General features: G+C 63.4%; 52 protein-coding genes and 1 pseudogene (1 of these 53 running past the window's edge). 20 read left to right on the top strand and 33 right to left on the bottom strand.

What is annotated here, in order from left to right; genetic code table 11:
- A protein-coding gene (locus GPA21_RS00700; RefSeq protein WP_168986287.1) for an efflux RND transporter periplasmic adaptor subunit crosses the window boundary here: on the bottom strand, positions 1–1,069 show its 5' portion. 83 nt of this gene lie to the left of the window's left edge; 1,069 of the gene's 1,152 nt are visible here — the first part of the coding sequence; it begins with the start codon at positions 1,067–1,069; its stop codon lies beyond the left edge, outside the window.
- Between the two features lie 366 nt (positions 1,070–1,435).
- Between GPA21_RS00700 and GPA21_RS21335 the strand changes: the two are divergent.
- A pseudogene (locus GPA21_RS21335) lies at positions 1,436–1,834 on the top strand (ABC transporter substrate-binding protein); the annotation flags it as partial.
- Between the two features lie 46 nt (positions 1,835–1,880).
- Here the strand turns inward: GPA21_RS21335 and GPA21_RS20775 are convergent.
- Positions 1,881–2,246 (bottom strand): hypothetical protein, encoded by a 366-nt coding sequence (locus tag GPA21_RS20775; RefSeq protein WP_246261652.1) that lies wholly within the window; start codon positions 2,244–2,246, stop codon positions 1,881–1,883.
- A gap of 77 nt (positions 2,247–2,323) precedes the next feature.
- On the opposite strand from GPA21_RS20775, the gene GPA21_RS00690 reads away from it, so the two are divergent.
- Complete coding sequence (locus GPA21_RS00690) at positions 2,324–5,425, top strand: PhnD/SsuA/transferrin family substrate-binding protein (RefSeq protein WP_168986285.1); 3,102 nt, start codon at positions 2,324–2,326, stop codon at positions 5,423–5,425.
- A gap of 48 nt (positions 5,426–5,473) precedes the next feature.
- Positions 5,474–5,878 carry an FKBP-type peptidyl-prolyl cis-trans isomerase gene (locus tag GPA21_RS00685; RefSeq protein ID WP_168986284.1) on the top strand — a complete coding sequence of 135 codons (405 nt, stop codon included), beginning with the start codon at positions 5,474–5,476 and terminating at the stop codon, positions 5,876–5,878.
- A gap of 198 nt (positions 5,879–6,076) precedes the next feature.
- Here the strand turns inward: GPA21_RS00685 and GPA21_RS00680 are convergent, their stop codons facing one another.
- Positions 6,077–7,393 carry a ferredoxin reductase family protein gene (locus GPA21_RS00680; RefSeq protein ID WP_168986283.1) on the bottom strand — a complete coding sequence of 439 codons (1,317 nt, stop codon included), beginning with the start codon at positions 7,391–7,393 and terminating at the stop codon, positions 6,077–6,079.
- A gap of 85 nt (positions 7,394–7,478) precedes the next feature.
- Entirely contained in the window at positions 7,479–7,805 is a 327-nt protein-coding gene (locus tag GPA21_RS00675; RefSeq protein ID WP_168986282.1) for a PepSY domain-containing protein, read from the bottom strand.
- 165 nt (positions 7,806–7,970) lie between these two features.
- Between GPA21_RS00675 and GPA21_RS00670 the strand changes: the two genes are divergently transcribed.
- From GPA21_RS00670 to GPA21_RS00650, 5 genes are all read left to right on the top strand, one after another.
- On the top strand, positions 7,971–8,318 hold the full coding sequence (locus GPA21_RS00670; protein WP_168986281.1) for a PepSY domain-containing protein: 348 nt from the start codon (positions 7,971–7,973) through the stop codon (positions 8,316–8,318).
- The gene (locus GPA21_RS00665; RefSeq protein ID WP_168986280.1) at positions 8,318–8,983 is read left to right on the top strand and encodes a response regulator transcription factor; all 666 of its coding nucleotides are present in this window, start codon (positions 8,318–8,320) and stop codon (positions 8,981–8,983) included. The genes GPA21_RS00670 and GPA21_RS00665 overlap by 1 nt, the downstream gene beginning before the upstream one ends.
- A gap of 17 nt (positions 8,984–9,000) precedes the next feature.
- On the top strand, positions 9,001–10,371 hold the full coding sequence (locus GPA21_RS00660; protein WP_246261650.1) for a sensor histidine kinase: 1,371 nt from the start codon (positions 9,001–9,003) through the stop codon (positions 10,369–10,371).
- 101 nt (positions 10,372–10,472) lie between these two features.
- Positions 10,473–11,204, top strand: a complete 732-nt coding sequence (locus GPA21_RS00655) for a response regulator (RefSeq protein ID WP_168986279.1) — start codon at positions 10,473–10,475, stop codon at positions 11,202–11,204.
- Positions 11,201–12,574, top strand: coding sequence for an ATP-binding protein (locus GPA21_RS00650; RefSeq protein ID WP_168986278.1), 1,374 nt, complete (start codon positions 11,201–11,203; stop codon positions 12,572–12,574). Before GPA21_RS00655 ends, GPA21_RS00650 begins: the two co-directional genes overlap by 4 nt.
- 115 nt (positions 12,575–12,689) lie before the next feature.
- Here GPA21_RS00650 and GPA21_RS00645 read toward each other — a convergent pair whose 3' ends face one another.
- Both GPA21_RS00645 and GPA21_RS00640 read right to left on the bottom strand, forming a co-directional pair.
- Positions 12,690–13,244, bottom strand: a complete 555-nt coding sequence (locus tag GPA21_RS00645; RefSeq protein ID WP_168986277.1) for a DUF2231 domain-containing protein — start codon at positions 13,242–13,244, stop codon at positions 12,690–12,692.
- Between the two features lie 13 nt (positions 13,245–13,257).
- Complete coding sequence (locus GPA21_RS00640; protein ID WP_168986276.1) at positions 13,258–14,673, bottom strand: ethylbenzene dehydrogenase-related protein; 1,416 nt, start codon at positions 14,671–14,673, stop codon at positions 13,258–13,260.
- Positions 14,674–15,040: 367 nt separating this feature from the next.
- On the opposite strand from GPA21_RS00640, the gene GPA21_RS00635 reads away from it, so the two are divergent.
- Both GPA21_RS00635 and GPA21_RS00630 read left to right on the top strand, forming a co-directional pair.
- The gene (locus GPA21_RS00635) at positions 15,041–16,174 is read left to right on the top strand and encodes a helix-turn-helix domain-containing protein (protein WP_168986275.1); all 1,134 of its coding nucleotides are present in this window, start codon (positions 15,041–15,043) and stop codon (positions 16,172–16,174) included.
- A gap of 260 nt (positions 16,175–16,434) precedes the next feature.
- Positions 16,435–17,028: a DUF6448 family protein gene (locus GPA21_RS00630; protein WP_211163354.1), complete on the top strand. Its 594-nt coding sequence runs from the start codon at positions 16,435–16,437 to the stop codon at positions 17,026–17,028.
- A 202-nt stretch (positions 17,029–17,230) separates the two neighbouring features.
- Here the strand turns inward: GPA21_RS00630 and GPA21_RS00625 are convergent, their stop codons facing one another.
- The 10 genes from GPA21_RS00625 to GPA21_RS00580 all read right to left on the bottom strand — a co-directional run bounded on the left by GPA21_RS00625 (position 17,231) and on the right by GPA21_RS00580 (position 27,925).
- On the bottom strand, positions 17,231–17,998 hold the full coding sequence (locus tag GPA21_RS00625; RefSeq protein ID WP_168986274.1) for a 3-hydroxyacyl-CoA dehydrogenase: 768 nt from the start codon (positions 17,996–17,998) through the stop codon (positions 17,231–17,233).
- A gap of 16 nt (positions 17,999–18,014) precedes the next feature.
- Positions 18,015–19,208, bottom strand: a complete 1,194-nt coding sequence (locus tag GPA21_RS00620; protein ID WP_168986273.1) for a thiolase family protein — start codon at positions 19,206–19,208, stop codon at positions 18,015–18,017.
- Between the two features lie 15 nt (positions 19,209–19,223).
- The gene (locus GPA21_RS00615) at positions 19,224–20,360 is read right to left on the bottom strand and encodes an acyl-CoA dehydrogenase family protein (protein WP_168986272.1); all 1,137 of its coding nucleotides are present in this window, start codon (positions 20,358–20,360) and stop codon (positions 19,224–19,226) included.
- Between the two features lie 104 nt (positions 20,361–20,464).
- Entirely contained in the window at positions 20,465–21,280 is an 816-nt protein-coding gene (locus tag GPA21_RS00610; protein WP_168986271.1) for an enoyl-CoA hydratase/isomerase family protein, read from the bottom strand.
- Complete coding sequence (locus GPA21_RS00605; RefSeq protein WP_168986270.1) at positions 21,273–23,105, bottom strand: AMP-dependent synthetase/ligase; 1,833 nt, start codon at positions 23,103–23,105, stop codon at positions 21,273–21,275. Before GPA21_RS00605 ends, GPA21_RS00610 begins: the two co-directional genes overlap by 8 nt.
- A gap of 17 nt (positions 23,106–23,122) precedes the next feature.
- Positions 23,123–23,935, bottom strand: a complete 813-nt coding sequence (locus GPA21_RS00600; protein ID WP_168986269.1) for an ABC transporter ATP-binding protein — start codon at positions 23,933–23,935, stop codon at positions 23,123–23,125.
- Positions 23,936–23,938: 3 nt separating this feature from the next.
- Complete coding sequence (locus GPA21_RS00595) at positions 23,939–25,117, bottom strand: ABC transporter substrate-binding protein (RefSeq protein WP_168986268.1); 1,179 nt, start codon at positions 25,115–25,117, stop codon at positions 23,939–23,941.
- Between the two features lie 48 nt (positions 25,118–25,165).
- Positions 25,166–26,206 carry a branched-chain amino acid ABC transporter permease gene (locus GPA21_RS00590; RefSeq protein WP_168986267.1) on the bottom strand — a complete coding sequence of 347 codons (1,041 nt, stop codon included), beginning with the start codon at positions 26,204–26,206 and terminating at the stop codon, positions 25,166–25,168.
- Positions 26,206–27,090 carry a branched-chain amino acid ABC transporter permease gene (locus GPA21_RS00585; RefSeq protein WP_168986266.1) on the bottom strand — a complete coding sequence of 295 codons (885 nt, stop codon included), beginning with the start codon at positions 27,088–27,090 and terminating at the stop codon, positions 26,206–26,208. Before GPA21_RS00585 ends, GPA21_RS00590 begins: the two co-directional genes overlap by 1 nt.
- Position 27,091: 1 nt before the next feature.
- Positions 27,092–27,925: an ATP-binding cassette domain-containing protein gene (locus tag GPA21_RS00580; RefSeq protein ID WP_168986301.1), complete on the bottom strand. Its 834-nt coding sequence runs from the start codon at positions 27,923–27,925 to the stop codon at positions 27,092–27,094.
- Positions 27,926–28,148: 223 nt separating this feature from the next.
- Between GPA21_RS00580 and GPA21_RS00575 the strand changes: the two genes are divergently transcribed.
- The gene (locus GPA21_RS00575) at positions 28,149–29,216 is read left to right on the top strand and encodes an AraC family transcriptional regulator (protein WP_168986265.1); all 1,068 of its coding nucleotides are present in this window, start codon (positions 28,149–28,151) and stop codon (positions 29,214–29,216) included.
- On the opposite strand, the gene GPA21_RS00570 is transcribed toward GPA21_RS00575, so the two are convergent.
- Both GPA21_RS00570 and GPA21_RS00565 read right to left on the bottom strand, forming a co-directional pair.
- Positions 29,191–30,588 carry a heavy metal sensor histidine kinase gene (locus GPA21_RS00570; protein WP_168986264.1) on the bottom strand — a complete coding sequence of 466 codons (1,398 nt, stop codon included), beginning with the start codon at positions 30,586–30,588 and terminating at the stop codon, positions 29,191–29,193. The two genes, GPA21_RS00575 and GPA21_RS00570, sit on opposite strands and share 26 nt — an antisense overlap.
- Positions 30,585–31,265, bottom strand: a complete 681-nt coding sequence (locus GPA21_RS00565) for a heavy metal response regulator transcription factor (RefSeq protein ID WP_168986263.1) — start codon at positions 31,263–31,265, stop codon at positions 30,585–30,587. Before GPA21_RS00565 ends, GPA21_RS00570 begins: the two co-directional genes overlap by 4 nt.
- Positions 31,266–31,429: 164 nt before the next feature.
- Between GPA21_RS00565 and GPA21_RS00560 the strand changes: the two genes are divergently transcribed.
- From GPA21_RS00560 to GPA21_RS00535, 6 genes are all read left to right on the top strand, one after another.
- On the top strand, positions 31,430–31,906 hold the full coding sequence (locus GPA21_RS00560; protein ID WP_168986262.1) for a hypothetical protein: 477 nt from the start codon (positions 31,430–31,432) through the stop codon (positions 31,904–31,906).
- Positions 31,907–32,125: 219 nt separating this feature from the next.
- Entirely contained in the window at positions 32,126–33,094 is a 969-nt protein-coding gene (locus GPA21_RS00555) for a heavy metal translocating P-type ATPase (RefSeq protein WP_246261648.1), read from the top strand.
- A 183-nt stretch (positions 33,095–33,277) separates the two neighbouring features.
- Positions 33,278–34,048, top strand: coding sequence for a cupredoxin domain-containing protein (locus tag GPA21_RS00550; RefSeq protein ID WP_168986261.1), 771 nt, complete (start codon positions 33,278–33,280; stop codon positions 34,046–34,048).
- 2 nt (positions 34,049–34,050) lie between these two features.
- The gene (locus GPA21_RS00545; RefSeq protein WP_168986260.1) at positions 34,051–35,706 is read left to right on the top strand and encodes a cbb3-type cytochrome c oxidase subunit I; all 1,656 of its coding nucleotides are present in this window, start codon (positions 34,051–34,053) and stop codon (positions 35,704–35,706) included.
- Positions 35,707–35,734: 28 nt separating this feature from the next.
- Positions 35,735–35,941: a hypothetical protein gene (locus GPA21_RS00540; protein WP_168986259.1), complete on the top strand. Its 207-nt coding sequence runs from the start codon at positions 35,735–35,737 to the stop codon at positions 35,939–35,941.
- An 18-nt stretch (positions 35,942–35,959) separates the two neighbouring features.
- Entirely contained in the window at positions 35,960–36,364 is a 405-nt protein-coding gene (locus GPA21_RS00535; RefSeq protein ID WP_168986258.1) for a c-type cytochrome, read from the top strand.
- Between the two features lie 62 nt (positions 36,365–36,426).
- Here the strand turns inward: GPA21_RS00535 and GPA21_RS00530 are convergent, their stop codons facing one another.
- From GPA21_RS00530 to glmU, 13 genes are all read right to left on the bottom strand, one after another.
- Positions 36,427–37,236 (bottom strand): SDR family oxidoreductase, encoded by an 810-nt coding sequence (locus GPA21_RS00530; RefSeq protein WP_168986257.1) that lies wholly within the window; start codon positions 37,234–37,236, stop codon positions 36,427–36,429.
- Positions 37,237–37,382: 146 nt separating this feature from the next.
- Positions 37,383–38,213: a DUF6544 family protein gene (locus GPA21_RS00525; protein WP_168986256.1), complete on the bottom strand. Its 831-nt coding sequence runs from the start codon at positions 38,211–38,213 to the stop codon at positions 37,383–37,385.
- A 250-nt stretch (positions 38,214–38,463) separates the two neighbouring features.
- The gene (locus tag GPA21_RS00520) at positions 38,464–38,907 is read right to left on the bottom strand and encodes a YybH family protein (RefSeq protein WP_168986255.1); all 444 of its coding nucleotides are present in this window, start codon (positions 38,905–38,907) and stop codon (positions 38,464–38,466) included.
- Positions 38,908–38,969: 62 nt separating this feature from the next.
- Positions 38,970–39,386 (bottom strand): cupin domain-containing protein, encoded by a 417-nt coding sequence (locus tag GPA21_RS00515; protein ID WP_168986254.1) that lies wholly within the window; start codon positions 39,384–39,386, stop codon positions 38,970–38,972.
- A gap of 310 nt (positions 39,387–39,696) precedes the next feature.
- The gene (locus GPA21_RS00510) at positions 39,697–41,307 is read right to left on the bottom strand and encodes a diguanylate cyclase domain-containing protein (protein ID WP_168986253.1); all 1,611 of its coding nucleotides are present in this window, start codon (positions 41,305–41,307) and stop codon (positions 39,697–39,699) included.
- A 465-nt stretch (positions 41,308–41,772) separates the two neighbouring features.
- Complete coding sequence (locus tag GPA21_RS00505; RefSeq protein WP_168986252.1) at positions 41,773–42,900, bottom strand: CobW family GTP-binding protein; 1,128 nt, start codon at positions 42,898–42,900, stop codon at positions 41,773–41,775.
- An 89-nt stretch (positions 42,901–42,989) separates the two neighbouring features.
- Positions 42,990–44,318, bottom strand: coding sequence for a dihydroorotase (locus tag GPA21_RS00500; RefSeq protein ID WP_168986251.1), 1,329 nt, complete (start codon positions 44,316–44,318; stop codon positions 42,990–42,992).
- 22 nt (positions 44,319–44,340) lie between these two features.
- Positions 44,341–45,783: a cysteine--tRNA ligase gene (gene cysS / locus GPA21_RS00495; RefSeq protein WP_168986300.1), complete on the bottom strand. Its 1,443-nt coding sequence runs from the start codon at positions 45,781–45,783 to the stop codon at positions 44,341–44,343.
- Positions 45,784–45,854: 71 nt separating this feature from the next.
- On the bottom strand, positions 45,855–46,277 hold the full coding sequence (gene hisI, locus GPA21_RS00490; RefSeq protein ID WP_168986250.1) for a phosphoribosyl-AMP cyclohydrolase: 423 nt from the start codon (positions 46,275–46,277) through the stop codon (positions 45,855–45,857).
- A gap of 308 nt (positions 46,278–46,585) precedes the next feature.
- Positions 46,586–46,870, bottom strand: a complete 285-nt coding sequence (locus GPA21_RS00485; protein ID WP_168986249.1) for a type II toxin-antitoxin system mRNA interferase toxin, RelE/StbE family — start codon at positions 46,868–46,870, stop codon at positions 46,586–46,588.
- Entirely contained in the window at positions 46,867–47,121 is a 255-nt protein-coding gene (locus tag GPA21_RS00480) for an antitoxin of toxin-antitoxin stability system (RefSeq protein ID WP_246261647.1), read from the bottom strand. The genes GPA21_RS00485 and GPA21_RS00480 overlap by 4 nt, the downstream gene beginning before the upstream one ends.
- A gap of 509 nt (positions 47,122–47,630) precedes the next feature.
- Positions 47,631–49,457, bottom strand: a complete 1,827-nt coding sequence (glmS, locus tag GPA21_RS00475; RefSeq protein WP_168986247.1) for a glutamine--fructose-6-phosphate transaminase (isomerizing) — start codon at positions 49,455–49,457, stop codon at positions 47,631–47,633.
- 30 nt (positions 49,458–49,487) lie between these two features.
- Entirely contained in the window at positions 49,488–50,849 is a 1,362-nt protein-coding gene (gene glmU, locus GPA21_RS00470) for a bifunctional UDP-N-acetylglucosamine diphosphorylase/glucosamine-1-phosphate N-acetyltransferase GlmU (RefSeq protein ID WP_168986246.1), read from the bottom strand.
- A 194-nt stretch (positions 50,850–51,043) separates the two neighbouring features.
- Between glmU and GPA21_RS00465 the strand changes: the two genes are divergently transcribed.
- Together GPA21_RS00465 and GPA21_RS00460 are read left to right on the top strand one after the other, a co-directional pair.
- Positions 51,044–52,453 carry a bifunctional enoyl-CoA hydratase/phosphate acetyltransferase gene (locus GPA21_RS00465; RefSeq protein ID WP_168986245.1) on the top strand — a complete coding sequence of 470 codons (1,410 nt, stop codon included), beginning with the start codon at positions 51,044–51,046 and terminating at the stop codon, positions 52,451–52,453.
- Complete coding sequence (locus GPA21_RS00460) at positions 52,453–53,640, top strand: acetate/propionate family kinase (RefSeq protein ID WP_168986244.1); 1,188 nt, start codon at positions 52,453–52,455, stop codon at positions 53,638–53,640. The genes GPA21_RS00465 and GPA21_RS00460 overlap by 1 nt, the downstream gene beginning before the upstream one ends.
- Before the next feature lie 30 nt (positions 53,641–53,670).
- Here the strand turns inward: GPA21_RS00460 and GPA21_RS00455 are convergent, their stop codons facing one another.
- Positions 53,671–54,429 carry a sulfite exporter TauE/SafE family protein gene (locus tag GPA21_RS00455; RefSeq protein WP_168986243.1) on the bottom strand — a complete coding sequence of 253 codons (759 nt, stop codon included), beginning with the start codon at positions 54,427–54,429 and terminating at the stop codon, positions 53,671–53,673.
- Positions 54,430–54,500: 71 nt separating this feature from the next.
- Positions 54,501–55,439, bottom strand: a complete 939-nt coding sequence (locus tag GPA21_RS00450; RefSeq protein ID WP_339379848.1) for a LysR family transcriptional regulator — start codon at positions 55,437–55,439, stop codon at positions 54,501–54,503.
- Between the two features lie 185 nt (positions 55,440–55,624).
- On the opposite strand from GPA21_RS00450, the gene GPA21_RS00445 reads away from it, so the two are divergent.
- Complete coding sequence (locus GPA21_RS00445; RefSeq protein ID WP_168986241.1) at positions 55,625–57,061, top strand: class I adenylate-forming enzyme family protein; 1,437 nt, start codon at positions 55,625–55,627, stop codon at positions 57,059–57,061.
- The last annotated feature ends 58 nt before the right edge of the window (positions 57,062–57,119 follow it).

Below are 57,119 nucleotides of genomic sequence, written 5' to 3'. Positions count from 1 at the left end.
CCGAGAGTCCCTCGATGACGATTTGCTGACCATCGATCACCGGCCCTAGCCCGACCTGTCGCCGCTGGGTCACCATCGCGTCATCGACGACGAAAGCAGTCGGTCCGGCCGGCCCCTGCCCCACCGCGGAAGCCGGAATGCGGGCCGCCGCCTCGACGGTTTCGAGCAGCATTCTCACGCGCACGAACTGCCCGGGCCGAACCGCGAGCCCGGGGTTGACAAACACCGCCCGCGCTGTGACGGTGCCGGTCTGAGGGTCGACGGTGGTGCTGGTGAAATCCACCACGCCGGTCTCGGCGTACGTGGATCCGTCGGCGAGCTGCAGGCTGACCTCCAGCGGCACGCCGGTCGCCGCAGCCACCGAACTGAGCTCGATGGCCTGACGCGCGGCGCGGTCGTTCTGCGGCAATGCGAAAAGCACATGAATCGGATCGAGCTGGGTAATCGTCGCCAGCAGCGTACCTCGCTCGATCAGATTTCCCTCGGAGCGGGTCTCGAGACCGGTGGCGCCATCGAGCGGCGCCAGCACCTTGGTATAGGAAAGGTTGAGCCGCGCCTGATCCACGTTGGCCTGCACCAGCGCCACTCGTGCCTGCGTCAATTCGAGCTGCGACAAGGCCCGATCGCGTTCGCGCTCGCTGGCCACGCTTTGGGCATGCAGGCCGGACACGCGCTGCCATTCGCGATCGGCCTGATTGAGGTTGGCCCGTGCATCGGCCAGTTCGGCCTCGGCCCGGCGCAGGGCAATCTCATACGGAGCACGCTCGATCTGGAACATCGGCGTGCCCGCCGCGATGCGCTCGCCCTCGGTGAAAAGTCGCTGCTGGAGAATGCCACCGACCTGGGCGCGAACCTCGACCTCGCGCGCGCCCCGCACCCTGCCGGTGAAATCGCCAAACACTTCTACCGGCTCCAGGCTCACGGTTTGAAGCGTGACCAGTGGCGGCTGCGGTGCCGGACGTGTCTGCCCAGCACCCTCATTGGAATCCGCGCATCCGTTCAGAACGAATATGAGAGCGGCAACGGAGGTTACCAATCGAAGCTGGCGCAAGCGGGCGTATGCATTCATGTGAGATTCCGTAACCAGTCGGCAGTCGAGGATCGCATGATTATACGTACACGAGTGTATGTATAGCCGGCACGAAGGATGCGCTCTCGTGCATCAGCGCCACACATGCACTTACGTATTTATTATTTTATATAGTTACTTTGCAGGCATAATAGGAAAGCATAATATTCAGGTAAGCTTGTGGGCGACGCGCTGACCCGCTTGCACTGGCATCCACCTCATCCCCTTCAGACTTCATTCGTGTTTCTTTCACGCTCCTCGGTGGACCATTCCAACGCCAGCAAGCCACGGCGGCGTGCGCTGAAAGTGATCAGCGCGCTGCCCGCGGCGATCGTGCTGGCAGCCTGCAGTAAGCGGCGACAGCCGATGCTGGTCGCTTCTCATGTTTGGCCGGGTTACGAGCTGATGTTTCTCGCGCAACGCGAGGGCTGGCTTGATACACAGCTCGTCGGTCTGGTCGACACCCAATCCGCCACGCAGTCGATGCAGGCGCTCGAAGCGCGACAAGTCGATGCGGCCGCCCTCACCCTCGACGAGACACTGATTCTGGTCGACCGGGGCGTCGATCTCCGCGTGGTTCTCGTTTTCAACCGGTCTTCCGGTGCCGACGCAGTACTGGGCAAACCGGGCGTGGGCTCGCTCGCCGAAATCGCAGGCAAGCGTGTCGGCGTAGAAGACACTGCGGCCGGCGCGCTGATGCTGCACAAGATGCTGGATGCCGCTGGACTGAGCGCCAATGCAATCGAAGTGGTTCCGTTGACCATCGACCAGCATCTGGATGCCTGGCAAGCCGGCATGATCGATGTGCTGGTCAGCTACGAACCCGGTTACCGGTGTGCTGTTGAGACAAGGCGCAAGCCTTCTGTTCGACAGCAGCGCAATACCCGACAAGATTCTGGACGTACTCGCCATCCGCGCCGAGGTGCTCGACACACGCCACGGCAGACGTGCCACGAGCGCGCTCATCGATGCGCATTTTCGGGCGCTGCAGCATCTTCAGCTCAATCCGGCGGATGCGGGATACCGCCTCGCGCAACGCCTGGGCAACACTGGACCGGAAGCGCTTCAAAGCTACCGTGGTCTCGTCCTGCCCGACCAATACGCCAACCGTCAACTGCTTAGCGGTGGCGGCGTCATACGTGCCGTAACCGAGATCAGCCAGATCCTGCTTGAACAAGGGCGGATCAGCTCGGCAGCGTCGTCCGACATTGCAGACGCTCGCTTCCTCCCACGAGCGAACGGGGGAACACACCCATGATCCCGCCGCTGGACGCCTGCCGCACTCTGCAGCGATTTGCCGGGATCATTGCGCTCTTGATGCTGTTGTCGGGGCTTTCCGGCCCCGTCCGGGCATCGCTACCGGACGAACACAGAATACCGCTCATCGTGGGCGTGTTGGCACACCGCTCAGCCGCAGAAGTCGAAGCTCGCTGGCAGCCGCTGGCAACCCACCTGCAGAGCGTACTGGGGGGCATACCGGTTCGCGTCCTTGCAATGTCGTATGAGCAATTGAACGAACAAGTCAGTCGGCAGGGCGTGGACCTTGTCTTGACCAATCCCAGCCACTACATCGAGCTCAGGCGACGCAATCCGCTCTCTGGTGCTCTGCTCACCCTGGTGCCCGAGGGGGACGGCCTGGCACTGAGCAGCTTCGGTGGCACCATCGTGGTCCGGGCCGACCGCGACGGCGTTCGTACTCTCGCGGATCTCGTCGGGCGCCGAATCGCGGCGGTGAGCGAGACCTCGCTCGGTGGCTATCAGGCACAAGCGGCCACGCTCGCCGAGCACGGCATCCCGGCACCCACCAATGTCACTTTCCTGGGGATGCCGCACGATCACGTCGTCGAAGCGCTCATCGCCGGCGACTACGACGTGGGTTTCGTTCGGAGCGGATTGGTCGAATCGATGATCGCCGAAGGCCGGCTGGAGCCGTCAAGTCTGCGCGTAGTCAACCAGCAGGAACTGCCCGGATTTCCACACGCGGTGTCGACCCGGCTCTACCCGGAGTGGCCGCTGTTCGCCACACCGCATGTCAGCCCCGAGTTGGTGCGCCGCGTCGCCGCCGCGCTCCTGCAGCTCGAACCCGACTCGGATACCACCCGTGCGATCGGCATTCATGGTTTCAGTATTCCCGCCGATTACCAGGCAGTCGAGGATCTGCTGCGACGACTGCGTCTGCCCCCCTTCGACGCAGTCCCCGAGGTGACCTGGAGCGACCTGTGGGCGCAGCATTCCCACTGGTTGATCGCGATTGCCAGTTCAATGCTCCTGCTGCTGGCGGCAAGTGCACGCATATTCATGATGGGCCGCCGGACCCAGCGAGCCAACCATCGCTTCGACCAGCTCTTCAAGACGGTTCCGACGCCCATCCTTCTGATCGAGGACGGCGTCTTCACCGACTGCAATGCGGCCGCTGTGCACGCACTCGGTTTTTCGGAACGACGCGAACTGATCGGCAAATCGCCGTACGAACTGTCTCCCCCGCAACAAGCAGACGGCGAAGATTCGGCCGTCAAGGGAACGCGGATCCTCGACAAGGTGCTCACCGGAGAGCCGACACGCCTGGACTGGATCCACCTGCACGCCGACGGTAGTGAGCGAACGATAGAAGTGAGCCTCTCGCCGCTCGATACGAGCAGCGAGCGCCACATCCTTTGTGCCTGGCACGACATCACCGAACGTGATCGCTCACATCGACTCGTCGCCAGCGAGCTCGCGCTGTTCTCGAGCGGACCAGTCATCGTCTTCGAGTGGGCGCCGCCAACCGACGATTGGCCGATCACATCGGTCTCGAACAACGTCACCGTCGAACTCGGGTATACACCCGAGGAAATGGCCGAGCCCGGCTTCAAGTTCGCCGCCCTCATGCATCCGGACGACGTCGAACGCATCAGACTGGACTCGCAGACCGCCATCATGCACGGCAAGACGACCTGGGAGCAATCGTATCGCCTGCGCCGAAAGTCCGGCGAGTATGCCTGGTACTACGACTTCACCCAGGCGGTGCGTGATACTGACGGCAGGCTGCTGGCATTGCGCGGCTATCTGATCGATCAGACCACTACCAAGCAACTCGAGCTGCAACTCGACGAGGAACGCAAGAGCCTGCTCAACATTCTCTGGGGCACCGGCGTCGGAACCTGGGAATGGAACGTCCAGACAGGCGAAACCCGCTTCAACGACCGCTGGGCGCAGATCATCGGTTACACACTGGACGAACTCGGCCCGGTTAGCATCGACACCTGGCTTGCCCACCTGCACCCCGACGATCACGCAGTATCCGAAGCCGCGCTGCAGCGAAACTTCTCGGGCCTTGATGACCATTACGAGTGCGAAGTTCGCATGCGCCACCGCAGCGGCCACTGGGTCTGGGTGCTCGATCGAGGCAAGGTGGTCGAATGGACCGATGACGGTCGCCCGTTGTGGATGGCAGGCACCCATCTCGAGATCACCGCGCGCAAACGCGCTCAGGAGCAACAGCTCACCCTGATTCATGCGCTCAGCGACGCGGGGATCATGTTGATGGTCGTAGACCGCGAGCAGACCGTGCGTTACATGAATCGTACAATGACTGACCGCTTCGGCGACCAGGTCGGGCGCAGCAGCGCCGGCCTCATCGGCGATGCCGATCCGGCCGGCGCTCACGACGACCTGGTTCAGGTCATCGATGGCAAGTCGAAGGCGAGTTACCGAACGACGACTCATGACGCTCAAATCCTCGATGTGATCGCGGTCCCATACACCGACACCGACGGCACCCCCTGCAGGCTCGAGGTCATCCGCGACGTCACCCTGGAATACCGGCAGCAAAAGACGCTCGAGCACATCGCCTACCATGACGCACTCACCGGACTGGCCAACAGGCCTTTGCTGTCGGACCGCATGAAGCAGGCGATGCTGGATGCCAGGCGTCGCAACCTGGTGATGGCCCTCGCGTACATCGATCTCGACGGTTTCAAGGAGGTGAACGATCTTCATGGTCACCAGTGTGGCGACGCACTGCTGGCTGCCCTCGCGCAACGCATGCGGGGTTCGCTGCGCGAGAGCGACACCGTGGCTCGTCTTGGCGGTGACGAATTCGCCGTCGTGCTGCGCGACCTCCCGACACCCGAAGCCGCGCAACCAATGATTCAGCGCTTACTCGAGGACATCGCCAAGCCCGCGACAATCCTGGGACACGAGGTGCAGGTGTCGGCGAGCATCGGCATCAGTTTCTTCACTTCCGGCGCAGACGTGGACCCCGACCTGCTCCTGCGTGAGGCCGACCAGGCCATGTATGAAGCCAAGTCCTCGGGCAAGAACCGGGTCAGCGTCTTCCACAAGCACTCCCCCACCACCCCCGACAGCCCAGGCTGAACCCGTTTATCCTGCGGGCTGACATTGAAACATCTCAGTGGAGTCCCAATGCGCCTGCCAATCTGCCTTGCAATACTCTTGTCGGTTTCGGCCGCATTCGCAACCGAACCGGAAACCCGAACCTTACCTTCCGGCGTGACCATGCAGATCCACCGTGAGGGGCCGGATGGCGCCCCCCCGGCACGAACCGATGTGGTGCGTGTTCATTACCAGGGCAGCCTGAGCGACGGCACCGTGTTCGACAGCTCCTACGCCCGCGGCAACCCGGCCGAGCTACCCCTGGATCGTCTCATTTCCTGCTGGCAGGAAGTGTTGCAACAGATGACACCCGGCACCCTGGTCCACATCGTTTGCCCACCCGAAACCGCCTACGGCCGCCGAGGCGTCCGCGGCCGCATCCCGCGAGACGCCACGCTCAGTTTCGTCATCGAACTCATTGAGGTCAGGCACTGAAACCCCCGGGGACAATCAGCGGCGCGAAGCCAGGACGCCACCCGCCATCTTAATCGCGCAAGCATGCACCGAACCGTCAGCTCATAAGCAACACGGCGAAGTCGGCAGCGGGTCATGCACTTGAAGCTCGCTGTCGAGACAACGCATCATCAGCTCGCGCCTGCCCGAACGAAGTCGATTCATTGGCAGGGCTCCCGGTCAGCGCATTTCGAACGCTTCCTGATGGAAGCGCAGGCGGCCGGGCCACGTGCGCTGCAAGCCGTGTCGCAACTGCTCGGCGAATCCGCGGGGGCCGCAGAACCAGACCTCGGCTTGGCGCGCGCCTCGATGCAGCGTGGCCAACCGCCCGGCACTGAGCGCTTCGTTTCGGCTGCTGTCGTGCACATGCAGGGTAATGCCGGGAATCTCTGCGCACAGGGCCTCGAGCCGGCCGACAAACGGATCCCGTGCAGCGTCACGGGTGCAATAGTGCAGATCGGCCGCCGGTGCCGATGCAGGATCGGCGCGCAGGGCGTCCAACCAGGCGAGGAACGGCGTGATACCGATTCCGCCCGCAATCCAGATCTGCTCTGAGCGCGGGTCGCAGCGCTGGAGTTCGAAGCGGCCGTAGGGCCCTTCGACGCGTACCGACTGTCCAGGTGCGATGTGTCGCGCGAGCCCCCGGGTGTAGTCGCCCAGTGCCTTGATCTGGAAGGTGACGGTACGGTCGCCGCGGTCGGCGCTGGCGATCGTGAATGGGTGCGCCCCTTCGAGCCGATCGAAACAGACGAAGGCAAACTGTCCGGCGCGGTGACCATGCCACTGCTTGTCCAGTAGGCAGGTGACCTCGGTAATGTCCGGTGTAGGGGACGACACTGCAGTGATCGTGCCGTGCGAGAGCCGCTCGCGCCCGATACGTCCGGTGAGCGACAGCACGGCTGCGACCGACCCGCCCGCGAGCAGCACCGCGAGCAACCAACCCACCGGTTGCGACCAGTATTCGAGCGGCGTGAGTACCGCAGCATGGAAAGCCAGCAACAGGTACAGCGCCGGCATGATCCGATGCAGCAGGCGCCAGAATTTGTAGGGGAAGCGCCGCACAAGCGTCAGGACGAGCATTGCCAGCAGTACGTAGATTGCGAACTCGCCAAGCTCCTCGCCCGCGTCGCGCAGCGTGTCGAGCAGACCGTGGAACTCGACCTTGGGCGGCCGGCCGGCACGGCCGGCAAGTGACTTGATCAAATCGTCGGACATCTCGATGAGCCAGTGCGCCAGCGCAAAGATTCCCGCCAGGATTCCGCTCCACTTGTGCACGCGGTAGATCCGGTCCATGCCACCGAGCGGGCGTTCGAGCGCGACGGGCCGCGTGGCCAGCACCATCGCGAGCGACATGGTCGCGATCGAGAGCAGGCCGCTCAGGTAGAGCCCCTGTTCGCGGACGACCCACGGTAGAGTGCCGGCCCCGGTTCCAGTGGTGGTGATGTCCCAGCCCCAGGCCAGGAGAAGCAGTCCAATGATTCCAGCCAGTAGCGTCATGGTCGTTGCCCGTTTCTGATGTCGGAGTGAAGATCGTAGGTGGCGGTCGGAACCTTGCGCTTCCGACCGCCTCGCCGAAAAGTGATCAGGAACGCTTGTCGCGCTTGACCTCAGTCTTGAGGACTTCGCCGGTGATCGGGTCTACATCGATCTCGACACGACGGCCTTCCGGATCGGTAGCCTTGACCTCGTAGCCATCGGATTCGCGTTCGATCTCTTCGAAGTCGCGATAGCCGGACGCCTCCAGGCGCTGGAGTACCTGGGGAATGCTCAACCAGTCCGCGCTCGACGGTGCGCTTGCACCGACGCTCGTGGTGCTGGCATTCTGGGCGAACACCGGCGTGAGCAATGCACCGCCAGTGACGATGCCGGCGCTGATCAACAGGACGGAAAGAAGGTGTGTGGCTCGCATGATGATTCTCCTTGGTTCGGGTTGGTTTCGGTCCTTTTCCAGACCGTGATCGCATTCTCGGCGTGCGAGCCTGAACGCTCCCTGAACCGTGCGTTCACATTGCGTTCACCTTCGATGGACTACAAACACTCCAGACGGCGACGCCGGCAACCCGAGGAGGCGACAATGCAGAGGTGTTTAAAGATTCGTGCGGTGCTGCTCGCGGGGCTGTGCGCTGCGACGCTCGCATTCAGCACCGTGCAGGCCGACGATGATCACGAAAGGGCACGACGGGCGCTGGAAGCAGGTGAAGTCCTCTCGCTACGCAGCGTGCTCGAGAAGGTCGAACGCGACTTCCCCGGTGAGGTCATCGAGGTGGAACTCGAGCAAGAAGACGGTCGCTGGATCTACGAGATCAAGATGCTGCGACAAGGTGGCGGGCTGCTCAAGCTTGAGATCGACGCCCGCGATGCCACCGTGCTCGGCGTGAAGGGGCGCGACATCCGGCCCGGCGAGGGCGGAGGGCGGCGCTGATGCGCGTGCTGGTCGTCGAGGACGAACCGACGCTTGCCGAGCAGTTGCGGGAAGCCTTGGCTGCTGCAGGCTATGCGGTCGACCTGGCCGACAATGGCCGCGACGCACATTTCGCGGGCGACGTCGAATCCTACGATGCGGTGGTGCTGGATCTCGGCCTGCCAAAGATGGACGGTCTGACCGTTCTCAAACACTGGCGCACCGCCGGCCGCACGATGCCGGTGCTGATCCTTACGGCCAGGGATGGTTGGCACGAGAAGGTCGCTGGCATCGACGCCGGAGCCGACGACTACCTGACCAAACCCTTTCACATGGAAGAACTGCTCGCCCGCTTGCGCGCGCTGATCCGCCGCGCCGCAGGCCATGCCAGCGCAGAACTTGTCTGCGGACCTCTCGTGCTCGACACCCGTCGCAGCCGCGCGACCGTCGATGGGCGCGCGCTTGCGCTCACCAGCCACGAGTTTCGCCTGCTGGCCTACCTGATGCACCGGCCCGGGCAGGTCGTCTCACGCAGCGAACTGGTCGAGCACATCTACGCGCAGGATTTCGACCGCGATTCGAACACGATCGAGGTCTTCGTCGCGCGTCTGCGCAAGAAGTTGCCGCCTGAACTGATCGAGACCGTGCGCGGGCTCGGGTATCGGCTGGCATGTCCGGCCGGATGAAGGCCGTGGCTGGAAGAATGAAACGGTGGCGTAACTCCCTGCGCCTGCGTTTGCTCGCGGGCACTCTTGTGTGGATTGTAGTAGCCGTATTGGCAGCCGGCTGGGGGCTATCGTCCCTGTTCAACAAGCACGTCTCGCGCCAGTTCGATGCCGAGCTGGGCACCCATCTCGATCAGTTGGCCGCGAATCTCGTGTTCGATGAAGCGCAGACACTACGGTTGCGGGCGCCACTCAGCGATCCGCGACTGGCGCGGCCCCTGTCGGGCCTGTACTGGCAGGTCGACCGGATGGGGGCGGCCGGAGAACCCGAAACCGTCGCGCTGCTGCGCTCGCGTTCCCTTTGGGATGCCGTACTGGCGGTCCCGCCGGACGCGCTGGCTGACGGCGAGATGCACGTCCATCACGTGCGCGGACCTAACGACGAGCCGCTGCGCATGATCGAACAGGTGCTGAGACCGGCTGAGTACCCGGACCAGGCGCTTCGCCTCATCGTGGCAGCAACCGAGGATCTCATCAGCGAGCCGGTGGCGCGCTTCAACGACCTTCTCGGATTCGCACTCGGCGCCCTGTCGCTGGGGCTGATCGGGGCCGTCGTGGTGCAGGTGCGTACTGCGTGGATGCCGCTGGAGCGGCTCCGTGAGGGACTGGCCCAGGTGCACGACGGCCGCAACGCAGCCATCGAAGGGCGTTTCCCGTCGGAGATCCAGCCGTTGGTCGACGAATTCAACGGCGTGCTGGCACGCAATGCGGAAATCGTGGTGCGCGCTCGCACCCAGGCAGGCAACCTCGCCCATGCCATCAAGACGCCGCTGGCGGTGCTCGCGAACGCCGCAAACCGCGACGACAGCGCTCTGGCGCGCGTGGTGGTAGAGCAGGTCGCCCTCGCCCAGCTTCAGGTTGACCATCACCTTGCGCGCGCCCGCGCCGCGGCTGCGGTGCAGATTCCGGGGCAACGGACCGCGATCCGGCCGGTGATGGAGGCCCTGGTCCGCGTCATGGAGCGAGTCCATGTCGAACGGGGCGTGCAAATTACCGTAGGCGACTTTCCCGAAACGACGGCCTTCCGGGGTGAAACGCAGGACCTGCAGGAAATGCTCGGCAACCTGCTCGACAACGCCTACAAGTGGGCATCCAGTCGTGTCGACGTGAAGGTGGCAGCGCGGAACGGGGACCTGGTGGTAACGGTCGAGGACGACGGTCGGGGGCTCGATGCGTCGGTGCGGGAGATCGTGCTGGAGCGCGGGGTTCGCACCGACGAACAGCGGCCGGGGTCTGGCCTCGGGCTGGCCATTGTCCGTGACCTCGCGCTACTCTATGGTGGGGATATCGCCCTCGACGCCTCTCCCCGCGGAGGCTTGCGTGCAAGCCTGCGCCTACCCCGGGCATGACCAACGGCAGGCCCGGCCCTCCATGCCGCTCCGGCGTAGCCAGTCCTTGGCGCGGTCTGCGACAGCAACAAGGTTTGTTCGGGTGAATATGAATGGATCCGATGAACACGGCATACGACCAGATCCTGATCGTAGATGACGACCGCGACCTGCGGGATCTTCTCGAGCAGTACCTCACACAACAGGGGTACCGGACTGCTTCGGTCGGCGACGGGGTCGAGATGGAGAACTGGTTGCGCGGGAACGAGCCCGACCTCATCATCCTCGATCTGATGCTGCCCGGCGAGGACGGTCTGACGCTGGCCCATCGCCTTCGGGCTCGGGGGAGCTGCCCGGTGATCATGCTGTCCGCGCGTGGCGAAGAAATCGATCGCGTGGTCGGACTCGAAGTGGGCGCGGACGACTATCTGGCCAAACCGTGCAGCCCGCGCGAACTGCTCGCGCGTATCCGCGCGGTCCTGCGACGGGCGCATCGCGTCCGCCCCAACGCAGGCGAAGAACCAGCACGGATTTGCCGCTTCGGACCGTTCCGCCTGGATCTGCAGATCCATCATCTGACGCGCGACGGCCATGAGATCGGCCTGACCGCTGGCGACTATGCCTTGCTGCGAGTCTTCGTCGAACATCCAAACCGCGTGCTGAGCCGTGACCAGTTGCTGGAATTGCTCAGCGGCTACGACCGCACGCCCTTCGATCGCAGCGTCGACGTGCGCATCGCGCGGTTGCGCCGCAAGATCGAAGACGATCCGGCCACACCGGCCTATATCCGCACCGTCTGGGGCGAGGGCTACATGTTCCTGCCCGATCCGCCACCGGGAGGAGAACCTCGATGAAAGCGTTCCGGAGCCTCTTCGCCCGCACCGCCGCCGCGATCGGGGTCGCGATCCTGGTCTACGACCTCCTGACCCACGCCTTCCTCGGCCACTACCTGTTCATGCCGATGGTCAGGCGCTCGGCCGACGATCTCGCCGCGATGATGGTGCTCACGGCGGAGTCGTGGAACGATCGCTGGGCACCCGAACGTCCCGAGTTCGCCGACCGTATTGCGGATGATCACGGCTTGCGGCTCGACCCGCCGATCACTGGCCTCGTGCCGCTCGGCAACTCGTCTTCACCCTACGTTGCCGCGTTGGTGGAGGCCATGGAGCAGCGTACCGGCACCTCGGCCGAAGTGCTTACCGATCGGCACGGTGCCTGGTACTGGGTGGATGTGCCGGTCGAGGGTGAGTCCGTGCGCATCGGCTTCAGCGCCGACCGGCTAGGCGCCGATCCGCTGGTGACGCTCTACCTCATGCTCGCACTGGGTTCGGTTCTCGCGTTCGGCACGGCGCTGGTGTTCGTGCGGCGGATCAATCAGCCTCTGCGCCGCCTCGTCGACGTGGCGGGACGCATCGGGCAGGGCGAATTCCCCGACGCACTTCCGACGACCGGCCCGGACGAGATCGCGCAGCTGACCACGGCCTTCAATCACATGAACACCCAGGTGCGGCAACTGCTCGCGGGCCGAACGACGCTGCTCGTGGGTGTCTCGCACGACCTGCGCACGCCGCTGGCGCGCATGCAGTTTGCCGTTGAAATGCTCTCACCGGACACCGACCCCAAGCTGGCTGCTGCGCTGCGCCGCGACATCGAGGAGATGGACCGCCTCATCGGCCGCTTTCTTGAGATCGGCAAGGGATTCTCCGGCGAGTCCGTGGAGGAGCTCGAGATCAGCACCGTAATCGAGGAACTGATAGACGGCGTGACCCGACTGGGCGGTCGCTGCGAATGGGTGGGGCGCCATGCGTGCACGGTTTTTGCCCAGCCACTCGCCCTGCGGCGCATTCTCGCCAACCTTCTCGACAATGCGGTCCGCTATGGCGGGGGACAGTTGGTGACGGTCACGCAAAGGTGCGAGCGTGATCGATGCATAGTGTGCATTGCGGACCGCGGACCGGGCATCCCCGACGACGAGCAGGAGGCGGTCTTCCGGCCGTTCCATAGACTCGAGCAGTCGCGCGCTGTTGAAACCGGAGGGTCGGGGCTGGGGCTGGCCATCGCACGCCAACTCGCCGATGCCAATGGCTGGGAGGTCTCGCTTCGCGCTCGGGAAGGCGGCGGATCGGAAGCGGTGCTGATAATTCCGGCCGGAAGCCGGCGGCAGGCTGGGAAAGGCTCCGCGCCACGCACCGCCACAGTGGCAGTGCGGGCGCAGGAGGTTTGATCACCCCGGCTTGCGTGTGCGGCCCTTCAGAATTCCCACGCGATGCCGGCCTTTACCGAACCAAGCTTGTCGATGCCTCGACTTTCCTTGAATGGAATGACGGTTATCCGACGGCTCAGGTGGCGGGCTTGCGTGCGCTGAACAGGCCGACTGCCACGCCCGCCGCGCCGACAGCCAGGAGTACAAGCAGAACCCAGTCCGGTGCGTAGTAGGTGTGGTACACCTCCCAGCCGATCTCCCGGAACAGCCCGGTAAGGCGCGAGGGCGATCCGAGCAGGTGTCCGCCCAGCGTACCGGTGGTGGCCAGCAGGACCATGCCCATGGTGCCGAAGCCGAGCATCAGGGCGCGGCCCGGCCCGCTCCAAAGCTCCTGGCCACCCCGCCAGCGCAGCGCGAGTACGACGCCCCAACAGGCGATCATCCAGACCGAGATCAGAATCTTGTTGCGTCCCATTGGCGATGTCGTCGTTGCCTCGCTGGGCCAGATGATCAAGCCGGTAGCAAGTGTTACGAGTCCGACGGTAAGCCCCAGCAGCAAAAGGTAAGGCAGGACCGCATCGAATCGCTGCGCAAGCTCACCCGAGGAGAAACCGCGCATCAGGATGATGAAGAACGCCAGGCTCAGAAGCGCAATCGGAAAGTGCGCCAAAAGGTGGTGATAGGGTGCCATTGTGGTGTTCTCCTCAGTTCTTGCGCTGAAGCCGGGTCAGGCCGAAGCCGACACCGACGAACATGAACAGACCGGCGAGCAGGGTCAGACGCCACTGAGCGCGAATCTGCTCGTCGAACTCGATCTCGATGCCGTAGCGTGCGAGCTGGTCCTCGTTGTGGTAGTGCTTGACCGGCACGCCGCGCTCGATCATCGGCTTGCCCGCATGGCGTTGACTGATCAGCAGCGGCCAGTTGACCTGGCCCGGGTAGAACAGCTTGACGGTGTGCCAGGGCTGGTTCCACGCCGGTGCCGCGCCCGCGAAGCGTTCGGCGATCACAGTCGCCTCGCGTCCGAGACCGACGGTCAGCGGCAGCGAGACGTAATGCCAGCGCAGGCCGGTGGCATGCCGGTGGACGGCCATTGCAATGTCGTAGACGCCGCCTTCGCGAAAGATCTTGTCCTCGAGCGGATTGCCCGTGTCCATCAGACGCTCCAGGGTCACTTCCCAGAAACCGTTCTCCCAGCGGCCGCGACCGGCGGTGAGGATGTCGGCGCGCGATCCTTCGTAGTTGCGAACAAGGCGCCGGGGCAGCGTGTCGCCCTCCTGCCACGCAGGATCGGGGTCGAACTCGACCATGGTGTCAGGGCTGAGATAGTAAATGTCGTCCTGGCCGACCCGCCCGCTGACCAGATCATCCCACTTGTTCGCGTGGCGACCGGTACGGGCCGGGTCGTACATGAACTTCGGGTGCTTGCCGTCGGCGTCCCAGTTCGTCGACCAGCCGCTGCGGCCCGAGTCGCCACCCCGGATGTCGGCGATATACTGGTCGTCGGCGAATCCCATTACGTTGCCACGGTGCCCACGCCAGTGCCAGAAGTCGAGGAAGTAGCCGGCTTCGCGCTGCGCATTGAGCCGCTCTTCGGCAACGACCGAACCCCATTCTCCGGGATGCTTGCGCGTCTGCGGCAGGTACTTGGTCACGACATCCTGCTTACGTGCTGCGCCCATCCATGGGTGTGCTTCGACCTCGTCCTCGTCGGCCGCGTCGGTCATGCCGTCCAGACCATCGCCGATGGCGATGTAACCACCGTAACGGGAAAACTCGGGAACGCTGCCGTCATCGACCATCATCGCGACGCGATCTTCGAGGAAGGGGTGTTCCTGGGCGCCGGGGATATCCTCTCCGTACTTGACCCACTCCCCTCCCTCGTAACGATAGACGTCCATGTGGATGCCCGGACGCTCCGCCGGCCAGCGATACTGGAACAGGATGCGCTCGCCGTCATACGCCGCCCGCACCTGAATCGGCATTACGAGCTCATTGGGAATCGCAATATGTCGGTCATGATCGTCACCGACGACCCCCTGGCCGTTGTTGATCCATACCAAGCTGAGAGCGCCCAACGCCGCTCCCAACAGTCCTAGAGATGTGACTGATCGGTCCATGTCTCCCCCGATGTAAAAGTATGTCGGCCCGGAACGGACCGCGCTGCCCGGACGGGTTCCAGGTCGATTGAACCGTATCAGTCAGATCTTTCCCGGTTGTTGCAAAAGTATTTCAACGGGAAGGATCCCCGGTAACTTCGCGGTGCTGTTGCGCTGCTCGGGGATGCGTTCGGCTTTCGGCGGAGGATTTCCGCTAGAATCCGGTCGCAATGCACCCGACCGCATCCGAACGACCAACCCCGCCGTCTCCTGAGCCCCTGATAGCTCCATCCATTGAGCATGTGCGCCGAAGGGAAAGTCGGATGCGGTGCAGCGGCAAGATGCGCGGCTGCACACTTTTCCGTTCACGAGCCAAACGAAGCGTGGCATGTATCTGAGCATTGCCGATGTCCTGCTCGTCACGAGCATCATCCAGTCGCTGACGCTTGCGGTCTTCCTGCTGTTTCCCTCCAATTTCAGTCTGCTCAGCAACCGCTTGCTGTTCGTGAGCGTGCTCTGCTTCGCTGGCTGGCTGTTCGAGATCTTCCTGTATGGCACGGGCCTGGCTCTGAAGCATCCGGGACTCGCCTATCTCGGCACCCTGGTGGCCCTCCTGCAGGCGGGCACGCTCTTTCTCTACGCGAAATCGCTGATGTACCGTGACTTCCGGCTTCGCTCGGAGCACGCGGTCCATAGCCTCTTGTTCTGGGTGGTCTCCGCAATATTTGTGGTCGAGTATTACCTCCAACCCACCGAGGTGAAGCTGCAGATCCTGATGCAGCGGGACCACCCCGGGGTGCTGACGTCGCCGCTACTCGCCGTCGCGATCCACCTGGTGTTTCTCGGGTATCTCTACGCGACGATTCGTGCGATCAATCGCTTCGGGCTCGATGTCCGGCAGATCTTTTCCAACATCGAAAGCAAGCAGCTGGCCTGGCTTCGCGTATTGCTGATCGGATACTCGTTCGTGTGGACGGTCAGCATGATCTACTGCCTGTCCGCACACGTGTTCATCGGCGGTGCGGCCAACAAGTGGGTCGTGGCGACCGGTGCGGTGACCGGCTTCCTGTTCATCAACTACCTGCTTCTGAACGCACTGCGACAACCCGTCGTCTTCTCCGGCTTGAGCGCAGAAGAGACAGATCTGCTGTCGACCGACCGGCCGGCCGGGTCGGGCTCTGCTCCCGACGCTGCCCTGATCGCGCGTGTCAGCCAGCACATGGACGAGACCCATCCCCACCTCAACCCCAACCTCACCGTCGAGCAACTCGCACGCCAATTGGGAGTGGCTCCCCGCGAGCTATCTCGGGCAATCAACCAAGGGTTCGGACAGAACTTCTTCGAGTTCGTGAGCGGCTATCGCTTGGTGCAAGCCAGGCATCTGCTCGAGGATGCGGGTAGCACGGCCAGCATTCTCGACATCATGTACGAAGCGGGCTTCAATTCGAAATCGGTTTTCAATACCGCCTTCAAGAAGGCGACGGGGATGACGCCAAGCCAGTATCGGTCGCAGCGGCGCTAGAAGCGCGGTTTCCGGACCCGTTGCCCTGAGTTCCGGCGGTTCGACTTTCCGCACGACAAAGCTCGAACCTCTATACCACTGAAATACAATATCTTTTTCGTTTTCCTCGTATCGTACGAGATCGGTTTCCAGAACGATCGCGTCGGTCGTTTTGCCTACGATTGACCTCGGCAAGTAAGCAACGCGAAGCGGTCCAACTGCTCCCTTTGCAAAAGCCTTCCAGTGAAACGACAACTCCTTTCGATACAAGGAACACTCTGATGAAACTCGTACTCCGCAAGACCATGTATGCCTTTGCCACCGCCGCCGCGTTGAATTTCGCCCTGATGGGTACCGCTGCGGCACATTGCGATGCCCTCGATGGCCCGGTCATTACCGAGGCACAGGCGGCCTTGTCGGCCGGTGACGTGACGCCACTGCTGAAGTGGGTTCCGCAGGCGGATGAAGGCCGAATCAAGACAGTATTCGACAAGGCTGTCAGCGTCCGCAAGCATGGTGGCGATGCCCAGGAACTGGCCGACGCGCAATTGTTCGCAACCCTCGTCGAGGTGCACCGGGCATCCGAAGGCGCGCCGTTTACCGGGATCAAGGCTGCGGGGGCCATCGATCCAGCCGTGAAAGCAGCCGATGCCGCGCTGGAAAGTGGTGAGATCGAAGCGCTGCTCGACAAGTTCGCCCACAAGTTCAAAGAGAGCGCCCGGGAGCGCTTTGCCACCGTGTCGGCTGCGCGAGCGCAAGCGGACGACAGCGTTGATCAAGGGCGGGCATTCGTAGACGCTTACGTCCACTACGTCCATTACCTGGAAGATGTACACAACGCCATCTCGGCGGACGGCGCGGTGCACGCCCACTAAGAGAGGCTGAAAATCACCCCCGACGGCTGCCTGCAGGCCCATCGGGGGTGTTTGCCCGTATATGGATACCGTCCCGGCGGCGCTTCGCATCTTCGTGTCTAAACGAACGCCTGGCCCCTGCTACTAGGGCCTGTTCTCATTCGCGCGCGATTCACACCTTTCGTGACGGACACCCGTCAGCGCGAAAGTGGAGAGCAGCCGATTACTTGGCGGCCATGCGAATCGCACCGTCCAGACGAATGACTTCGCCATTCAGCATCGGGTTCTCGCAGATCGCCCGAACCAGCTGTGCATACTCGGCCGGTCGGCCAAGGCGCGACGGGAATGGCACCATCTGCCCCAACGAATCCTGAACCTGCTGCGGCAGCCCGCGCAACATAGGGGTTTCGAAAATACCGGGGGCAATGCTCAGCACCCGGATTCCGTAGCGTGCGAGCTCGCGTGCGATCGGCAAGGTCATGCCGACGACGCCGGCCTTGGAGGCCGAGTACGCGGCCTGTCCGATCTGGCCGTCGAAGGCGGCGACCGACGCGGTGGTGACGATGACGCCGCGCTCACCCTCTTCGTTGGGCGCGGCCTTGCTCATCGCGTTTGCCGCCAGACGCAGCGGATTGAAGGTGCCGACCAGGTTGATCGTGACCCCTCGTGCGAAGCTCTCAAGGCCATGTGGGCCTTCCTTGCCGATGACTTTTTCGCCCGGTGCGACGCCGGCGCAGCAGACCAGTCCGTGCAGGCTGCCGAAACCCTGGACGGCCGCATCCACTGCAGCTTGCGTTGAGGCTTCGTCGGTGACGTCGGTGCGCACGAAACGCGCGGCCTCGCCGAGCTCGGCGGCCAGCGCCTGACCTGCTTCCGTATTGAGGTCGGCGATCACCACCCTGCCGCCGCCCTCAACCACCATGCGCGCCGTCGCCGCGCCGAGGCCAGAGGCGCCGCCGGTGACGAGGAATACCGAGTTATCGATCTTCATTGTGTGTTCTCCGTGTCTATCGAATGCGTTCGACGACCGTGGCCGTCGCCATGCCGTGGCCAATGCACATGACCTGAAGCCCGAACTGCCCGTCACGATGCGCAAGACCTGCCAGCACCTTGGCCATCAGGCCGGCGCCGGTTCCTCCGAGCGGATGGCCATGTGCGATTGCTCCACCCCATGGGTTGAAGCGCTCCATGTCGGGTGCGAACTCGCGCACGAAGCACAGGGCCACGCTGGCGAAGGCCTCGTTGACCTCGATCCAGTCCATGTCGCGGATGGAAAGTCCGGCTTTCCGCAGCGCGCGATGTGCGGCCGGAATCACGCCGGTGAGCTGCATCACCGGATCGGAACCGACGACGACACGCGAGCGGAAACGCGCGAGGGCTTGAATACCGGCGTCCTCCGCAGCCTCACGCCGACCGACCAGCACTGCCGCCGCGCCATCGGACATCTGGCTGGCATTGGCGGCGGTCACGCCACCTTCGCCCGGCTGGCGAAACACCGGCTGCATGGCGCGCATGCGTTCGACGTCGATGACGGCGCGAATGCCTTCGTCGTGGCCAAGCCTGATCGCCGCGCCCTCCTTGTCCACGCCGCTGACCGGCACGATCTCGGTGTGCAGACCGGCGGCCCGCGCAGCTTCCGCACGACGGTGGCTCTCGATCGCATACTCGTCCATTTCCTCGCGCGAGATCTGCCAGTGATCCGCAATGCGCTCCGCGCTCTCGACCTGGTGCGGTATGTCGAAGCGCTTCACGAGGCGCGGATGAAGATCGTCGAACCCGCGGAAATCCCCCTTGCCGAGAGTGAGATCGAGGAACATCGGCACCCGGCTCATGCTTTCGACGCCGCAGCCGATGGCAAAATCGGCGTCACCCGCGGCGACCGCCTGTGCCGCGGCATGCGTGGCAAACTGGCTCGAGCCGCACATGCGGTTCATCGACACCCCCGGCACCTCGGCGGGCAGACCCGCGATCAACAAGGCCTGGCGGGCGATGTTCGCCCCCTGCTCCCCGGCCTGGCTGACGCAGCCGGCAAGGACGTCATCGACCCGCTCGCCCGGCAGACCGGTGCGGGCGAGCACACCCTCGATCGCGGTGGCCAGGAGTTCATCGGGCCGTGTCTCGCGCAGGGCGCCACCGCGGCGGCCGAAAGGGGTACGCACGGCGCCGAGAATCAGCGCTTCGTTCGGGTTGGCTTGGCTCATGGGTTCTCCTGAATGTCACGCCCGCTGCAGTTCGCGGGCGATGATGTTGCGCTGGATTTCGCTGGTGCCTTCGTAAATCTGCAATACCTTGGCGTCGCGGAAGAGTTTTTCCACCGGATACTCGGTGGAGTAGCCCATGCCGCCGAAGATCTGTACCGCCTCGTTGGCCGCCCACATTGCGGCGTCGGCGGCGAAAGCCTTGGCCATCGAGGCCGCGATCGTGTTGGGTCGTCCCTGGTCCATCAGCCAGGCCGACTGGTAGGTCAGCAGGCGGGCGGCTTCGAGCTTCATGCGCATCTCCGCGAGCTTGTGGGCCACGACCTGATGGTCGATCAGGCGCTTGCCCATGCTCGTGCGCTCACTGGCGTAGGCGAGCGATTCGTCGAGACAGCGCTCGATGAGCCCAACACCGAAGGCAGCGACCATCGGGCGCGAATGGTCGAACACCGACATCGCCAGGGCAAATCCTTCACCCTCTTCGCCCAGACGGTGGTCGTCGGGCACGAAAACCTGATCCAGGAAAACCTCGCAGGTGGGTGCGCAGCGCTGGCCGAGCTTGCCCAGCGGTTCGCCGACCGACAGCCCGTCGCTTGCGGTCGGCACGATGAAGGCACTCATGCCACGGTAACCCGCGTCCGCTTCGGTCTTGGCGAACACCACGAGAAATTCCGCGAGATTGGCGTTGGAGATCCAGATCTTGCTGCCGCTCAGACGGTAGCCGCCGCCGACCCGCTCGGCGCGGGTACGGATGCCGGCCACGTCGGAGCCGGCGCCCGGTTCGGTCATCGCGAAACTGGCCAGCGCTCCGTTGGCCGCAGCGCCGAGATAGCGCGCGCGCTGCATGTCGGTGCCGGCTATGACGATCGGTTCAGTCGCCAGTGCATTCACACACAAGGCGGTGCCGATGCCCAGGCAGCCCCGACAGAACGCCTCGGTGACTAGCACCAGCTCCAGGCAGCCGAGGCCACCGCCGCCCACCGACTCGGGCAGATTGATGCTCAGCAGGCCCAGTTCCTGTGCGCGCTGGTGCACTTCGCTGGGAAAGCGCTTGTCGCGGTCGGCTTCGGCCGCTCGCGGCACGATCTCCCGGTCCGAGAAGCGGCGCGCCAGCTCCCGGATCTCCCGTTGTTCCGGGTTCAATTCGAAATCCATAACGTCTCCTTGGCGCAGCGGTGTCCGAGACACCGCGCGAACGACTCCGGCGCGCCACGGCACACCGCTTCTTCTCATGCGATTGAATGCGGACCCGCCGAGATTCAGCCCGGCGGCGTCCCGAAACGCGCTGGCCGCCGTTCGCAGAAGGCGCGCACACCCTCGGCAAAATCGGCAGTTGCCGACATTTCGATGAAGCTCTTTCTCTCGGCCTCGAGCGCGGTCGCCAGGTCGGTATCCAGCCCCTCACGCAGCAGACGCTTGATACCCGCCTGGGCCATCGCCGGCCCGTCAGCCAGTCGTTTCGCCAACGCAACGCCCTGCGCTGCCAGTTCCGCAGAAGGCACGACATCGGCGACCAGGCCGATCTCCTTCGCCCGTGCAGCATCGACCTGGGGATTGAGCAAGGCGATCGCCATCGCACGTTGCAGCCCGACACGACGGCTCAAATGCCAGCTCGCACCGCCGTCGGGCGTCGTGCCGATGGCGCTGTAGGCCAACACGAAGCGGGCATCGTCACCCGCGATCAACATGTCGCACGCCATCGCGAGCGACATGCCGAAACCCGCGACCGAACCACCCGCCAGCCCGATAACCGGACAGGGCAAGCGGGTGAGGCCGATAACCGCGTCATGCACCGCGCCGATGAGTTCGTCGACCTCCTGAGCGCAACGGGCCTGCGATTCGTCAAGCAAGACCTGAAAGCGGCGGACGTCGCCGCCAACCATGAAATGCGCACCGCTGCTGCGCAACACGACAGCCCGTGGCGGGTCGGCCATCAGCGCCCGTACCGCATCGCGCAGACCGATGCCCATCGGCAGGTCGAGGCTGTTGCGTGTGGCCGGCCGATCGAGCGTGACGAAGGCGATGCCACCGTCACGTTCGAGCCGCACACCGCAGGCTTCAACAGGCTCAGACATGTGCGGCCTCCCCGTCGTACATGGAGTCGATCACCTCGGCGTAGGTCTTGTAGATACTGGAGCGACGCACCTTCATCGTCGCGGTGACTTCACCATCGTCGTGGTCGAGTTCCTTGGTCAGCAGATGGAAGCGACGGATGTGCGAAACCTGGGCGAGCTGGGCATTGCCCCGGCCGACCTCGGTATCGATCAGCGCCCTGACGTCCGGGTGCTCCACCAGCGAGCGGAAGTGGGTGAAAGGGATCTGGCGGCTCTCGGCCCATTTGGCGACCGTCTCGTAGTCGATCTGAATGAGCGCCGAGACGAACTTGCGGCCGTCCGCGATGACGATGCATTCCTTGATGTAAGGACTGGCCTTCATCGTTTTCTCGATCTCCGACGGGGTCAGGTTCTTGCCACCGGCCGTGATCATGATGTCCTTCAAGCGATCGACGATGTAGAGCTGGCCGTCACGCACCTCGGCAACGTCGCCGGTATGCAGCCAGCCATCCCGGATCGTGTCGGCGGTAGCGTCGGGGTTCTTGTAGTAGCCGGCAAACACCATCTCACCGTGAATCAGCAGTTCGCCGCGCTCGCCGATGCGGTAATCGACCCCGAGAATCGGCGTACCGACCGAGCCGAAGCGCGCCGCATCGAGCGGTTGGCCGGTGATCATGCCGGTGGACTCGGTGAGACCATAGACCTCGACGAGGGGCACCCCAAGGGTGCGGAAGAACTGCACGACCGCGGGCGGTATCGGCGCGGCGCCGGTCAGCGCCACCGATGCCCGACGCAAGCCGATGAAGTTCTGCAGCGCGCGCAGGATGAGCCAGTACCACAGGGCGTAGCGCAAACGCTCGCCAGGCGTGCGTCGGTCAGCGGATTTGTCGGCGAAGGCCGCGCACGAGGCCATCGCACGATCGAACAACCAGCGCTGCACCGGCCCGCTCTCCTGCATCTTGATGGTGATCGCCGAATGCAGCTTCTCCCAGATGCGCGGCACACCGAGGAACATGGTCGGGGCGATTTCTCGCAGGTCTTCCTGCACGGTGCGGATGGACTCACCGAAGGCCACTGTGGAACCGAGGTAGATCGGACAGAAGGTCGTGAGCATCTGCTCGGCCACGTGACACAGCGGCAGATACGAGAGATGGCTGGTGTCGGCGGAAAGACCGAGGCGATCGATGATGCCCGGCGCCACGCCGCGGATGTTGGCATAGCTGATCATCGCGCCCTTGGGCTTACCGGTGGACCCCGACGTGTAGATCATCAGCGCAATGTCATCGAGCTGCTGCCCTTGCAGCGTCTCCTCGACCAGATGGCGATGAGTGGCTTCGTACTCGACGCCGATGCGTTCGAGATGCTCGAATGACACAATGCGGTCGCGCACCCGCTCATCCGCGTTGCGCAAGCCCTTGGTCTCCATCACCACGATGGCGCGCAGGTGAGGCAACTGGTCGAGTGCTTCGATGACCTTGTCGGTCTGCTCCTGGTCTTCGCAGACGACCACCTCGACATCGGCGTGATTGAGGACATAGGCCACTTCGGGTGCCGGACTGGTGGGGTAGACACCAACGGTGATCGCACCAACCAGGCCGCATCCCATTTGCGTCAGTACCCATTCGATGCGGTTCTCCGAAATGACACCGACGTGACCGCCGGTCGACAGTCCGAGCGAACGCAAGCCGAGGCCGACATGGCCGGCACGGCGGTAGTAGTCGTCCCAGGTGATGCCTTGCCAGATGCCGAAGTCCTTCTGGCGGATGGCGACCCGTTCGGGTCGCTGCCTTGCCTGCTCTCGCAGCATCTGCGGCAGTGTCAGCGTGGGTAGAGGGTTGTTGCTCATGCCCGTCGTCCTCCCGATCAGGACAGCCAGCGCTTGCGGCGCTTGTAGTGCTTGACGTCGCGGAAGCTCTTCACCTCGCCGTGACCACCCATGCCGAGATAGAACTCCCGCACGTCCTGGTCGGAGGCAAGCCGCTCGGCCGGACCGTCGGTGACGATCTTGCCGTTCTCCATGATGTAGCCGTAGTGCGCCACGGCGAGTGCCACCGAGGCGTTCTGCTCGACGAGCAGCATCGACACCTTCTGCTCCGCGTTGATGCGCGCGATGATCTGAAAGATGTTCTCGACCAGCAGGGGCGCGAGACCGAGCGAGGGCTCGTCGAGCAGAATCACTTTCGGCCGGGCGATCAGCGCGCGACCGATCGCCAGCATCTGTTGCTCGCCACCGGACAGGTAGCCGGCCAGACCGGTACGACGCTCGTACAAGCGGGGAAAGTACTCATAGACCAACTCGTAGTCCGGCTTCGCCTCACGACGCCCGGTCAGCGCATAGGTGGCCGAGACGAGATTCTCCTCGACGGTGAGATCCTCGAAGACGCGGCGCCCTTCCATCACATGGAAGAGCCCCGCACGCACCAGGTCGTGCGGTTTCGAACCCGCCAGCGGCTTGCCCTCGAAGCGGATCTCGCCACGCGTCAGCTCGCCGTTCTCCAACGCAAGCAGACCCGACACCGTCTTCAGCGTCGTGCTCTTGCCCGCGCCGTTGGAGCCGAGCAGGGCAACGATCTGCCCCTTCGGCACCGACAGCGACAGACCGCGCAGCACCTGCACCGCCTTGTTGTAGATCACCTCGATGTTGTTCACCTCGAGGACGGATTCGACCGCACTCATCGCTTACTCCAGCACGATCCAGTCGGAGGCCGGCACCATTCGCTTGGCCTGGATGTCGGCGCGATAGATTCGCCCGACCGGAATGGTGTTGCCGCTGATGGTGATCGGCACCCCGATCAATCCGCCGGTATCGAAGTTCTCGATGGAGTTCAAGGCCGTCTTGAGGTTGACCGCGGTCATCTCCTGTCCGGCGGCAATCGTGCGGCGGGCGGTTTCAGCGTAAAGCATCGCCGACAGGAAGCCCTGGATGTAGGGCACGCTCTGGTACTCGGGACGCATCTCGCGAATCTTGTCCAGCATCGGCGCGGACGTGGAGTCATCGTAGTAGTAGCTGTACGGCATCACGCCCATGAACCCGTCGGCGAGTTCGCCCATCTGCATCACGGTCGAGTTGTCCATGGTCCAGAAGGTACCCATGAACTGGGTGTCCAGACGCAGCTGGCGTGCCTGGCTGATGAACTCCGGGATGGGGCCGAGAATGTAACCGTGGAAGATCGTGTAATCAGCCCGCGCACGACGCAGACGAGCCATTTCGGTCGACACATCGACCGCGCCCGGCGGCGTCATGATCTCGATGGCGACCTCGAGTCCGAGTGACTGGGCAACCTCACGACTGCTTGCGATCGGATCGCGGCCGAACTCGGTGTCCGAATAGACGAAGGCAACCCTTGCTCCGGGCTTCTCGTCGGCGATATAGCGCAGAAGAATGCCGAACTGCTGCGTGTAGTCCGGGCCGGCGATGAACTGGAACGGAAACTTCTCCGGATCGTTCAATTCGGTGGCGAACGACGCACCCGACATGATCATCGAGCCGGCACGCTCGAGCTCGGGGTTGATGGTCTTGCTGAAGGCAGTCGAGTCGCCGTAGTAGAAATTGACCTTGTTCTGGCTGGTGATCTTCTTGAACGCCGCAACCGACTGGTCGACCGCATAGGCGCTGTCCTCGGGTACGTAGCGCAGCCTGTAGCCTTCGACACCGCCGGCGTCGTTGACCATCCTGACGTAGTCCTGAATGCCGGCGTGGATGCCGATGCCGGCAAACGCGAACACGCCGCTCATCGGAATCGAACCCCCGATGACGATCTCCTTGTCGGCGGCATAGGCCGCAGGCAGACCCGCCATGGTGGCGGTTGCTGCCATGACGGCAGTGGCCAGCAAGCTCTTGAGCACAGTCCTTCTCATCGTTGTCTCCTTGTCTTTGTGTGTGGTGAGGCGGTGACGCGGGAAAACTCAGGCCCGGAATGGCCAGAGGTGGAAAAATCGTCTTATTCGACGCCAGATCTCCTGCAAGCCGAGTGGCTCGAACACCAGGAAGCCCACGATCAGCGCGCCGAACACGATGGTTCGGACCGGCGACAGAATCAGCGTCGCATCGGTCGACAGCGGCAGCCAACCGACGATGAGCTTGAGCGCTTCGGGGACCATGGTCATGAAGATCGCGCCAAGGATCGCCCCGAGAATGGTGCCCATGCCGCCGACGATGATCGCCGCGAGAAAGAAGATCGACATCAGCAGCGGAAAGCTCTCCGGCGTGACGACGCGGAAGAAGTACGCCCACATGCCACCGGCGACACCGGCGTAGAAGGACGACAGCCCGAAGGACAGCAGCTTGTAGCGCAGCAGCGGAATCCCGAGCACTTCGGCCGAGATGTCGCGATCGCGGATCGCGATGAAGGCGCGGCCGATGCGGGTACGGAACAGATTGGCGGCACCGATCACCATCATGATGGTGATCGGCACGAACAACCAGTAGAGGCGGAAGGAGGTATCGAAACTGATGCCAAGGATTTCAGCCGGCGCCACGGTGATGCCCGAGTGCCCGCCGGTGACCGAATGCCAGTTCGCGAACACGAAGTGCAACACCACCGACGCGGCGATGGTCGAGATCGCGAGGTACAGACCCTTGACCCGCAGCGACGGCAGGCCGACGACGAGTCCGCCGAGCATCGCCACGAAGCCACCCGCGAGCAGGTTGAGCAGCACCGGGGTGCCGAACTTCTGCTCGAACGCGGCGACCGTATAGGCGCCGATGCCCATGAACGCCGCCTGACCAAGACTCACCAGCCCGGTATAGCCGGTCAGGATGTTGAGGCCGGTCGCGCTGGCGATGTTGATCGCCACCAGACACGCGAGATAGAGCCAGTATTCATCGGCAACGAAGGGAAAGCCGAGCAGTGCGACACCGAGGATCGCCAGCCAGGCATATTGCGTGCGGCTGTCGAACAAGGCTTCGTCGTGACGATAGCTCGAGCGTGCGGTTCCGATACGCATTACAACCTCTCGATTTCATGGGTGCCGAACAGTCCGTATGGACGGACCATCAGCACGACGATCAGGATCAGGAACGTGGCCAGCAACTTGTATTCGCCCCCGAGATAACCCCCGGCGAGCGATTCGACGACGCCGATGAACAGCCCGGCGACCAGCGCACCGAGCACGCTGTCCAGGCCTCCGACAATGACGACGACGAGCACCGACAGGCCAAAAACACCCATCGTCGAGGAGATGCCGCCGACCGCACCCACGATGACGCCTGCGATGGCCGCGATCATCGCCGCCACCGTCCAGGACAGCGAGAACACCCGCGGCACGTTGATGCCCATCGAATAGGCGGTCTGCTGATCGGACGCAGTCGCACGCAAGGCCACCCCGCCACGCCAGAACCGGAACACCGTCAAGGCAACGGCGATCAAGGCCGCAGCGACGAGGAAACCGTAGAACACCTTGGGCGGCACGAAAGCCTCACCGATCATCACCGGCGTATTGGGCATGAACTCCGGCAGCCGGCGCGGTTCGGAGGTCCACACCAGTTCGACCACGCCAACCAGAATCGACGCCAGGCCAACGGTGACCATGAACACCGCAATCGGCGATTCGCCCAGCATCGGCCTGATCGCCACCCGTTCCAGAACTGCGCCCGCCATGCCGCTCGCAATCACGGCGACGACAATCGCCAGCCACATCGGCAGATTCATCGCGGTCGCCAGGCCGAAGCACAGGTAGGCACCGATCATCAGCATTTCGCCGATGGCAAGGTTCACCACCCGGGTGGCCTTGTAGATCAGCACGAAAGCCAGCGCCGTCAGCGCGTACAGGCCCCCTGCCCCCAGTCCGGCGAGGAAGATCTCGACCAGGAACAACCAATCGAAGTCCATGTCAGCCTCCCACCGCTACGGTCTGATGAAGCCGTTCGCGCAACTCGGATACGTCGCCTGAACCGAGGTAGGCCTTGATGACCTCCGGATTGGCCTGCACCTCGGCCGGCGTACCGTCGGCAATCAGCTTGCCGAAATTGAGCACCACGACATGGTCGGAGAGGTCCATGACCATGCCCATGTCGTGCTCGACCATCAGAACGGTGACCCCCCACTCGTCGCGCACGTCGAGGATGAAGCGCGCCATGTCCTCGGTTTCCTCGCGATTCATGCCGGCAACCGGCTCGTCGAGCATCAGGATCTTGGGCCGCATGGCCAGCGCGCGCGCCATCTCGACGCGCTTCTGCAGGCCGTAGGACAACACCGACACCGGCATGTGGCGGATATGGTCGATTTCGAGGAAGTCGATGATGCGCTCCTCGACCTCCTGGCGCAGTTCCATCTCCTCGCGGCGCGCCCGACCGAAGTAGAACAGCGCGTCGAGCACGTTGGTGCGCAAATGGGTGTGGCGGCCGAGCTTGATGTTGTCGAGCACCGTCATGCCGCGGAACAGTGCGATGTTCTGAAAACTGCGCGCTAGGCCCAGCTTCGCACGTGCCGGCGGACGCGTCGCGGTGATGTCCTCGCCCTCGAACCGGATTCGGCCGGTCGAAGGCTTGTAGAAACCGGAAATCGTGTTGAACAGCGAGGTCTTGCCGGCACCATTCGGACCGATGACGGTGGTGATGGAACCGGGGGCGACCTCGAAACCCACGTCGCTGAGCGCCTTGATGCCGCCGAACGACAACGTGAGCCCCTCGACCTCAAGGATCGGATTGACCTTGCCTGGATGCACCTTGTCTCCTCCTGCCGACTGCCTCTTGCGTGCAGCCAGCTCGTGCTGTGCGTTTATTGCCAGCGCCAGCGCGCTTACCAACAGCGGCGTGTCGCGAGCCATGTCGTGATTCTTTTATATATGGCGACTTGTGGGCCATACTAGGCCGTACGCCCCAGGAAGGGGATAACCAAAACAGTCGATTGATTGACATTTTCTGCCACTCGAGAACACGGTCTGCGACATGAAATCGATACAGGCTCCGAGCGTCACCGTCCCGATCCGAATGGTCAGGCAGTTGCTCGATCGGCTGGACGGGCATCATCAGCTGGCACGCGACTGCATCAAACGCGCCGGCATCGCCCCGGCGCTGCTCGACCAGGACTCGGCGCGTGTCACAGTGGAACAGTTCGCCTTTTTCTACCGCACGCTTGCGGTCGAGCTCGACGACGAAACACCCGGCCTGTTCTCTAGACCCTTGCGCGCCGGCACGCTCAAGTTCCTGTGCCTGGGCATGCTGGACGCGGCAAACCTCAGGGTGGCGCTGTATCGTTACTGCTGGTTCTTTCGTCTCGTGCTCGACGATCTGCACTTCGAGATGGGCGAAGAGGACGGCCTGACCAGAATCATGCTGGTCGAAAACGCGGACTTCGGTTGCCACCGCACGCTGATCCTCGAACTGATGCTGATGCTGGTTCAGGGCATCGCATCCTGGATGATCGAGCGCAAGCTCTTCTTCGCTCGCGTAGACCTGAGCTATCCGACGCCCGATCATGCACGCGAGTACATCAACATGTATGCGGGACCCGCACGCTTCGATCAGGCGCGCACTGCGCTATACATCGAACCGTCGTTCATGAACGCGCCGATCCGGCAGGACAAGGCCTCGTTGTCGGCCTTTCTACGCAAGGCACCGATGGACTGGATTCACGTATCCGTGAGCGAACGCGTGATGACCCACCGCGTGCGCGACCTGCTCGAGGCCGCTTTGGGCAAACCCCAGGGGGTGGAAGACGTTGCCCGCGCCCTGCATATCTCTCCGCGCACGCTTGCGCGCCGACTCGCCGCCGAGGGCACCCACTTCCAGGCGGTCAAGGACGCCCTGCGGCGAGACGTCGCCATCGCCCGTATCTCGCGCACCGAAGTGCCCATCGGCACCATCGGCGCCGATCTCGGTTTCGACGACCCAACTGCCTTCAACCGTGCTTTCAAGCAATGGACCGGCACGCCGCCAGGCAGCTACCGCAGAACCCTCGCCCCGCCAGCGACTCTTGAGAGATCTGACGTTAGCGGTCTTCGGGAAGGGCGATAGTGAAGATCGTCCTCGTTGCGTTCGATTCGAGCTCGATGCGGCCACCGTGCGCCTCGACGATGGAGCGCGTGATCGACAGCCCAAGTCCCGAACCGTCGCTATGACGGGAACGTGACAGGTCAGCCCGGTGAAACCGTTCGAAGACCTGCGCTACCTGATCCGGCGGAATCGGTTCGCCAGGATTGCTGACTGTCAGCAGGATTTGGTCGCCTTCTCTGTGAACCCCGACCGCGATGGTTTCACCCTGCGGCGTATGGCGGATCGCGTTCGACAGGAGATTGGACAAGGCGCGGCGCAGCATCAGCCGATCGCCGACAACCTCGCCGGCCCCGGTAAACTCCATCCGGATGCCTTTCTCATCCGCAAGCGCCTCGTAGAACTCGAGCAATGCGGCCGCTTCAGCTTCGAGGGCGATCCGTTCGGCCGGCTTGGGTAGCAGTCCATTGTCGGCCTTGGCGAGAAACAGCATGTCGGCGATCATCCGGGCGAGCCGGTCGAACTCCTCCAGGTTGGAATGCAGCACCTCGCGATACTCGTCGGCACTGCGGCTGCGTGACAGAGCGACCTGGGTTTCAGTCATCAGGTTGGACACTGGAGTGCGCAGCTCGTGGGCGATGTCGGCCGAGAACTCGCTCAGCCTTCGAAACGAGGCTTCCAGGCGTGCGAGCATGCCGTTGAAGGCTTCGACCAGTTCCCGCATCTCGGCGGGCGCATCCCGCTCGGACAGCCGCTCACCAAGGCGTTCTGCCGATAACCGACTGGCCGTGGCGGTCACCCGACGCATCGGGGCGAGTCCCTTGCTGGCAGCCAGCCATCCAAACATCGCCGCGAGCAACGCCGCTACCGAAATGCCGAAACCCAGCTGAAGCCGCATCGTCCGCAGAAAGTGCGCATGATGGGAGGTATCCAGCCCAAGCATGACCTCGGCAGCGACAGTTTCGGACAGGTTCACCGGAATCGTCGCCGCCTTGCCGATGAATGGCGTGCCGTGGTTGTCCTGCCATTTCGTCACAGCGCCCCGCAGACCCGGCGACAATGGCGCTTGGGGGTCGAAGCGATCTTCGAGTACCGCATGCTGCCAGCCACGCGCCGGAATGCTGAGACGCAGCGCAACGGATTCATGGCCAGCCAACGCGTCGTCCAGTCTGCCCGGTAGCGCCGCGAGCGCGTCATCGGACGTAGTGGTCGCGAGCAAGGTCTCGATTGCGACAAGCTTGGCCGCGAGATCATGCTGATCGAGATCGTCGAAATGCGCCGACACCGCGCGGTCTACCGCGATGCCAACCAGGATCAGCAGCACGCTCGTCGTCGCCGCGAAGAGGGCGGCGAGGCGGGTGGTCAGCGACACTGCGCCGAATGACGGGGCACTCATGCCTGCTCGTCTGCCTCGAGCACATAGCCCATACCGCGCACCGTCCGGATGAGCTTGGGCTCGAACGGGTCATCCACCTTGGCGCGCAGACGACGCACCGCGACCTCGATCACGTTGGTGTCGCTGTCGAAATTCATGTCCCACACCTGCGAGGCGATCAGCGAGCGCGGCAAGACTTCGCCCTGTCGCCGCAGCAACAGTTCGAGCAGACCAAACTCCTTGGCGGTAAGGTCGATCCGCGAGCCACCGCGGGTGACCCGTCGCCGCATCAGATCGAGCTCCAGATCGGCCGCACGCAACACCTCGGGCTCCTTGTTCTTGCCCCGGCGCAACAGCGTGCGCACTCGGGCGAGCAGTTCCGAAAAGGCAAAGGGCTTGACGAGGTAGTCGTCGGCGCCAAGCTCCAGCCCCCGCACCCGGTCCTCGACCGCATCACGCGCGGTCAGGAACAACACCGGCATCTCGCCCCCCGCGCGGCGCACCGCCTGCAGAATGGTCCAGCCATCGACGCCGGGCAGCATGACATCGAGCACCAGCAAGTCATACTCGCCGGTGAGCGCGAGATGCATGCCGTCAATACCCTCTCGCGCCAGATCGACGACGAAACCCGCCTCGCCCAGCCCCTGGCGCAGGTAGTCCCCGGTCTTCGGTTCGTCTTCGACGATCAGGATCTTCATGTGGGTGCTCCTTCTACCGGATCATAGGTGGGGATTGTGCCAGCCCGGGGCTCGCATTCTCCGTGCCTTACGAAGATGTAATCCTCCGGTCAGCCTGGCGTCGACCTGGTGCTCCTAGACTGCAAGCAGATGCATGAGAAGAGCCCATTCGAAGGAGAGCTATCATGAAAACCCTCACTCGCAATCGCACACCGCTGATCCTCGCCGCCTTGCTCGGCGGCAGCTTGCTCATTGGCGCCTCGTTCGCACAGCAGGACGACCATGCGGCCCACCACCCGGCCGAAGCCGTAAGCGCCGAAGCCACGCCAGGCGCCACCCCCGCTGCCCGCATCTCGGCGATGCAGGAGCGCATGCAGCGAATGCGGCAGATGCAGGACCCGGCCGAGCGCATGAAACTCATGGAAGAACAGATGGCCGACATGGAAGGCATGATGCAGGCCATGCCGGCAGATTGCCCGATGATGTCCGGCGACATGCCGATGGGACCGGGCATGATGCGAGGTGGCATGCAAGGCATGATGGGGATGCAAGGGGGCATGAAAGGCGGTGGCCCTGAAGCCATGCATCAACGGATGGAGATGATGGAAAAGCGCATGGAGGCATTGGAGCAGAGAATGCAATCGCAGTCGCCCGCCCGCTGAGCCGATCGGCTTCGCAAACTGGTCCGGATGCGGCGCGACGCCCCATCCGGACATCCCACCCGGTGTTTCAGCCCGGTCGAGCACCCCATGATGCCCGACGCATTCGACATGCATTTTTTGGACGCCCCGCCAGCCTGACGAAACCGTAATCCCGGGGCAATCGTTCGGAAAGCCGCCCTCGACCATGCTGTAGCCATGAGGAACGCGAGGGGTCAGTCCATGAACACCCCAGCCACAGCATCGAATACGGTTCTCTTGACCGTGCCCGGCATGAGCAGCAACCACTGTGCGGGCCTGGTATCGACTTCTATCCGCAGGGTGGACGGTATCGAAGGGGTCGAGACCAATATCGCCAACCACCGCGTCACGGTGCGCTTCGACGCGGCGCGCACACAGCCGGACGCGATCCGTGCCGCGATCGAACGTGCTGGCTACGACGTCGACAGCGTCGATCTCGAGAGCCCCCCGAGCGAACAGCAGGCGACCGACTCCGAGGAGCGCTATCTGGCGCTGGCGCAGAAGCGGCTATGGATTGCCGCCGTGCCGGCCACGCTGATCATGTTGCTGATGGTGCCGCACATGTTCTGGCAGCCGGTGCCCGGCTATCTCGCCATCGTCGCGGTATTCGCGTTTCCGGTGGTGTTCACCAATGGCGGATGGGCGACGCATCAGTCCGCCTGGCGTTCGCTGAAGAACCGCACCGCCAACATGGACGTGCTGATCTCGCTGGGCAGTATCCCGCCCTATGTGATCGGGCTCATCGGTTTCATTTACCCGATGACGTCCTTCATCGAGATGGCCGCGACCATCATGACCTTCCACCTGCTCGGCCGCTACCTTGAAACGCGGGCAAAAGGACGCGCGTCGCAGGCGATCCGAAACCTCGTCACACTCGGCGCGAAGACCGCGACGGTGCTGCGCGACGGCCACGAGGTCGAAGTGCCCGTGGCCGAGCTTGCGGTCGGCGACGTGATGGTCGTTCGCCCCGGGGCCAAGGTGCCGACCGACGGAGAGATTGTCGACGGCACGAGCCATGTCGACGAATCGATCGCGACCGGCGAGTCGGTTCCGGTCGAGAAAGGCCCGGGCGACGCGATGATCGGTGTCGTCGCGATGACCGCGAGTTCGCTGTCGGTGATCGGCAACTCGCTGCTGCTGCGCCGGGCGAGGTTGGAGGTTACTCGTTGAACAGGTCGCGCCTGACCCGACCGAGGCGCAGCAACAGCTCGAGCCGATTGAACGCATTGGCATTAGGGCGAATGCGTTCGCGATCCACATCGCGGAAGGGGCGGTCCGAAGATTACAGAATCGTAACCCTGGCGTCAGGGTACTGACGATCTCTGTTGCCTAGACTGAGCACATCTCAATCCTATGAGCATCCAGCCCCCGATCGACTCCAACAGCATCGGCATCCGGTGGGGTCGACAGACGACCAAGGGACAGCACATGGCAGAAAAATCACATTTCACGACAAGGCGGGGGTTCATCACCGCGATGGGTTTCGGCGGCGTCTCGCTGTACGGCTTGTGGGCCGCCTACGGCGCGGCTCCGACTCCGCTCGCACTGCTGGGCCTGGGCCACGGTGACGATCATGGCGCCGCCGGACACGCCGCCGGACACGCCGCCGGACATGGCGGCGGACATGGCGGGCACGGTGCTGCCCACGACGGCCCGAGCGCCGAAGAATTCAACCGGATGACCGCCGAGTTCATCGAGCGCTACCGGTTGCCCGATGGCACAGTCCATCCGCGCGTCCTCGCCCGAACGCTGGAACATGACGACGGGCACGGCGCGATGGACCACGGCGCGATGGATCACGGCGCCCATGAAGTGGACGACCCGGACCACGCGCACGACGACGAAGCGATCGACGTCTATCTCGCCGCCGGCATGTGGTACTACCTGCCGGGCACGCTGCGGCTCGACGCCGGGCAACCCTACCGCTTTCGCATGATGGCGCTTGACGTCGCGCACGGCGCGTCGATCCAGTTCGGGCGCGGTGGACGCATGGTGCGGCTGCGTCCGGGGCGTGTCACCGAGATGGACATCACCTTCCACGAACCCGGCCGCTATCTCGTGTATTGCACGATTTATTGCGGCCCTGCACACGACGTGATGCAGGCAACGATCGAGGTGGTCTGAACATGGAAACCAATTATCGGGATCGTTTTGCGGCGCTCGGCGCCTCGGACCGTCGTCTGCTGGTGGCGATGAGCGCCGTCTCGCTGGTCGCCCTGGCATTGGGCATTGTCGGCGGCGTGCTGACCGCGCTTGCCCGTGGCGGCCTCATCGACATGATCCCCAACACGGGATACCGCTTCCTCACCGTGCACGGGGTGAGCATCTTCTTCTACTGGCTGTTTGTCGCGCAGGCGGCCCTGCTCCTGGGTTTCAGCGCGGTCGAGAACGGCGGCGGGCTGGTGCGGCGCAGGCTGGCGTGGACCGGATTCGGCCTGATGCTCGCCGGCTTCGTGTTCAGCATGGGCGGCGCCCACATGGGCCTGCCGCTGCTCTACGACGGCGCACCTGCAATGGCCGCACAGACGCCGCACGCACTGCTGGTGTTCAACCTCGGCTACCTGCTGCTTGGGCTGGGCCTGATGGTGGTGCCAGCGTGCGCGATCGCGACCCTGCTCGAACCGCGCCGCACAGGCCGCCAGGAACGCCTGACCGGGGTGGGCTTCGCGCTCTTCACGTGGGCCGGCTTCCTGGTCGTGACCGGATTCGCCGCGCTCTACACCTTCCTGCCCGGCACGCTGTGGGCGCTCGGTCTGGGCGCAATGCCGGCCAACCACGGCACCAACTGGCACATCGTGTTCCACAACATGCACTACCTGCCACTGATGGCCACGGTGATCCTGTGGTACGTGCTGGTCCGCCACCTCACCGGCGTCAAGTCGGTGTTCGGCGATCGCTTCTCAAAGATCGTGTTCTCGATGTACCTGGTCTTCGTGCCGCCGACCTCGCTGTACCACATGTTCCTCGAACCGGACCTGCCCGGCGTGGTGCGGGTGACCGGCTCGCTGCTGTCGCTGTTCGTCAGCGTGCCGACGCTGACCGCATTTCTGATCATCGTCGCCTCGCTTGAATTGCACGCCCGCGCCCAGGGCGGACGCGGCCTGTTCGGCTGGATGCGGATGCTGCCCTGGCGTCACCCGGCGACCAATGCGATCGGCGTCGCGGTGCTGTCGATGGGCCTGGGCATCGTGTTCGCGTTCGTGCTGATCCAGGAGCAACTCGCACCGCTGTTGTCCGACACCTTCTTCGTCCCCGGCTACTTCCACTTCTTCACTGTGGGCACGGTGAGCCTCACGCTGCTGGCCGCACTAGCCGTGATGCTTCCCGCGATCGGCGGCCGGGCTATGTGGCAACCGGGGCTCATGCGCTGGATGCCCTGGCTCGTGCTGGCCGGTCTGCTCGTCTTTGGTGCCGCCGGCGTGGCCGCAGGCTATCTGGGTGTTCCTCGTCGGGTCATCGACGTGGCTTACCGGAGCGAGGCCCCGGCCCTGTGGCAAGGGTTGATGGCCACGGTCGGCATCGGCGGCGCGATCATGGCGGCTGCGCTGGCGTTGTTCGCAGCCGGGGTCGCGATCTCCCTGGTGCCGCGCGGGCGCACTGCAAGCGAACTGCGCGATCTCACCGTGGCATGGCAGGGCAGCGCCGTGAGACCCGGCTTCACGGCCTGGGTCGGTCCGGTCTCGGTGCTCGTGATTGTGGTCGCAATGTACGCCTTCACGGCGATCGGCTTCGAGATGATGCAGGCCCTGCCGGTGACCGCGGCCGGCGGCGGCGGACATTGACGTACGAATATCGAGGAGGAAACGACTGATGAACGAGGATTTCTGGCTCATCGTGCCGATTGCGATCGTTTGGGCACTGCTCGCACTGGCCTACGCGCTCGCACCCTGGGGTGACATGATCGGCTATGCGTGGGTGTGGGGGGTTGGTTCGATGCTGTTCGCCGGGCTGGCCGTGTTGCTTGCACAGGGAAAACCCCGGACCCCATCCATTACGACCGCTCAAGACAAACCGTAACCCCGAAGGACGCGCTTCATGCAACGCACCCATCGCCGCCCAAAAACCCTGCGAACCGCCTTCGCCATCGTGCTCGGCGCACTGACCACCGGCGTGGCTGCCCAAGTCTGGCAGCCACCCCCTGAAACAACTCCCGGCCTGATGCCGAATCCGAACGTTGGCCAGCCGTTGTATGAGACTCACTGCGCAAGCTGTCACGGCGCCGACCTGAACGGCACCGAGGTTGCGCCGCCCATGCTGCACAAGATCTACGAACCGTCACACCACAGCGACGCAGCGTTCCAGATGGCGGTGGCCCAGGGCGTTCGCGCCCACCACTGGCAGTATGGTGACATGCCGCCGATCGAAGGGCTCACACCAGATCAGGTGGCCCACATCACTGCCTACATCCGCATGCACCAGCGCCGGGTTGGCATTCGCTGAGCGCGGCCGGTTCGGAATATCCGTCGAAGCCTGATCGGCACCGAGATCTCCAGTGGAGCAAACTATCGGGAGGATGCTGGCGCCGCTACAGCACCAGCCAGAATCCCCCCATCGATGTTCAGCTCCGCACCATTCATGTAGGCAGCCTCATCCGAGGCAAGCATCACCGCCACCGCAGCCACTTCGTCGGGGCGGCCGAATCGGCGTAGCGGGCAGTCCTGCACGAACTCGCGCATCCGCGGTTCACGTTCTGGTCCGTCGCCCAGCAGTGGCTCCCATATCGGGGTCAGAATGGCGGCAGGGTGAATCGAGTTGCAGCGAATCGGCAGTCCCTGCTCGGCGCAGTAAAGCGCCACCGTCTTGGTATGGTTGCGCACCGCAGCTTTCGACGAGGCATAGGCCGCAGCTCCCGGAATGCCGACCAGACCGGAGCGCGATGAAATGTTGATGATCGAACCCGGACTCCCGGCGTTGCGCATCGTCCGGATTGCATGCTTGCAGCCTAGGAAGACACCGTCCAGGTTTGTCCGATGCACCTCATGCCATTCATCCAGCGAGACATGCTCCGGGTCATGCACGAAGTTGCCCTGCTCAAAGCCCGTGATTCCTGCGTTGTTGACGAGTACATTCAACCCCCCGCGTTCGTCGAGAACCTGCGTCATGACGGCCTGCCAATCCAGTTCTTCGCGCACATCGAGATGGATGTACCGAGCCCGCACACCCAGCGCCTCCGCAGTGGATTGCCCTGCGGCATCGTCGATATCGCTGAGATAGACAAAAGCTCCATTCTCGACAAAAGCGGCTGCTATTGCTGCCCCGATGCCGCGCGCCGCGCCAGTTACCAGAGCTGTCTTGCCTTCAAGTCGCATCATTGTGCTGCTCCGTTCGTTGACTTTCTCCCTTGGCGAGTGGGAACGGCAGATGGAATCGTAGCCTGCGCCATGATGACCAGAAGGATGGTGAACAAGGGGTCATGAAGGACTCCGGGCGACCGATGACAGCTTTCACGGGGATTGCGTCACCGATGAGGAAAGCGTACCGCTCTGACCTGCGCCTTGAAGAAGGGAAAGTAGGCGTCGGTTCCGAACAGGTTGCCAGCCTCGACCCGGAAGGGAAGACGAAAGCCTTGAACCTCCCGAAAATCCGATAAAAGACCGCCAAAGGGCTGCAGCCGGTACACGCGTTCGGGGTTGGCATTGGTCCACCGCGTGAAACGCACCTCGACCGGTCGGCCGTCTGCGTCCACCCTGACATCAACGCTCTGAGACAGCGCGTTGTGTGTCACCGTGACGCGAGCGACGTCCTGATTCAGCGCCTCCCAGACGATTCCCGGTCCCGGTAGGAGCGCGGCCGGCGTCCAGAATACCGCCTCGGCGACATAGCGGCCGTAGGCAGCGCGTGCATGATTGGCATCACCCCCCATGCGGGCGACCGGAATCAGGCCAAGAATGCGAAAGTGCGTCCACTTGCCTGTATCGGAACCGGACAGCGACACCGCGCCGGGGATCTTGAGCATCCAGACGAACCCCTGCGGAGCGCCCAGAATCTGGCGCGCACACATCGGGCGGTAATTCGGTTTGGTGCGCGAGCCCAGGCTGAACTCACCGCCCATGTCGATCTCGGCGACGGAGAGCAACGGCGTGCCGGGTTTGATTGCAAAGTTGAAGAATCGCCGCGCCGGATCCGGCAATTCGGCAACCATGGCCTGGTCATACAGGGCCGGCTGCGCCGGCTGCAGAGCGGCCAGACGGACCCACTCCGCCCGGTCCGCGAGGGCGTCGCGAAGACGAAGCGCCATCAGCGCAAGCAATAAGACAGCGACTGCCGCCAGGAAAAGGTACAGGAACATCAAAGGCAGTTCACTCCGCTTTGGACTTCCGACGACTCATCACATTCCGCTCTGGAAACTCGATTCCCGTCACCAACCAGGTCCCTCCACCCGCATATTCTACGAGGAGCGCGATCGAGCACCTGCGCAGAATCACGACGAATGCCGAAAAAGTCTACGAGGCCTTCGGGGTTGACAGCGATCGAGGGCCGCTCGGCGCGGCGAGGCGCCGAGGGTCAATCATGGCAGTGATTCTCGGATCTGGCGGGAATCAGGGTTGGAGCCACAAAGCCTTGTCGCTCTCGGGGTCGAACGGGGCGGAGAAGTGCTCATGCACGACCAGCCATTTGCCATGCTGCTTTTGAAAGCAGGCGGTCAGGCGCATCCAGCCGGACATCTCGTTGCCATCCGGGCCGGTGCCGCCACAGCGATTGAGGCCGTGCGCGAAGGCGACATCCTCGCCCGCCGTGATCCGAAGGTCATGCAGTTCGAAGATCATCGGGCCCGGACACATCGTCATGCAGGTCTCCCAGTGCGTGCGATACGCGTCGGCGCCCTTGAACTGCAGTTGGGCAATGGCATCAAAGGCGACGATGTCCGTCGCATAATTGGAAAAGATGCGTTCGATATCCTTGGCGCGAACCGCTTTCGCCCAGTCTTCCAGCTGGTGGCGAAGCTCGACTTCAGTGGATGCAGCTGTGGATGAGGTATCCATGTCGGCTCTCCTTGTTGTGGGTGAAAACGCTAGCTGTTTCCATCGGTCGTCGCGAAACCAACCTACGGCACCAGGGCGTCCAACTCTGGCAGCATCACGACACTCTCCTGCGCAGTAGGCTCATTGCGCACGCCGACAAACACGGCAGGCGTATTGCCACGATTAACCGCCACATGTGGCACTTTCGCAGGAATGAAGAGGTAATCGCCGGGGCACGCGCGCTCCTGATGTTCAAGCTGCTCGCCTGTGCATAGCTCAACTTCTTCACCACTCATGAAGTAGAAGGCAGACTCGTGGTACTCGTGGTAATGCGCACTGGTCCTGCCGCCTGGGGGAAGCGTGACAATGCCGAGGAAGACAACCTTCGAACCCGCGGTTTCAGCACTGACGCCGGGCGCATACACAGACCCCTGTTTGCTGACGTAGCTCGCGCCGCCTCGAACGACACATCCAAACTTCAACTCTTCACCTCTGGCCATGAGAATCTCCTTGAGGATGAGTGAATACGCGCGCGCGAGGCGCGTGGAGGTCGTCTGCACAAATCCTGACGCTGAAAAATGAGGGACGGGTTGGTGCAGCAGCCTCAGAATCACGCATCACGTAGCGCGCACAGGCAATGGATGCCGGCTCACCTTGCCGGAGGATTTGTCAATCGCACGGGCCGCGAGCCATAGGTCATGCCATTGCTTCACCATAGACATGGGCCATCGACTTGCAAGCGAAATATGCCGGTCACCGGGCGCTGACCCTACCGCCCAGGAGGAGGATGAACGCGAAGGCCTGATCGACTCAGGCTGCGCCGGGCGGCGGGACTCCGGTATCGCTCATCGCCCCGGTATGACTTGCGGAGTACGTTGACGAACCCGCATCAAGAATCTCGACGCCATCCCGCCCCGCCATCTTGACCCGATACATCGCAATATCGGCGCGCTTGAGGATCTCTTCGACCGCCTCGGCGCGGTTGCCAAACAGGGTGATGCCGATACTGGCACTGCAATGCGGCTCGACCCGCACGGCCAGAGGGTCTGCGCGCACCAGATGCAGAATCTTTTCTGCTACGACCGACGCTTGTTGCACGGCCTCGTCCGCTTGGCTGCTCAACACCGAGAGCATCACCACGAATTCGTCGCCACCCAGCCGGGCCACGGTGTCTTCATCGCGCACACAGGCCAGCATGTGCTGAGCGAGACGGCGGAGGAATTCGTCACCCCGGTCGTGCCCGAGGTGGTCATTGAGCGCCTTGAAGTGATCGAGGTCGACATACAACAGGGCGCTGAGCCGACCGCGCCGGAGGCTCGCCGCCTGCAGCTGCCGCATACGGTCGAGCAAGAGGCGTCGGTTCGGCAAACCAGTGAGTGGATCATTGAACGCAAGCTGGCGGACTTCCTCTTCGGCCCGTTGCCGCGAGGCTTCTTCTTCCATGATTATCCCGATCAAGTGGCGCTGGCGCCGCTGATAAAACGCCATGCTGCCCACTGACACCAGCACCAGCACGCACCACAAGGCCGCCAAGGCAATTGTCTTCTGCGTCCACCCCGCAAACACCGCCTGTCGGCTGCGCGCCACGGCAACCACCAGCGGCTTGTCCATCTGCAATTCGGGCGGTGCAATGGTACGCTGCGCCATCAGTATTGACTCCCCGGTGGTGGCCGCGACGCCTTCAAATACCGTCGCTTCTTCTCCGCTTTCCATGTGACGTGTGAACAGGCTGCCGGGACGGGCGAGATCAGCGCCGAGCAACTCCTCGCGCGGCGGCACGTGGTTGAACAGCACGCCATCGCCGTGCGCCATTGCCACCCACATATCAGGCGCGTAGCGGATCGACTCCATCAAGATGCCGAAGAAATCCGGGTCGAGCGTCGCCGAGACAATGTTGAGAGGCCGCCCATCCGGCCACAGTGAAACCCGGGTCATGTTCAGGGCATAGACGTCGAGTACAGTGCGAAAGGGCTGGGACACGTAGAGCGTATCGGGGTCCGGGTGCAGAAGCACCGCTCGCACATAGTCGCGCTCAGCAAAATCGCGGCCAATCAGCTCCGCGCGGTTACTGCTCAAAACCAGACCCTGTGGAGTCAGAATCAGCATCGTCCGAATCCCCGGCATGGCCTCGGACAGGGACTGCAGGCGCAAGTTTGAAAGTTCGTGCCCGCTCGGCAAGGACGAGAAGAACACCCAGTCACTGAGCACCGAACCCAGAGCCGCCCGGGTGGCAGCAATCTGGCGATCCATGTTTTGCTCGATCACCCGAACCTGACCAGCGAGGTGCTCCCGCTCACGCACTTCAATCGACTGACGCTCGATGCCCTGCATCACGAGTAGCGCAGCCGCGACGACGAGCAGCATGAGCACCAGCAGCACCCATTGCAGTTTGTGACTCTCGCGCAGATCGCCTGTCAGCACATGCACTCCAATGAGAGGTCACCCCAAGCCTTGTCCTTCTCTTGGGAGACGGAAAAGGCAAGGCCGCTTCCCGGGGCGCTTGATACTAAAAAAGTAATACGTTTTCATTCTGCGCCGTTCAAGCATTGACGTGCAAGAACTCTGGTTCTGCCAATGCCAGGCTATGTATCTCGTCCAACAGCCCGAGTACCAATCGAAACAAGAGCCAGCCAAGCGGCTTTGTCGCCAAGCCGCCGCGCAATAGAGTTGGGAACCCACCCAATATGCGAATCGCCTGGACTGATGGTCCAAGGTTCGTGTCGCTAGTGGTCGACTTCGCAAATACCGGGACGCGAAGTCGCGGCTTGAGGCGCTTGGCCGCGTTGCTCATCCTCGCGATCGCGACTGCTGTCGCTGCGATTCGCGCCTTGCGCTGCACCACAATCCATCCCTTTCGTCATGCCCCCAGACCTGCGAAGCAGACCACTAGGAGGAGACGGGCACCTGCCCAAACAAGCTGCCGAGAATGGCCGCGACCTCTTCCCGCGGCAGTTCGCGGACGATGAACACCAGACGGCTGCGACGATCGGCGTAGGGACCGGACTCTGGCCAGGCTGGCAATGTGGTTGGGGGATAGACCGCATGCTGGACACACTGCACGATACGGGGCAATGGGTCGCCGGATACGTTGAGCAAGCCCTTGATGCGCAAGACTCGATGGCCATAAGCCGCGAGCAGCAGCGAGAGGCCCTCGCTGAACTCAAGCCAGTCCAACGGCTGATCGAACGCGAGCACGAAACTCTGGACATCCGAGTCATGGCGTGTCGGCTGCCTGGCCACCGGTGCGGCGCCGGGGCGACGCCACGCACCCGGACCGGAAGTGGCCGGCGCGCGCTCGGCCTTTGCCCGGGCCGCTTCCTCACCGAGCCACAGCGCAACGTCCGGCAGTTTGGTGCCCGGATCGTAGATGCCGCAGGCTTCGAAGGCCTCGGCTCCCACCTCCCCACCGAAGACCTCGACCAACGGCGCCCCGGGATTGAGCACGCGCAGGCGCTCGACCACACTTGCGCGCGTGGGCGGGTCGGTCAGGTCGCACTTCGTCAGCAACAGGCGATCGGCCATCGCGATCTGCCGCACGGGCTCACGGTGCGCGTCGAGCTGACCCGGCGCGTGGGTGACGTCGACCGCGGTGATCACCCCGTCGCAGTGAAACCTCGCCGATACGAACATGTCCTGCATCAAGGTATGGATGATCGGCGCGGGGTCGGCCAGGCCGGTGGTTTCGATCAGCACCCGTTCGACGGGATCGATCTCGCGGCGCACCCCGCGCTGGAACACGTCCTTGAGTGCGCGCAGCAGATCACCCTGCACACTGCAGCAGATGCAACCCGAGTCGAGCACGACAATGCTGTCGTCGATCTTGTCGACAAGGTGGTGGTCGACCGCGACCTCGCCAAACTCGTTGATGAGCACCGCGGTGCGCGAGAACGCAGGGTTGCTGAGCAAGCGGTTGAGCAGGGTCGTCTTGCCTGCGCCGAGAAAGCCGGTCAGCACCCGCACCGGTACGCGCCGGTCTTCGACGTTCTCGTTCATGAAACCGGGCAGTTCAGTCATCCGCGATCACCACCCTGCATCCAGCATGTGATGGCGTGTCGTGGGATGGGTGCATTCATAGGGACGGGTCCACATGAGGTACAGGGTTCTCAGCGCTCGAAGGTCAGCGGCTGGCCACGGCAGTCCGGGCGCAACGCGCCGTCGTGCCAGGCAATCTGCCCGGAGACGATGGTGGTGTTGACCCGGCTACGGAAGCGGTAGCCGGCGAAAGGGCTCCACCCGCAGCGCGCGAGTACGGGATCCTCGGCTGCGTTGGGCGACCGTGGTCCGACCAGCACGAGATCGGCCCAGGCGCCCTCGCGCAGGTAACCGCGATCGACGATCCCGAAGAGGTCTGCCACGCGGTGGCTGGTCTTGGCCACCAGTGTCGGCAGATCGATGACTCCGTCGTGCACCAGCTCCATCAGTGCCGGCAAGGCGTGCTGCACCAGCGGAAGGCCTGCGGGTGCGCTGAAATAGTCGCCGGACTTTTCTTCGAGCGTATGGGGCGCGTGATCGGTACCGATCACGTCTATCCGGTTGCCGCGCAGTGCGGCACGCAGCGCCGTCCGGTCCTCCGGGGACTTCACCGCCGGGTTGCACTTGAGCAGGCTGCCGAGTCTCGGGTAGTCGCGGCTGTCGAACATCAGGTGATGAATGCAGACCTCGGCGGTGATCCGCTTTTCGGCAAGCGGCTTGTCCTCGAAAAGTTCGAGTTCGCGGGCCGTGGTGATGTGCAATACATGCAGCCGCGTGCCATGTCGGCGCGCCAGGTCAACCGCCATGGACGAAGACAGCCAGCAGGCTTCCGCATCGCGTATGTGCGGATGCGCAGCCATTGGCACCTTGCTGCCAAGCCGCTTTCGCCACAACGATTCCTTGTGCCGGATGCGAGGGGTGTGTTCGCAGTGGGCCAGCAGAATCGTGGGCACGGTGGCGAACAGGCGCTCCAGGGTGGCGGGATCATCCACCAGCATGTCGCCGGTGGAGGCGCCCATGAAGACCTTCACCCCGGCTACCTCGCGCGGATCCAGCGCGGCAACCGTGTCGATGTTGCCGTTCGACACCCCGAAATGGAAGGCGTAGTTGGCACGCGCATCACGGGCGGCAATGGCCTTTTTACCGGCGAGCGCCTGCAGGTCCAGCGTGGGCGGCCGGGTGTTGGGCATGTCCATGAAGCTGGTGATGCCACCGGCCACCGCTGCGGCCGATTCAGTTGCGATGCAACCCTTGTGCATCAGGCCCGGTTCGCGGAAATGCACCTGGTCGTCGATCATGCCGGGCAGCAGCCATTGTCCGTTCGCATCGACCTCTTGGTCGGCCGCCGCGTCGATGCTCGGCGCGATCTTGTCGATGCGGCCGCTGCGCACAAGCAGATCGGCTTCGGTGATATGCCCTTCGTTGACCAGTCGGGCGTTGCGGATCAGTAAGGTTTTCATGTGGTTGAAAATGTTTCCACGCTTAGGTCGAGTCACGCCTGCGTTCGTTTGCCGATGCCCCGAGGCGATGCCAGCTGGTACCGACCGAGCTGTCCTCGATGCCGATGCCGAGCGCGTTCAGTTCCTGGCGCAAGGCGTCGGCCCGCGCAAAGTCCCTTGAGGCCCGGGCCGCACTACGTGCGGCGATCAGCGCTTCGATATGCTCGACGTCCGGCGCGCCGTCGGTCTCGTGGGCGCATTGGCGCCACTGGCTTGGCAACTGCTGAAGCAGACCGAGCAGTTCGGCACCATCGCGAAGCGTGTCGGCAAGTTGCTCCTGCTGTGCGGGATCGGTTGATTTGCGAAGGGCCGCAGCGGTCTCGTGCAGGCGGGCGAGTGCGAGTGGGGTATTGAGATCGTCGGCCAGCGCGGCCTCGACGTCATGGGCGCGTGCGCGGCTGATCGGCGGCGGTCGATTCTCATGCGACAGCAGACTGCCATAGAGGCGGTCCAAGGCCACGCGTGCCTGATCGAGCGCAGCCAAGGAAAAATCGAGCGGCTTGCGATAGTGCCCCGCCAGCAGTGCATAGCGGATGACCTCGCCCGGATAGCGCTGCAGCAGATCGCGAACGGTGTGAAAGTTGCCGAGGGATTTCGACATCTTCTCGCCGTCGACGGTGACATAGCCGTTGTGCACCCAGTAGCGGCAATACTCGCCACCATAGGCGCCTTCGCCCTGGGCGATCTCGTTTTCGTGATGCGGGAAGATCAGATCCTGACCACCGCCGTGGATGTCGATCGAGTGCCCGAGATGGGTATGGATCATCGCAGTGCATTCGATGTGCCAGCCGGGGCGGCCAAAGCCCCACGGGCTGTCCCAGCCCGGTTGGGACCCGCTCGAAGGCTTCCACAGCACGAAGTCTGCCGGGTCGCGCTTGAAGGGCGCGACCTCGACACGGGCACCGGCGATCATCTCGTCGCGCCGACGCCCGGAGAGCTTGCCGTAATCATCAAGCGAAGGCACATGGAAGAGCACATGCCCTTCGGCGGCATAGGCATGACCGCGTTCGATGAGTCGCTGCGCGAGCGTGATCATTTGCGGAACGTGGTCGGTAGCCCAGGGCTCGATTGTTGGCGGCAGCGCATTGAGTGCGGCCATGTCTTCGCGATAGGCGACGGCATAACGCTCGGCCAGCACGCGGATCGGTTCGCCCGCCGCCTGCGCCGCGGCGTTGATCTTGTCGTCGATGTCGGTGATGTTTCGGGCGTACACGACCTGCGGGTAGTGCCGCGAGAGCAACCGGTAGAGCACGTCGAACACCACCACCGGCCTCGCATTGCCGATATGGACGTAGTTGTAGACCGTGGGTCCGCACACATACAGCGTGACGCGCTGCGGATCGCGCGGTACGAAAGCCTCCTTTTGCCGACGCAAGGTGTTGTGCAAACGGAGAGGAACCGAAGCGCCGGCATCGGTCTCGGACATGTCCTTGAGGATGGCCGCAACCTTGAGCGCGGACTCGTTGAACAGCACACGCCGGTCCGCAGCATTTCCGCTCATCGCGCCACTCCGTGCCGACCGGGTGGGCTACTCAGCACGACGAGCTGCTCGTTATCGATCCGGTTGTAAAAGCAGCTGCTGCGACCGGTATGACAGGCGCCCCCTAGCTGGTCGACCAACAGCAGGACGGCATCGCCGTCACAGTCCAGCCGCATCTCCTTGACGGTCTGCACGCAGCCCGAGGTTTCGCCCTTTCTCCACAAGGCCTTGCGTGAGCGCGACCAGTAGCAGGCCCTCCCTGTCGCCAGGGTTTCTTCCAATGCAGCCCGGTTCATCCAGGCGAGCATGAGCACCTCGCCGGTGTCGAACTGCTGGGCAATCGCCGCAATCAAGCCGTTCTCGTCGAATGGCAAGGCGGCGATCGCCGCATCGGCAGCAACCACCGTACCGGCGTTTGAGGATTCGAGGCTCTTGAACATGATTCGCATCGGCCAAATAGAAAGGCAATGTTATAACATTGCACACGATCATTCCAATTCAAGACTTATCCTGAGTGTGGCTCGCAACCTGTTCTGCCGGTTATCGGAGTGAGAACGACCGATCAACTCAACGCATGAGGACCGGACTTGGCTGGGCTCGTTTGGCAACTGGCGGATAGGTTGCTGGCGTTCCGAGAGTTGCTGGCGAGCTCTGATGAATGACGGCAACTGGCCGGGTGCCGCGGACCGCTGTCTGGTTCGAAAGCGGTCGGCCAACATGCAGCTATCGCTGTTGCCACGATGCTTTATTAATCGCCCACAGGCGGCCAAAGGCGGGCCGTATGAACCAGTGTCAGTATCCACACCGTCCCGCCGTCGATCTCGTACACGAGGCGATAGCTTTCGTGTGGGATTATCTCGCGGGTGCCGGGAATTGTTCCCGGTTTGCCCAACATCGCGTACTGGGTCAGCTTGGCAGCTGCATTGCTGAAAATCTCATCCATCCGGGCCGCCGCGCGCGGATTGTCGGCTGCGATGTAGTCCCACACTTCGGCACGGTCTTGCTGCGCTTCGGGAGTCCAGACAACCCTCACATTTGGCTCGCCACACTGGCACGCCGCGCGGCGAATTCGGCCTCAACCTCATCGTTCAATCGCCCAGATCGGGCGCGCATTGAGGCCCGTCCGGCCTCGACTTTGCGACGGAGGAACTCTTCATACTCCCGCGCTTCGCGCTGGCGTTGAACGAATTCGCGCATTAGCTCGCGGAGGATCTGCGACGCAGGCCGATGGGCGGCCTCGGCCTCGGCCATGAACTCGGCACGCAACTCAGGTTCCAGCTTCATTGTGAAAACTGCTTCTTTTGACATGATCGCATCTCCTATCGGCTCGTACTAACTTAGTATATACGTGCTCATTACCTCGCGCGACTTGCAAAGCTTCAACGAGCGAGCAAGCAGGTATCGGTTCGGAGTAGCCGTGGCGTGATCTGTTTCCCGATAGTGAGCCGCCGACAGTGGAAGCGTTCGGCCCACACCGTGTCAGGCAACACCGTAAATTGAGCTATTGTCTAAGGCGTCGAGGCCTGCCGTCCAGCTAGCGTGGCCGCTGAGCGGCAGGTACAGGCAGCATTGCCGCCCCACGTTTGGCACATGCTGACCGTCAGCTGCGGCCGACTAGTCGCCGCCCCGAAACAACATCGCAACCATACTCCGCGAGCTATTTCGCTCACGGTCTTGTCAGACCGTAGCCCCACCGCAAACTGGGCAGCTCATCCAATCGAACCAGTTTTCGACTTTATTGCCGAGTTTTCGACTTTATTTGCTCGGAACAGTTTCGAAACAGCTCCGCTGCCTCACTCCACCGTCACGGATTTCGCGAGGTTACGCGGCTTATCCACATCGGTCCCCTTCACGAGTGCGGCGTGATAGGAGAGCAGCTGGAGCGGTATGACGTGGAGCACCGGCGACAACATGCCGTAGTGTTCAGGCATGTGGAGGATGTGCACGCCCTCGGACTCAACAATCTCGCTGCCGGCGTCTGCGAAAACATAGAGCTCTCCGCCGCGGGCGCGGACTTCCTGCAGGTTGGATTTGAGTTTCTCGAGCAACTCGTCGGCGGGGGCGATCGCGATGACCGGCATGTCCTTGTCGACCAGCGCGAGCGGACCGTGCTTGAGTTCGCCGGCTGCGTAGGCCTCCGCGTGGATGTAGGAGATCTCCTTGAGCTTGAGCGCGCCCTCCATCGCAATCGGCCAATGGCGACCGCGACCCAGGAAGAGTGCGTGATGCTTGGCGGCGAAACGCTGCGCCCACTGTTCGATTTCGGGTTCGAGCTCGAGGACTTTTTGCACCGCGACCGGCAGGTGACGAAGTCCGTTCAATGCGCGTGATTCGGCGTCCGCATCGAGCCGGCCGGCGATCTTTGCGAGCGCCAACGTCAGCAGCGCCAGTGCGGCCAGCTGGGTGGTGAATGCCTTGGTGGAGGCGACGCCGATCTCGGGGCCAGCCCGTGTGATGAAGCGCAGCCGCGATTCGCGCACGATCGCCGATTCGGGCACGTTGCAGATCGCGAGCGTGCGGCCCATGCCCTGCGCTTTTGCATGCTTGAGCGCGGCGAGCGTGTCGGCGGTTTCGCCGGACTGCGAGATCACGACGACCAGGGTGTCCGGATCAGGAACCGAGTCGCGGTAACGGTATTCGCTCGCAATCTCCACGGTGCAGGGAATGCGCGCCACCGCCTCCAACCAGTACCGCGCAACCAGGCCGGCATGGTAGCTCGTGCCGCAGGCGATGATGAGCACCTGGCGCACCCCGTTCAGCACGCCGCTGGCGTCGGCGCCGAATAGTTGTGGATTCACGCTGCCGCCCCCGGCGATGATCTCCAGGGTATTGGCCAGCGCTTGCGGCTGCTCGAAGATTTCCTTCTGCATGTAGTGGCGATACTGGCCGAGCTCGACCGCATCCGCCGAGAGACTGGAGATGGCGGTCTCGCGTTCGACCGGCACACCATCTCCGCGGACGATGCGATAGCCGTCCCGGCGCAGTTCGGCGAGATCGCCGTCTTCGAGATAAACCACCTTGCGGGTGACCTGCAGCAGGGCGGCGGTGTCCGAGGCGGCATACATGCCATCCTCGCCGATGCCGAGCAGCAGCGGCGAACCGCGCCGTGCAACGATGACGCGGAATGGATCGGCCTCGGTGACCACCCCGATGGCGTAGGCACCGACGAGTTCGTTGGTAGCCAGCCGCACCGCCTCGAAAAGATCCGGCGCTGCATTCAGCTTGTGGTGAATCAGATGGGCGATGGTCTCGGTGTCGGTTTCGGACTCGAACACGTAGCCTCGTGCGGTGAGCCGCTCTCGGATTTCCTCGTAGTTCTCGATAATGCCGTTATGCACCACCGCCAGCCCGGCGGAGATATGTGGATGGGCGTTGCGCTCGCACGGCGCGCCGTGGGTCGCCCAGCGGGTATGGGCAATGCCGACATGTGCGGTGACACCTGATTCATCGGTCAGCGCCTGCAGGTCAGCAACCCGACCGGCCGACCGGACCCGCTGCAGGCCGTTGGACAGCACCGCGATGCCGGCCGAGTCGTAGCCGCGATACTCGAGCTTGCGCAAGCCCTCGAGCAGCACCGGCACGATGTTCTGGGTGGAAATGGCAGTGACGATGCCGCACATGGCTTGCTCCGATGAAGAGGCTGGCGTGGTTCAGGTGGTTTTCTTGACCGGGCGCTTCCAGCCCGGAATGCTGATCTGCTTGGCGCGCGACACCGTGAGCTGAGCCTCGGGGGCATCCTTGGTCAGCGTCGTGCCGGCGGCGAGGGTCGCGCCGCGGCCGACTCGCACCGGGGCCACCAGCTGCGAGTCGGAGCCGATGAAAACGTCGTCCTCGATGACGGTGCGATACTTGTTGGCGCCGTCGTAGTTGCAGGTGATGGTGCCGGCACCGACGTTGACCCGCTGGCCGATATCCGCGTCGCCGACGTAGGCGAGATGGTTGGCCTTTGAGTGGTTGTCGATGTGACTGTTCTTGACTTCGACGAAGTTGCCCAGGTGCACGTCGTCGCCAAGGCGGGTGCCTGGCCGGGTGCGCGCATAGGGGCCGATGACACACTCGACACCCATCACGGTGTCTTCGACCTGAGAGAAGGCTGAGATGCGTGTACCGGCACCGACTATGGCGTCGCGCAGCACGCAGTTGGGTCCGATGCGCACGCGATCGCCGAGCTGAACCCGCCCCTCGAACACGCAATTGACGTCGATCTCGACGTCGCGGCCACAGATCAGTTCGCCACGCACGTCGAGCCGCGCCGGGTCGATGAGGGTGACGCCCTCGTCCATCAGGCGACCGGCGACGTTGCGCTGGTGGATGCGCTCGAGCTCTGCGAGCTGACGCTTGTCGTTCACGCCGAGGGTCTCCCAGACTGCGGTCGGCTGAACCGCGGTGACTTCCACGCCGTCGGCCACGGCAAGGCCTATGATGTCTGTCAGGTAATACTCGCCCTGCACATTGTCGTTGCCGATGCGGCCCAGCCAGTCACGCAGTCGCGCCACAGGCGCCACGAGAATGCCGGTATTCACTTCCCGAACCTCGCGCTCGGCCTCGGTCGCGTCCTTGTGCTCGGCGATTCGCAAGATCTTGCCGGATGCATCACGCAGGATTCGCCCGTAGCCGGTGGGATCGTCGAGCATGACGGTCAGCAGCGCAAGCTTGCCGGCGGCGGCTGCGTCGCTCAAGCGGCGCAGCGTGGTGTCGGCGATCAGCGGCACGTCCCCATAGAGGATCAGGGCGAGATCGCCGTCGGTGAGGTGTGGCAGGGCTTGCTGGACCGCGTGCCCGGTGCCGAGCTGAGGTTCCTGCCGTGCCCAGACGATGTCTTCCGCGCCGAATCGCTCGCGAACCAATTCACCACCGTGCCCGTAGACGACACAGATACGACGTGCTTCCAGCCCCCGCGCAGTGGCGATCACGTGCCCGAGCATGGCACGCCCGGCAATCGGCTGAAGCACCTTGGGCAGGTCTGAACGCATCCGCGTGCCCTTGCCCGCGGCGAGAATGACGACTTCCATCTGAACTCCGGAGTTCTGGCGTGCGGCGCCGATTCTAGCATGCGGCTTTGGACCCGCCTCGTGATCCGGTTGGCATTATCGGCGAATAGGCCCGTGTTATCTTGCAATGCAACAAATCGATTACATTTCGCGGATATCGTGCCACCAGTGAGTCTAGAATGGCCGATGTTGCGATGCAAACCACGGGAATCAGCATGAACACCCCAACCACCCAGTACATCCAGAACCGTACCTTCGACGAGATCCAGGTCGGCGACTTCGCCCAGCTGCTTCGCACCCTGCGGCCGGACGATATTCACCTTTTCGCGGTGATGTCGGGCGACGTCAATCCCACTCATGTCGACACCGAATACGCGCGCTCCAGCCAGTTTCGTGAGGTGGTCGGCCACAGCATGTGGGGCAGCACACTGATCTCCTCGGTGCTCGGTACCGAGTTTCCAGGGCCGGGCACAGTGTACGTGTCGCAGAGCCTGAACTTCTGGCGTCCGATCACGATCGGCGACACCTTGTCGATCACCGTGACCTGCCGGGAGAAGTACGAGCACAACCACCACATCGTGTTCGACTGTCTGGCAACCAATCAGGACGGGCTCAAGGTCATCGACGGCGTCGCCGAAGTTCAGGCACCGACCGAGAAGGTCAAGCGCCCCCGGATCAACCTTCCTGAGGTGACGATATCCGACCGCGAGCTGCGCTACCGGCATCTGTTGTCGATTGCATCCGGCCTGAGCCCGATCCCGATGGCGGTCGCACACCCCTGCGACGCCGAGTCCCTGCGCGGCCCGATCCAGGCGGCCGAAGCCGGCCTCATCGACCCAATCCTGGTCGGTCCCGAATACAAGATCCGTGCAGTCGCCGAAGAGCAAGGGCTTGACCTGCGCAACTTCCGCATTGTCGACGTGCCGCACAGCCATGCCGCAGCCGAAGCCGCAGTCGCCCTGTGCCGTGACGGCGGCGTCGAGGCCTTGATGAAGGGCTCGCTGCACACCGACGAACTGATGAGCGCGGTCGTTTCTCGAACCGCCGGACTGCGCACCGGCCGCCGCATCAGCCATGTCTTCCTGGCCGATGTGCCGACCTACCCGCACCCGCTGATGATTACCGACGCCGCGATCAATATCGAGCCCTCACTCGAGGTCAAGGTGGACATCGTTCAGAACGCCATCGAACTCGGCCATGTGCTGGGTCTTGCCGAGCCCAAAGTCGCGATCCTGTCGGCGGTCGAAACCGTGACCTCCAAACTGCGCTCGACGATCGATGCCGCGGCCTTGTGCAAGATGGCCGACCGGGGCCAGATCCGCGGTGGCCTGCTGGACGGTCCGCTCGCATTCGACAACGCCGTCTCGCTGGTGGCCGCCAAGACCAAGGGCATCCGCTCTGCGGTGGCAGGCAACGCCGATATCCTTGTGGTGCCAGATCTCGAATCCGGCAACATGGTCGCAAAACAGCTTGAATACCTCGGCAACGCACTGATGGCCGGCGTGGTGCTCGGCGCGCGCGTGCCCATCGTCCTGACCAGTCGCGCCGACACCGCCGAGACCCGCGCGGCCTCGTGCGCTGTCGCCCAGCTGATGGCCCACCGGAAGCGCGAGGCGATGCTCTGATGCGTGCGGTACTCGTCCTCAACGCCGGCTCGAGCAGCCTCAAGTTCGCGCTGTTCGCTCTCGAGCCGCAGCTTGCAGACCACCCCGCGCTCTGGGGCCAGATCGAAGGCATTGGTGCGACGCCCGAGCTGAGTGCGCGCACTGCTGGCGGTGAGCGCTTCAGTGACGAGATTCAGGTGTCGGGCGGTCAGACCGAGCAGCACCGCCAATCGCTCAACCACTTGCTGGACTGGCTATCGGCACACAACCCGAATCTCGACATCGTCGCCGCGGGCCATCGCGTCGTACACGGTGGCGAGCGTTACAGCGCACCAGTCCGTCTCGACGAGGCAGTGATCGCCGAATTGGATCGCCTCGTGCCGCTCGCACCCTTGCACCAGCCGCATAACCTGCGCGCGGTCCGCGCGGTCGCCAGTCTGATGCCGGAAGTGCCGCAGGTCGCATGCTTCGACACTGCCTTCCACCGCAGCCAGTCGCCACTAGCACAGGCCTTCGCCCTGCCGCGTGCACTGTCGGCAGAAGGCATCAAGCGCTACGGCTTCCATGGGCTGTCCTACGACTTTGTCGCGCGCCAGCTGCCGACAATCATCGGAGAACGGGCGAAGGGCGCAGTCGTGATTGCCCACCTCGGCAATGGCGCATCGATGTGCGCCCTGCGCGACGGCAAGAGTGTCGCCTCCACGATGGGCTTCACCGCAGTAGAAGGCCTGATGATGGGAACGCGCACCGGCAGCCTCGACCCCGGCGTGTTGCTCTACCTGATGGAGCAGAAGGGCATGGACGCGGCGTCGCTGACCCGGCTGCTATACAAGGAATCCGGCCTGCTGGGCGTTTCGGGCATCAGCCAGGACATGCGCACCCTGCTGGGCAGCGACGCTCCTGAAGCCGCCGAGGCCGTAGCGCTCTTCTGCTACCGGATCGCCCGCGAACTCGGCTCGCTCGCGGCCGCCGCCGGCGGACTGGATGCCCTGGTCTTCACGGGCGGTATCGGCGAACATGCCGCACCAGTTCGCGCCAAAGTGGCCGCAATGTCGGCCTGGCTGGGTCTGTCCATCGACCAGACTGCAAATGCCGAGGGTCGTGTCCGTATCGACAGCACCGGCAGCCGGGTTGCCGTGGCGGTGGTGCCGACCAACGAAGAGGCGATGATCGCGCGCTACACGATGGAAGCGCTCGACGGCTGCTGACCCCGGACAGCACGGGGACGGTGCGCCCCCTCAGACTACGAACACATCCCACAAGAGCTTGAGGCCGGAAAGCCCGAGCATCCCGGTGGCGATATAGAAGAAAGTCCGCTCCGAGATGATTGCGAGCAGCCGCGTGCCGATCCACACGCCTACCGGTACCAGTGGCAGATACACGGCCGACATCAACAGCGTCTCACGCGAGAACATGTCGAGCCCGATGTAAAAGGGGACCTTGGCGAGATTGATCGCGGTGAAGAAGTACACCGATGTCGCGACAAACACCTGCCTGGGCAGCCCGCGACCCAGCAAGTAGATGATTAGCGGTGGCCCACCGGCATGCGCGAAGGTACTGGTGACCCCAGCGGCCGACCCGCACAGCCAGGCCCACGGCCAAGACAGGGCGCGCGGCCCGACCTCGGGGCGACTGCGACGGATGAGCCGGTCCGCTGCGAACGCAACCGCGATAACGCCGAGTCCGGCCTTGATGAAGGCATCGGACATCAAACCGAACAGCAGTGCAGCCAGGGCGATCCCCACGACGGAAGCCGGCACCAGGTGCTTGAGCTCGTTCCAGGCCGCCTTGCCCCGCCAGGCACGCATGCCGGCGAAGTCCATCGCGATGAGGATTGGCAGCACCACCGCGAGCGCGTCGCGCGGCGACAACCAGATCGCCATGAAGGGCACCGCCAGCCCACCCATCGCTCCGCCAAGGCTGGATTTCGAGACGCCGGTGATCAACACCGCAATCGCGGTGACAACCCATCCCATCGCATCGAGTTCGTCAAGCATCCCCATGCCTCAAAGCCAGTAGCCTCCTGCGTAAAGATCTGGAGTAGTGGCCCCAACGGCCAAGCGCCAGCTCATTTGAACGGATAGGGCCATTCGTCGGTATCGGCTGAGAACAGCTGTGCAACCTGCTGGCGGAGCCAGCGGTTTCTTGCGCTGTGGTGATGGCTTCGGTGCCAGTGCTGATATAACTCGATACGAGGAATCGCAAGCGGTGGACGGGCCATCCTGACATTTGCGCCTATGTGCGTGAAATAGTGCCCTATAGCGTGCGGCAGTGTCACCACCAGATCGGAACGTCCGATAATCATCGGCAAGCTCATGAAATGAGGTGTGCGCAACACGATACGCCGTTCGATCCTGTGCCGCTCGAGGTATGCTTCGAGCACTTCCTGACTGCGCCCATCCGCACGCACCACCGCGTGGCCCAGCGACAGAAACTGCGCTAAGGACAGCGAACTGTCGGTGATCGGATGATCAGCGCGAAGCAGACATACAAAATGGTGTGTCAGCAGCTTTTGCCGATAACAGCCAGCCGCATCGAGATCGGGAAAGTAGCCGATCGCAAGGTCCACGTCCCCACTCTCCATCGCGCGAATCATGCCGGCCGGGGCCGGCGCGACCGATCGGAGCGTGGCTTTCGGCGCAAGCCGCTGAAAGTGAGCCAGCAATCTGGGCAGGAAGACCATCTCGCCCAGATCGGTCAGCGCGAACACGAACTCCCCGGTGACCTTCCCCGGATCGAAGGCGTCCTCGACGAGGAGATCGTTCTCGACCCGCAGCAACACTTCGCGCGCTCCCGCCGCAAGCACATGCGCACGGGCGGTCGGCGATACGCCAGAGGACGTCTTGATGAATAGCGGTTCATCGAACGTCTTGCGCAGACGCCCGAGCGCAGCACTGACCGTCGGCTGGGAGACTCCGAGCATGCTGGCAGCGCGACTGACGCTGCGCGCGTCGTAGACCGCGAGCAACACGCGCAGAAGGTTTAGGTCAAAGCCCCGGACACTCACGTTATTAAGCATCCAAATAATATTAATCGCATCATTGATATTGTGCCGGCCATTTTGCGGGGCTCTAATAGCAGAAACAAAAAATACTTATAGATCCCTGACAGGGGGCCTTAGCGGAGGAGACATCGCGTGGCTACTCTGATTCTAGACCCGGCGCAGCCATCGCGTCCGGTCGGTGCCGTCCAATGAATGCGGCCGAACTGCTCGTGGGCGGCAGGCCTGAAGCGATCGCGCTGGTCGACAATGACCGTGAGATCGATTATGCGGATTTGCGCGCGCTTTGCCGTCGCAGCGCCGGCGCCTGGCTGGCGCTCGGCGTTCGTCCTGGCGAACGCGTGGTTATCGCTTTGCCCGACGGCATCGACTGGGCGATCGCCTTCATCGGGCTGATGTGGGCCGGCGGCCAGCCAATCATTGTGAACCCGCGCACATCGGCCGAGCAGTTCCACGGGCTGATCGACGACTCCGGCGCGGCCACACTACTGCTGGAAGACGCGGTCGCGGCGACTCATGGCGCAGGCGCCATTGCGCTTTCGAACTGGCAGCGTCGTCTCGCCGCCTGCCAGCATATGCCCGAACCGTTCTCAGCAGAACCGGACTGGCCTGCCTTCATGCTCTATTCGTCAGGCACGACAGGAAGACCGAAGGGCGTTGTCCACGCACATCGCGCAATCTGCGAAGCACACGTGTTCGCCCGCAACCTGCTTGGCGCGGATGCGACCGACCGTTTCTACTCGACCTCGAAACTGTTCTTCGCATACCCGCTTGCAAACGCCTTGTTCGCCGGGCTGCGCCTTGGCGCGACCGTAATACTCGACTTCGCCTGGCCGGAACCTGGCCGGGTCGCCGAGATCGTTGCCCGACACCGGCCGACGCTGTTCTTCAGCGTGCCGACGCTGCTGCGCCGTTTACTCGAAGCCGGCGTGAGCTTAGGCCCGCTTCGTGCCTCCGTCTCAGCCGGCGAAGCCTGCCCGCCGGCCCTGGCTCAGGCGTGGATGGCCCATACCGGTGCGGAACTCATCAACGGCTACGGCACCACCGAAACCCTGTGTCTGATGTTGTACCGAACGCCATCGATGGGTGCGGCCTGCGCCACACCTTTGACGCGGGTGACCGAGGAGGCGTCGACCGACTGCGGGAACGAGACGCTGCGTTTGTGGTTCGACCACCCCGCAGTCGCACTGGGTTACTCACGCACAGTCACGCACGACAGCGCCCGATTCGGCGCTTTCGGGTTCTCACCCGGAGACCTTTTCCGAAAAGCGGATGACGCTGAAGGCTGGCTCTTCGCCGGTCGCACCGACCAACTGGTCAAGGTGTTCGGACGCTGGGTGGACATCCTCGCAGTTGAGGATGTCTTGCAGCAGGTCTTGAAAGGGCATCTGGGTGAGCTGTGCGTCGTACCGCGGCGCGGGAAGGACGATTCAGAGCCGGTTTGCCTGCATCTGTTCATCGTGCCCGCAGCATCGGGGGATACAGCAGAACTGTCGAGAGACGCGACACACGCAATAGAGGCCCTGCCGCCATACCAGCGACCTCGCGAGATCCATCTGGTGGCCGCCTTTCCGCGCACCGACACCGGCAAACTCAAGCGCGCCGAGCTCGCAAGCCAGGTGAGTTAGCGCCATCGGGGCAACACACTCTCACCCATCAGAAACGCATCAACTTCGCACGCAGCCT

The organism is Azoarcus taiwanensis (assembly GCF_012910885.1).
Lineage (GTDB): Bacteria > Pseudomonadota > Gammaproteobacteria > Burkholderiales > Rhodocyclaceae > Azoarcus_F > Azoarcus_F taiwanensis.
This window is presented reverse-complemented; position numbering and strand designations above follow the sequence as displayed.

Coding starts and splice junctions, on each gene's coding strand:
- GPA21_RS00690 (WP_168986285.1), top strand. CDS start 2,324: ATGATCCCGCCGCTGGACGCCTGCCGCACTCTGCAGCGATTTGCCGGG.
- GPA21_RS00685 (WP_168986284.1), top strand. CDS start 5,474: ATGCGCCTGCCAATCTGCCTTGCAATACTCTTGTCGGTTTCGGCCGCA.
- GPA21_RS00680 (WP_168986283.1), bottom strand. CDS start 7,393: ATGACGCTACTGGCTGGAATCATTGGACTGCTTCTCCTGGCCTGGGGC.
- GPA21_RS00675 (WP_168986282.1), bottom strand. CDS start 7,805: ATGCGAGCCACACACCTTCTTTCCGTCCTGTTGATCAGCGCCGGCATC.
- GPA21_RS00670 (WP_168986281.1), top strand. CDS start 7,971: ATGCAGAGGTGTTTAAAGATTCGTGCGGTGCTGCTCGCGGGGCTGTGC.
- GPA21_RS00665 (WP_168986280.1), top strand. CDS start 8,318: ATGCGCGTGCTGGTCGTCGAGGACGAACCGACGCTTGCCGAGCAGTTG.
- GPA21_RS00660 (WP_246261650.1), top strand. CDS start 9,001: ATGAAACGGTGGCGTAACTCCCTGCGCCTGCGTTTGCTCGCGGGCACT.
- GPA21_RS00655 (WP_168986279.1), top strand. CDS start 10,473: ATGAACACGGCATACGACCAGATCCTGATCGTAGATGACGACCGCGAC.
- GPA21_RS00650 (WP_168986278.1), top strand. CDS start 11,201: ATGAAAGCGTTCCGGAGCCTCTTCGCCCGCACCGCCGCCGCGATCGGG.
- GPA21_RS00645 (WP_168986277.1), bottom strand. CDS start 13,244: ATGGCACCCTATCACCACCTTTTGGCGCACTTTCCGATTGCGCTTCTG.
- GPA21_RS00640 (WP_168986276.1), bottom strand. CDS start 14,673: ATGGACCGATCAGTCACATCTCTAGGACTGTTGGGAGCGGCGTTGGGC.
- GPA21_RS00635 (WP_168986275.1), top strand. CDS start 15,041: ATGTATCTGAGCATTGCCGATGTCCTGCTCGTCACGAGCATCATCCAG.
- GPA21_RS00630 (WP_211163354.1), top strand. CDS start 16,435: ATGAAACTCGTACTCCGCAAGACCATGTATGCCTTTGCCACCGCCGCC.
- GPA21_RS00625 (WP_168986274.1), bottom strand. CDS start 17,998: ATGAAGATCGATAACTCGGTATTCCTCGTCACCGGCGGCGCCTCTGGC.
- GPA21_RS00620 (WP_168986273.1), bottom strand. CDS start 19,208: ATGAGCCAAGCCAACCCGAACGAAGCGCTGATTCTCGGCGCCGTGCGT.
- GPA21_RS00615 (WP_168986272.1), bottom strand. CDS start 20,360: ATGGATTTCGAATTGAACCCGGAACAACGGGAGATCCGGGAGCTGGCG.
- GPA21_RS00610 (WP_168986271.1), bottom strand. CDS start 21,280: ATGTCTGAGCCTGTTGAAGCCTGCGGTGTGCGGCTCGAACGTGACGGT.
- GPA21_RS00605 (WP_168986270.1), bottom strand. CDS start 23,105: ATGAGCAACAACCCTCTACCCACGCTGACACTGCCGCAGATGCTGCGA.
- GPA21_RS00600 (WP_168986269.1), bottom strand. CDS start 23,935: ATGAGTGCGGTCGAATCCGTCCTCGAGGTGAACAACATCGAGGTGATC.
- GPA21_RS00595 (WP_168986268.1), bottom strand. CDS start 25,117: ATGAGAAGGACTGTGCTCAAGAGCTTGCTGGCCACTGCCGTCATGGCA.
- GPA21_RS00590 (WP_168986267.1), bottom strand. CDS start 26,206: ATGCGTATCGGAACCGCACGCTCGAGCTATCGTCACGACGAAGCCTTG.
- GPA21_RS00585 (WP_168986266.1), bottom strand. CDS start 27,090: ATGGACTTCGATTGGTTGTTCCTGGTCGAGATCTTCCTCGCCGGACTG.
- GPA21_RS00575 (WP_168986265.1), top strand. CDS start 28,149: ATGAAATCGATACAGGCTCCGAGCGTCACCGTCCCGATCCGAATGGTC.
- GPA21_RS00570 (WP_168986264.1), bottom strand. CDS start 30,588: ATGAGTGCCCCGTCATTCGGCGCAGTGTCGCTGACCACCCGCCTCGCC.
- GPA21_RS00565 (WP_168986263.1), bottom strand. CDS start 31,265: ATGAAGATCCTGATCGTCGAAGACGAACCGAAGACCGGGGACTACCTG.
- GPA21_RS00560 (WP_168986262.1), top strand. CDS start 31,430: ATGAAAACCCTCACTCGCAATCGCACACCGCTGATCCTCGCCGCCTTG.
- GPA21_RS00555 (WP_246261648.1), top strand. CDS start 32,126: ATGAACACCCCAGCCACAGCATCGAATACGGTTCTCTTGACCGTGCCC.
- GPA21_RS00550 (WP_168986261.1), top strand. CDS start 33,278: ATGAGCATCCAGCCCCCGATCGACTCCAACAGCATCGGCATCCGGTGG.
- GPA21_RS00545 (WP_168986260.1), top strand. CDS start 34,051: ATGGAAACCAATTATCGGGATCGTTTTGCGGCGCTCGGCGCCTCGGAC.
- GPA21_RS00540 (WP_168986259.1), top strand. CDS start 35,735: ATGAACGAGGATTTCTGGCTCATCGTGCCGATTGCGATCGTTTGGGCA.
- GPA21_RS00535 (WP_168986258.1), top strand. CDS start 35,960: ATGCAACGCACCCATCGCCGCCCAAAAACCCTGCGAACCGCCTTCGCC.
- GPA21_RS00530 (WP_168986257.1), bottom strand. CDS start 37,236: ATGATGCGACTTGAAGGCAAGACAGCTCTGGTAACTGGCGCGGCGCGC.
- GPA21_RS00525 (WP_168986256.1), bottom strand. CDS start 38,213: ATGTTCCTGTACCTTTTCCTGGCGGCAGTCGCTGTCTTATTGCTTGCG.
- GPA21_RS00520 (WP_168986255.1), bottom strand. CDS start 38,907: ATGGATACCTCATCCACAGCTGCATCCACTGAAGTCGAGCTTCGCCAC.
- GPA21_RS00515 (WP_168986254.1), bottom strand. CDS start 39,386: ATGGCCAGAGGTGAAGAGTTGAAGTTTGGATGTGTCGTTCGAGGCGGC.
- GPA21_RS00505 (WP_168986252.1), bottom strand. CDS start 42,900: ATGACTGAACTGCCCGGTTTCATGAACGAGAACGTCGAAGACCGGCGC.
- GPA21_RS00500 (WP_168986251.1), bottom strand. CDS start 44,318: ATGAAAACCTTACTGATCCGCAACGCCCGACTGGTCAACGAAGGGCAT.
- cysS (WP_168986300.1), bottom strand. CDS start 45,783: ATGTCCGAGACCGATGCCGGCGCTTCGGTTCCTCTCCGTTTGCACAAC.
- hisI (WP_168986250.1), bottom strand. CDS start 46,277: ATGTTCAAGAGCCTCGAATCCTCAAACGCCGGTACGGTGGTTGCTGCC.
- GPA21_RS00480 (WP_246261647.1), bottom strand. CDS start 47,121: ATGAAGCTGGAACCTGAGTTGCGTGCCGAGTTCATGGCCGAGGCCGAG.
- glmS (WP_168986247.1), bottom strand. CDS start 49,457: ATGTGCGGCATCGTCACTGCCATTTCCACCCAGAACATCGTGCCGGTG.
- glmU (WP_168986246.1), bottom strand. CDS start 50,849: ATGGAAGTCGTCATTCTCGCCGCGGGCAAGGGCACGCGGATGCGTTCA.
- GPA21_RS00465 (WP_168986245.1), top strand. CDS start 51,044: ATGAACACCCCAACCACCCAGTACATCCAGAACCGTACCTTCGACGAG.
- GPA21_RS00460 (WP_168986244.1), top strand. CDS start 52,453: ATGCGTGCGGTACTCGTCCTCAACGCCGGCTCGAGCAGCCTCAAGTTC.
- GPA21_RS00455 (WP_168986243.1), bottom strand. CDS start 54,429: ATGCTTGACGAACTCGATGCGATGGGATGGGTTGTCACCGCGATTGCG.
- GPA21_RS00445 (WP_168986241.1), top strand. CDS start 55,625: ATGAATGCGGCCGAACTGCTCGTGGGCGGCAGGCCTGAAGCGATCGCG.